The organism is Streptomyces sp. LaBMicrA B280, assembly GCF_049222185.1.
In the GTDB taxonomy this organism is placed as follows: domain Bacteria; phylum Actinomycetota; class Actinomycetes; order Streptomycetales; family Streptomycetaceae; genus Streptomyces; species Streptomyces murinus.
Map to the genome: position 1 here is coordinate 284,641 of NZ_JBMJCT010000052.1, position 57,671 is coordinate 342,311.

Here is a 57,671-nt window from a genome sequence, read left to right on the forward strand (position 1 = left end):
ACATATGACCATATACCTATGTCAACATAGGTAATTCTGGGCATCCCCGTTCCGCGCGAGCGGCCGGGCCGCGTACGTGATCCGGATGACGCCGTCGGCGTGCCGTTCGGTGTGCGCGTGGACGCCGAAGACATCGGCGAGGAGGTCCGGGGCGAGCACCTCGAGGACCGGTCCCGCCGCGGCCACGGTTCCGTCGCGCAGGACGACGAGGTGATCGCAGAGGCGGGCGGCGAGATCGAGGTCGTGCAGGACGGCGAGCGTGGTGACACCGGTGGCACGGATCAGGTCCAGCAATTCGAACCGGGCGCGGATGTCCAGGTGGTTGGTGAGTTCGTCCAGGACGAGGAGCTTGGGATTCTGGGCCAACGCCCGGGCCAGCAGGACGCGTTGCCGCTCGCCGCCGGAGAGGGAGGCGTGGTCCCGGTCCGCGAAGGGCCGTACGCCGCAGCGGTCGATGGCGTCGGAGACGGCCGCACGGTCGTCGGCGCCGTCGCGGCCGAGCAGCCCGTGATGGGGGGCGCGGCCGAGGGCCACGATCTCGGTGACCGTCAGGCCGGTGGTGTCGCCGCCGGTGTCCTGGAGGACGGCCGCGGTACGGCGGGCCGCCGTGCGGGGAGGCAGCTCCCATACGTCGTCGCCGCCGACCCGGACGACGCCGGCCGCCGGGCGCAGTGAGCGGTAGACGGCGCGCAGCAGGGTGGACTTGCCGCTGCCGTTGGGTCCGACGAGGCCGACGATGTCGCCCTGGCCGACCCGGAGGCTGACATCGCGCAGGATCGGGTTGCGGTCGAGGGTGACGTGGAGCCGGTCAACGATGAGTTCCATGCTTCAGTCCAGGCCCTTGTGCCGACGCAGCAGCCACAGGAAGAAGGGGGCGCCGAGGAGTGCGGTGAGGATGCCCAGGGGCAGTTCCTCGGGGCGGTCCAGGGTGCGGGAGAGCAGGTCGACGAGGACCAGGTAGAGGGCTCCCAGCAGCGCCGTCAGGGGGAGCAGCCGGCGGTGGTCGGCGCCGGTGGTCAGCCGTACCAGGTGCGGGATCATCAGTCCGACGAAGCCGATGCTGCCGGATACCGCGATGACCGTGCCGGTCAGCAGCGCGCTGAGGACCAGCAGGACGGCGCGCAGCCGGTTGACGTCGACGCCGAGCGCGGTCGCCGACTCGTCGCCTGCCAGCAGCACATTGAGACGTCGGCCGAACAGGGACACCAGCGTGGTCGTGGCGAACACGACGGCCGCCACCGTGGGGAGTTGGTCCCACTGCGCGCCCGCGACGCTGCCCAGCATCCAGAACATCACCGTCCGCAATTCGGTCGGGGTCGCCTGGAGTTGTACGAAGCTGGTCGCCGAGAGGAAGACATAGCCGATGGCGACTCCGGCCAGGACAAGCCGCGTCGGTGCCATCCGGCCGTGGCGTCGGCCCAGCGCGAAGACCAGGGCTCCGGCGGCCACCGCGCCGAGGAAGGCCGCCGCCGACACCCCGAGCCCGGCGAGCGCGGCACCGCCGCCGAGGGTGATGACGAGGACCGCGCCGAGCGTGGCGCCGTAGGAGAAGCCCAGCACGATCGGGTCGGCCAGCGGATTGGCCACCACGGTCTGGAGCACCGCGCCGGACACGGCCAGACCCGCGCCGACCAGGGCGGCCAGGACCACCCGCGGGGTGCGGAAGTTCCAGACGATCTGGTCGAGGGCGGGGTCGGCGGGCCCCGTCCCCGCGCCGGTGACATGGTGGAGGACGATCCCCCACACAGCGCCGACGGGCACGTCGACCGCGCCGACGCTGATCGCCACGATCATGGTGGCGACGAGCGCGACGGGCAGCAGTATGAAGGCGAGCGGGGCCCTGAGCCGGGTCAGAAGGCGTTCGGGTGCAGCATCCCGGCGATCTTCCGGACGGCCACGTCGTTGCTGGGGCCGAGGTACATCGAGTCGGACAGCGTCACGTACGTGTCGTTCTTCGCGGCCGGCCACTGGGGGAACTCCTTGAGCAGTTTCCTGGCGTAGGCCGCCGGGTTCGGGTCGTTGTAGCCGATGACGACGAGCGCGTCGACGTCGGTGGCGGCCACCTTCTCCTTGCTCAGGTCGGCGAAGGAGGTCCTGGAGGCGTTCTCGAAGGCGTTGGAGCCGCCCGCCCTGGCCAGGATGTCGTTGTAGATGCCCTTGGCGACGACCGAGCTGAAGTCGTTGCCGCCCATGGACATGTTGGAGAAGAGCACCATGACCTTCGGCTTCTTCTCCCCCTTCACCTTGGCGGTGACGGCCGCGATGTTCTTCTCGGAGGCGGCGATCAGCTTCTCGGCCCTGTCGCGCACTCCGAAGATGTCGCCCATGTCGCGCAGCAGCCGGTAGCTGTCGGCGATGGTCATCCCGGAGGTGTCCTGGTCACAACCTCGCGGGGAGACATAGGTGTTGGCGCCGACGTCTTTCAACTGGCCCCGGGTGGCGAAGCCGTTCTTCTGGTCGAAGCCGTACGACGTCGTGGACAGCACCAGATCCGGGCGCAGTCCGAGCATGGCCTCCCGGGGGATGTCGTAGGCGTCGTTGAGTTTCACATTGCCCGTGGGCAGCTTCTTGATGGCCGCGGCCCGGCCCGGCACCTCGGACATGCCGTAGCCCTGCTCGTTGGCGACGATCCTGTCGCCGAGGCCGAGGGCGAGCAGGGTGGATACCTCGGCGACGGAGGCGCCGTTCATCACGACGACCCGGCTGGGGGCCTTCTCGAAGGTCTCCCGCACACCGCAGTTGTCGACGGTCACCGGGTATCCGGTCGCCGAGGCCGCGGCCGTCGTGTCGGTCGCCTTGTCAGCGGACGCCGATCCGCACCCCGCCGTCAGCAGACAGAGTGCTGCGGCCAGGGCGGCGGCAGCGGCCGGCCGGTTCATCGACATGCGGGCTCCTCGCGTGCGGCGTGGGCCCGTGGGGTGCGGGCTCCGATGCAGTAGTCGGGGCGAAGCGGGCTCGGGTTCCCGCGAGTTGCCGCTCCTCCTTCGGGGAAGGAGGAGCGGGCCGCCCCGCACTGCGCGAAGGTCAGGTGGCGATGGTGGCGACGGGTTCGAGGCCGTACGTCCGCGCGTAGCCGTTCTCGGTGCCGACGAGGAGGTCGACGACCTCGAAGTAGCGGTCCCAGAAAGGGGTTTCGCGCAGGGCGTCGATGAGGAGCTGGTAGGCGTGGTGGTCCTCGGCCTCCCACACCCAGACGTCGGTGACGCGCGCGGAGTAGAGCTCGGTGTCGTAGAAGCGTGACCGGACGCCGGTGGTCCTGGCCTCGATGGTCGGGAGGACCTGGGTGGTGAAGGCGTCCACGCGTTCCTGGACGGTCAGGGCGAGCCATTCGGGCGTGGTCTTGACGAGCATGAACGCCGTGACGGGCGGTTCGGTGCCGCCGGTCGTGTCAACGGGATCGTCGGTCGTGTCGACGGGCATGGAAATACCTCCACAGGGGGTCGGTGCCGGGTCTCAGGAGAGGACGGCGGGCTTGAGGGTCCGGGCGCACCACTGCTCGAAGCCGGTGGGGGAAGCGGTGTCCGGGGTGCGGGTGACACCGGCGTCGAGGCCCTGATCCTTGGCCCGCTTCATGTCGACGACGCCCTGTGCGAACGCCTCGTGGAGGCCGTAGCCGACGAGGGTGGTGTACAGCTCCTCCAGCGGCTGGTGTTCGTAGCGGACGGGGCGGCCGAGCTGTTCGGTCATGATGCGGGCCAGGTCGTTGGGCGACAGGTCCTGGGGGCCGAGGACCGGGACGCTGCCGGTGCCGGTCCAGGAGCGGTCGAGGAGCAGGCCCTCGGCGGCCGCCGCGATGTCGGCGACGGCGACGAGGGGGGCCTTGCGGTCGGCGTCGACGGAGTCGGTGAAGACGCCCTGCTCGCGGATCGAGTCGCATTCCTCCAGGAGGTTCTCGAAGAAGGACGGGTTGGCCAGGGCCCGGTAGGCGACGCCGGTGCCGGCGATCAGGTCGTCCATGGCGAGCGAGGCGGTGACAAGTCCTGCCCGGTCGGCGAGCGGGGTGCCGCGGCCGAGCGCGGAGACACCGACGACATGGCCGACGCCATGGGCGGTGAGCGCCTCGGCGGCGGGGCGGGTGAAACCGGTGTAGGCGTCGTCCGGGGTCAGCGAGGCGTCCGGGGGGACGAGCCAGAAGACGGCGTCCGCGCCCGCGAAGGCCCGGTCGAAGACATCGGCCTCGGCGTGCGAGCCGGTGACCACCTCGACGCGTCCGCGCGCCGCGTCCGGAAGCCGGGCGGGATCACGCGCGATCACGCGCAGTTCCTCGCCCGCGGCGGGGGCGGACTCAAGGAGCAGGGAGAGCAGATGACGGCCGATGTTCCCGGTGGGAGCCGTAATGACGATCATGAAAAACCTCGTGGGTCGTGCTGATCGGGTAGGTCCCTCATCCTGCTGAGCGGCTCGGTGCTGCCACAATGGGAACTTCGGCACGGAATCATTGACTGAAATGGAATAATGCTGGTGAGCAGCCCGGATCCGGTCATCGACGCCAATCTCGCCATCGCGCTGGACGCCCTGCTGGCCGAGCACAGCGTGACGCGCGCCGCCGCGCGTCTGCACACCTCGCCCGCCGCCATGAGCCGCACCCTGGCCCGGCTGCGCCGCGTCCTCCAGGACCCCCTCCTGGTCCGGGCCGGGCAGACCATGGTTCCGACCCCGCGCGCCCAGGCCCTGCGCGAGGAGGCGGCCGCGGTGGTGCGCGGTCTCGGAGCGCTGCTCAGTCCCGGCGCGAGCGTCGACCTCGCCGGTCTCCACCGCACCTTCACCCTGCAGGCCGCCGACCTGGTCGGCGCGGCGCTGGCCCCGGGGCTGCTGCGGCTGTCCCAGCGGGAGGCGCCGGGCGTCTCGTTCCGGGTCCGGGCCGAGGAGCTGGAGGCGGGGCCCGCCCTGCGCGACGGCCGGATCGACCTGGAGATCGGAGCCATCGACCATGTGGACCCCGAGACCCGGGTCGAGGAGCTGGTCAGCCTCCGTATGGTGGCCGCCGTCCGGTCGGGCCATCCGCTCACCGAGGGGCCGCTGACCCCGGACCGGTTCGCGGCCGCCCCGCATGTCGCGGTCAGCCGCCGGGGCCGGTTCACCGGGCCGCTGGATGCCGCGCTGGCCGAGCAGGGCCTCGACCGGCGGGTCAGCGTCGTCCTTCCGGGTCACCTGGCCGCGATGGCCCTCACCGCCCGCAGCGACCTCGTCTGCCTCGTGCCCGCCGCGCTCCCCGGCGCCGCCCCCTCGCCCCTCACCCACGACGCCCACGCCCTCGGACTGCGCCTCCTCGACATCCCCCTGACGCTGCCGCCGCTGACCATCGGCATGGCCTGGCACCCCCGGCACACGGCCGACGGAGCCCATCGCTGGCTGCGCGACGCCGTCCGCCGGACGCTCCGGGCACCGGCGACGGCTTCGGGCCCGACCGCGGCGGACGCGACCGAGCCCGAGCAGTACGGCACGACAAGGCACAACTAGCCGGCGGACGCCGGGGTGTTGGGCGCGGACCCGCGGGCGGGGGCGGGGGCGGGCAGGGTGCCGGTCGTCACGCAGTGGTCCAGGTAGCGGAAGAACAGGTCGCGGTCGACGGGCGGGCAGGTGATGCCGCTGCCGGACAGGCCCGCGCGGACCCGGTCGGCGCGGACGGCCCCGAGGCGCAGATCGGTGGCACCGTCCTGTCCGGCTGAGCCCCCTTCGACGGAGTCGAAGAAGGCGAGGGTCGCGAGCGCCGCTTCGGTCGAACGGGGAAGCCGCTCCCGCCAGTTCGCGAGCGGCAGGACCCGTACCGGATAGCCGTACTCGCGCACCCAGTCGTACACCTCGGCGAGCCGGACCCGGGGCAGGGTGGCGTGGTGGAAGACCGCGGCCCCCTCGTCCTCCCGGCGCAGGCACAGATGGACGAGGGAACGCGCGACGAAGTCCACCGGGGTCCAGACCTCGTCCTCGAAGAGCTCGGGCACGATGCCCGCGGGGATGCCGGCCCGCAGCACGCTCCACAGGAAGTCGCGCTCGTTGACGTATCCCGTGCGGGCGGGCCCGAGCACCCGGCCCAACCGGTGGACGGTGACCGGCAGTCCACGCTCCGCCGCCTGTTCCAGGAGGTGTTCGGAGGCCCACTTGGACCGCTGGTAGCCCTGCCGCAGGCCCTCGTGGAACGGCAGGAACTCCTCCGGCACCTCGGGGGTGTGCCGCGCCGGAGGGGCGACGGAGAGGGTGGAGACGTAGTGCAGGGGTGTCGTGCCGACGGCCGCGAGGCGCAGCAGGCGGCGGGTGGATTCGGTGTTGGCGGCGCGCAGGGTGGCGTAGTCACGCAGGATGCTGACGGCCGCCGCGTTGTGGAAGATCGCGTCGCAGCTCGCCGCGAGGTCGGCCAGGGTCTCCGGGGGCAGGCCGAGGTCGGTACGGGCCAGATCGGCGGGCAGGGCCGTCAGGCGGGCCGATGCCCGTTCACCGGGGGTGAGGCCGTGCCGGGTCAGGGCCGCGTGGACGCGGGCGGTGGCCTCGGGTACGTCGGCCGCCCGTACCGTGCAGACGATCTCGGCGTCCGTGTCGGCCAGCAGTCGCGCCAGCAGGTGGGAGCCGACGAAGCCGGTGGCGCCGGTGAGCAGGATGCGCCGGGGGGCTTCTCGTGGGGTGCGCCTCGTGCCCGGCCGGATGTCCGGGTCGAGTTCGGCGCCGGGCAGGAGGGCCCTGGGCGGCGGGGGTACGGCCGGAGCCGAGGCCGGGGCGGGGCGCGGCCGTTCGGGGGCGGAGTCCACGCCCTCTTCCGCTTTCGTCTTCGCCCCTCTCCCCGCCCCCGCCCCCGCCTCCGCTTCCGCTTCGGTGAGGAACCGGGCCAGGCCCGCGGCGGTGGGGTGCTGGAAGAGCCAGGCGACCTTCACCTCCCGGCCGAGTTCGATGCCGAGCCGGTTGGCGGCCTGGATGGCCTGGAGGGACTGGGCGCCCCGGTCGAACACGTCGTCGTGCGCGGCGACGGCGTCGGTGCCGAGGATCCGCCGCCAGACGCCGGTGACGGCCCGTTCCAGGGGGCTGCCTTCGGCGGGTGCCCGGTGGGCGGGCGGTCCGGCGAGGGCGGCCCGGTCGATCTTGCCCGAGCCGGTGCGGGGCAGCCGGTCGACGACCTCGACGGCGGAGGGGACCAGCGCCGCGGGCAGCCTCGCCCGAAGGTGGTCCCTGATCTCGGCGGCGGACGGCGCCGGGGGCTCGGCCACCACATGGGCGACCAGCCGCCGGGTGCCGTCCGGCAGTACCTGCCCGGCGACGGCCGCCTCCCGGATATCGCCATGGGTGAGCAGGGCGTTCTCCACCTCAGCGGGCTGCACCCGATGCCCGCTGATCTTGAACTCGGCGTCGGCGCGGCCGAGATGGCGCAGCTGCCCGTCCTCGCCGACGCGCACCAGGTCCCCGGTGCGGTAGGCGCGCGGGGCGCCCGCGAGGGCCGTGAGCGGGGCGAAGCGCGCGCCGTCCGGCAGGTCTTGCCGGTAGCCGTCGGCGAGGGTCGGGCCCAGCAGATACAGCTCGCCGTCGACGACGGCCGCCCTGGTGCCGGGCAGGGGCAGGCCGATGGGCACGTCACCGGCGGCGAGCCCGGGGGCGCCGAGATCGGCGACGGTGGCGACCACGGTGGCCTCGGTGGGGCCGTAGGTGTTCAGCAGCGTGACCGAGGGGCCCACCGACTCGCGCCAGCGCTCGACCCGTTCGGGCAGGGCCGGCTCGCCGCCGATGACGACGGTCCGCACGCTCTCGGGCAGGACGGCGGCGCCGGTGGAGACCGCGTGGGCGAGTTCGTGCCAGTAGGCGGTCGGCAGGTCCAGCACGCTCACCCGCAGCCGGGCGCAGGCGTCGAGGAAGCCCGGCACCGAATCCGTCATGTCGTCGGTCCGCACCACCAGGGTGGCACCGGCGCACAGGGTCAGGAAGATCTCCTCCACGCTGGCGTCGAAGTGCAGGGGCGCGAACTGGAGGACGCGGTCCTTGCGGCGCAGCCCGTAGCGGGGTGTGGCCGCGGCGACGAAGTGCGCGAGCGCGGCATGGCCGACCGCCACGCCCTTGGGACGGCCGGTGGAGCCCGAGGTGTGCAGGACGTAGGCGAGGTCCGTGAGCGCGGGCGCCGAGGGGGTGCCGGTGGTGCCGGGTTCACGGGCCGGGCCCTTCAGCGGGAGTACGGGGCGGTCAGAGAACCCGGGCGCGCGGTCGGCCGTGGTGAGAACGAGCGACGGGTCGGCGTCGGCCAGCAGCCGGGCCGTACGGTCGGCGGGTGCTGCCGGGTCGAGGGGACAGTAGGCGGCGCCCGACAGCAGCACGCCGAGCAGCGCGGTCACCGCGTCCGCCCCCCGGGGCAGGGCTACGGCCACCAGGTCGCCCCTGCCGACGCCGCGACCGGCGATCTCCCGGGCGATGTCGCGTGCGGCGCCGAAGAGTCGGGCGTAGGTCAGGGTCGCTCCGGCGTGCTCGACGGCGACGGCTCCACCCTGTCGGGCGGCGTGCTCGGCGATCAGGCTCGGTACCGGGCGGGCGGGGACCGGTAGGGGGCCGCCGTCGAGGACGGGCACGGTGCGGTGCGCCCGGGTTCCGCCGAGCGGCCGGTTCGGGTCGGCGAGCGCCTCCGCCAGCAGGGCGAGCAGTCCTTTCTGGAGCGCGGCCGCCTCGGACTCGGTGTACAGGTCAGGGTTGGCGTCGACGGCGATGCGCAGCCCGGTGCCGTCCGCGCGGTCGTAGACGTTGACGGCCAGATCGTCGACGGGGCCCGCGGACACGTTGTGGACGGTGCTGGGATGTCCCGCGAACGTCAGGTCGTACGCGAAGGGCATGATGTTCACGCCCGGCCCGGACAGCCTGCGTTGCCCGCCCACCAGCTTCAGGTCGCGGCGCAACTGCTCGTAGCGGTAACGCTGGTGGGGCAGCGCGGCGCGCAGTTCGCGCGAGACCCGGGGGGCGAGGACGCGGAGGCTGTCGTCGGGGGTGACGGGGACCCGTAGGGGCAGGATGTTGCGCACCGTGGCGGGCACCCGCAGCGCCACCGATCCGAGGCGGCCCGTCGTGGGCAGGCTCAGGACGATCTCCGGTGCCCCGGTGAGCCGGTGCAGCTGGGCGACGGTCACGGCGAGGAGTATCTCTGACCAGGTGACCGACAGGTCGCGGGCCGCGGTGCGCAGGCGGCTGGTCGCGGCCGGGTCGAGGTCGGCGATGTGCCGGTGGAAGGTGCGGGCGGGCAGGGCGGAGCGGCCCGCCGGTCCGGGCACCGGCGGGTGGTCGGCGTAGCGGCCGGTCCAGTAGGCGCGGTCCTCGGTGTGGCGGGTGGATCCCCGGTAAGCGCGTTCCTCGGCGCGGACGGATTCCAGGGTGCCGAATCCGCTCTCCGGTACGGGTTCGCCTGCCATGAGGGCGGTGTAGACCTGGGCGACGCGCCGGGCGACGAGGGAGAGGCCGAAGCCGTCGAGGGCGATGTGGTGGACGCGGTGGTACCAGAGGAACTCCTCCGGCGCGGTCCGCAGCAGGGCGTGGCCGAAGACGGGGCCGCGGGTGAGGTCGACGGGGCGGGCCATGTCCCGGTCCATCCAGGCCGAAGCGCGGGCCCGCGGGTCGGGTTCGGCGGTGAGGTCGGCGAGGTGGAGGTGCCAGTCGCCGGCCGGGGTGTCGAGCTGCCAGGGTCGGCCGCTGTCGTCGGTGGCGAAGGTGACGTTCAGCGCCTCGGTCTCGGCGACGACATGGCGCAGGGCCCGCTCGAAGCGGGCGGCGTCCAGCGGCCCGGCGATGCGCAGGTACTCGCCGGTGTTGTACGCAGGGCTGTCCCGATCGAGTTGCTGACCGGCCCAGATGCCCTCCTGGGCGGCCAGCAGCGGACGTCGCTCAGGCGTCGGCACGACCGGCTCCCGGTGTGCGTTCGGTGAGCAGCTCCCACCACTGGGCGAAGGAGGTGCGCTCGGCGAGATCGACGAAGGTCACTTCGGCGCCCGCCGCCTGCCAGCGCTCCAGCAGGGTGACGATGCGCAGCGAGTCCAGTCCCGCGTCCAACGGTCCCACCTCCAGGTCGACTTCGCCGGGCTCCAGGAACAGACACTCCGCGAGGTCCGCGCGGAAGCCGTCCAGGGTGAGTTGTTCAGGCATGGGTTCAGGGGGCTCTCTCTCGGTGGCCCGTCCACCGCTGCGGCAGCGGCTCGCCGGACAGGCGCCGCACCGGATGTGAACGGCACGGGCGGGGCGGTCAGTTGACCTTGCGGGCGGAGTCGCGCCAGTAGCGGTCGCGCAGTTCGCGGCGGAGGATCTTGCCGCTCGGATTGCGTGGGACGTGGTCCGTGAACTCGTAGCTCGCGGGCAGTTTGAACGCGGCCAGCCTCGGGACGAGGAACGTGTGCAAGTCTCGTCTGCCGGGCCGCGCACCGGCCGCGGGGACGACGAAGGCGTGGACCCGCTCGCCCCACCGCTCGTCGGGGATCCCGATCACCACCGCCTCCCCCACCGCGGGGTGGCGTTCCAGCACGTTCTCGATCTCGGCGGGGTAGACGTTCTCGCCGCCGACCAGGATGGCGTCCTTGATGCGGTCGTGGATGAAGACGTGTCCGTCCGCGTCGAGGTAGCCGGCGTCACCGGTGTGGATCCAGCCGTCCACGAGCGTCTCCGCGGTCTGCTCGGGCAGGCCCCAGTACTCGACCATCCGGGCGGGGGTGCGCAGACAGATCTCGCCCACGGCGCCCGGCGGCAGTTCACGGCCCCGGCCGTCGATCGCCCTGGCCCGCACCCCCGGGTAGGGGCGTCCGGCGGCCCGCATGAGGGGGCCGCCGGGGACATGGGCGGACGGCGGCAGGCAGACCGCGGTGTTCCCGGTCTCCGTGAGGCCGTAGATCTGGGCGAACTCGCAGTCCATGACGGCGAGGCTCGCCTCCAGGAGCGCCTCGGAGATCGGGGACCCGCCGTACACGGTCTTGCGCAGGGTGGTGAAGTCCTCGGCGCGGACGCCGGGTTCGGTGAGCATCATGCGCAGCATGGCCGGGACGACACAGGCGGTGGTGACGCCGAGGCCGCGGATGAGGTCCACGGCCCCCCGGGCGGCGAAGGCGCGCAGGGCGACGATCGTCGTACCGGCGTTGAGGTTCTGGGTGGCCCACCACAGGCCGCCGACATGGAATCCGGGAATGCCGACCAGGGCGATGTCACCCTCCCGCCAGTCGATCCAGTCCAGCCCCTCGCTCGCGAGCGCGTCGCGGATCGCGAAGAAGCTGCGGTGGGCGAGTACGACCCCCTTGGGCAGGCCGGTGGTGCCGCTGGTGTAGAGCTGCGCGACCGGGGTGTCGGGGGTGGCCACGAACTCCGTTTCACTGTCCGGGTGTTCGGCGCGCCAGTCGGTGATCGAGGCCACCGGGACGACGGTTCGCGGAGGCCGGGTGGGCATGGCCGCCACGATCGGGGCGAACTCGTCTTCGAGGAACAGCAGTCGGGTGCCGGAGTCCTGGAGGATGTGGCTCACCTCGGGCGCGGTGAGCCGCCAGTTGACCGGGACCAGCACGGTGCCGGTCTTGGCGCAGGCGAAGAGTGCCTCGTAGTAGTGCTCGGACTCCTTTCCCAGGTAGGCGACCCGGTCGCCCTCGCCGAGGCCCGCGGCGCGCAGGGCGTGTGCCATGCGGTTGCTGCCGCGGTGCAGTTCCCCGTACGTCAGGGTGCGGCCCTCGCAGATCACCGCCGGGGCCTCGGGCCGCCGGGCGGCGTGGAAGCGGGTGGTGTGGACGAGGGTGCTCAGTTCGGGGTGGTGGAGCCTGGCGCCCCGGGGCCGCAGCGCCGTGGTCGTCTCCATGAGCGGTCTCCCTTCGGTGGGTGGTTCGGGGGACGTCGACGGATGGTTCAGGGGATGTTGACGAAGGCGAGGGTCACCTCGCCGTCGCACCTGCCGCCGTGGGCGTCCTGGTAGCGGAACACGGTCGGGGCGTGGAGGAAGGGGCCGATCGCGCCGGAGGTGCGCCGGGTCACGGCGCGGAACTCCATCTCCCCCGTGAAACGGCGGGGGTCGACGGGCCGCCGGAAGTTCGCCGCGAAGCGGGCGATGAGGATGTCCGGGAGCTGGTGGCGCCAGAAGTCGTCCAGGGTCCAGTCCTCGAACCCGGTCAGCAGCCCCTCTTTCACGGACTTGGCGACCAGGTAGTACATCATCTGGTTGTAGGCGATGTTGACCTCGACCGCGTTCAGATGGCCGGTGTCGTCGATGTAGCAGGACTCCGGGATCGCGAACGCGCAGCGGGCGGCGGAGAGCCCGCCGGACGCCGTCACCTCGGCGGACCTCAGGTATGCGCAGTGCTCCTTGTAGGGCGCCAGGACCCGGGCCAGGAGTTCCTCGTCGGTGGCGTACGACCGTTGCGGCGGGGCGGCGGGACGGTCGGCGGGCGCGCTCACGCGGCGCGCATCCCGTCGTACAGTGCCCGCTCGTCGTGGACGGTGACCCGGTACGAGACGGTGGGCTCCGGGGTGGTGGTGTGGCGGGCCCGGTGGACGAGGCTGCGGTTGTCCCAGACCAGCAGGTCGCCCTTCTCGAAGCTCTGCAGGTGGATGCCCTCGTGTGCGAAGGTGTCGTCGAGCTGGCCGGTGGCTTCGAAGAGGCGTTCCAGCAGCTTGCCTTCGAGCGGTTCGCCGTCCTGGCCCTCGATGCCGACGGTGAAGCCCTCGCTGACGTAGAGGATCGTTTCTCCGGTCATCGGGTGGGTGAAGGTGGTGGGCCGCACCACCGGCGGGGTCCTGGTCTCGACCTCCTCGATGATCTCGGAGAGCGGGCGGTAGACGTCCTGCGGCCGGATCTTGAAGTACTTGCGCACGGAGTGCCGGCAGCGCGTGCGGTGGACCGCCGCTCTCAGCTCCTCGGACAGCCGCTCGTACGCCCTGCCCATGTCGATGAAGTAGGTGCCGCGGTTCTTCTCCGGAATCACCTGCGGGTGGATCAGGGTGATGCCGAAGGGGTCGGGCATGAACTGGTAGTCGGCGTGCCAGAACGTGCCCGTCTTCGGCACGCCTATCCGCCTGCCGCCCTCGGGGACGTTGGAGGAGACGAACACCTCCGGGACGTCCGGGTGCCGGTACATCGGTTCGTAGTACGTCTCGGGGCGGCCCAGGCGCCTGCCGAGGGCGAGGAACTGGGCGGGAGTGAGGTCCTGTTCCTTCAGGACGGCGATCTTCTTCGTGTGGACGGCCCTCTTGAGGGCCTGGATGTCGGCTGCGGAGGCCGTGGTGTGGTCGAAGCCTTCGACGGTGACGCCGAGCGCCGCGCCGGGCTGGTCCTTGATCTGCATGGCTGCCGGTCCTTCCGGGTTTCGGCCGGGGTGCTGGGGGGTCAGACGGTGGTGGTGCGCCGGGAGTCGACGGGTTCGGCGTTCTCGCCGAGGGCGCGGCCGGGTTCGAGTTCGTCGTAGGTGGTCATGGTGTGATCCGTTCCGATTGCGGGCGTGGGTGTGTGTGGGTGTCGGTGTGGGTGTGGGTTCGCCGCCGTGGCGTCGGGCAGGGCGAGCGGTATGGAGGCGGCTCCGGGGATTCGCCGGTGGGGGTGGGCCGGTCACGCGGCGGGCGTGCGGCTCGTGCGCAGCGCCAGGGTGAGCGGGGCGCCGCAGCAGAGGGCGGCAGCGACGACGAAGACGGCGACACGTATACCGGTGAGCTGGTTCTCGTCCGGCGGCCCGGGACCGGCGCCCGAGGACAGCGCGACCAGCAGGGCGAGACCGATCGCGCCGCCCACCTGGAGGGTGGTGGACGCCATGCCGGAGGCCACCCCCTGGTCCTCGGCGGCCACGCCGGAGGCGGCGGCGATCCACATACCGGTCCAGGCGGCGCCCTGCCCGAGCCCCACGAGCACGATGCCGGGCAGCAGCAGGGAGTACGGCCCGTCCGCGGTGAGCGCGAGCCCGAGCACGACGGCCCCGCACGCGCCCAGCACCATGGCACCGCCCAGCACACGCCCCGACCCGGCGCGGGCGACGGCCAGTTCACCCGCCTTGGTGCCCAGGGCGGTCACCACGGCGGGGACGAGGAACGCGAGGCCGGTCGTGAACGCGCTGTAGCCGCGCACGTTCTGGAAGTACAGGGTCATGAAGTACGGCAGCGAGCTGAAGGTCGCGCTGTACAGGGCGGTGACCGCCATCGCGGCGCGCAGCCCTCGGTGGGCGAACAGCCGTACCGGCACCAGCGGTTCGCGCGCACGCCGCTCCACCACCGCGAAGGCGGCCAGCAGGGCGGCCGAGAGCGCGGCACCGAGCAGCGCGGACGGGGTGGCCCAGCCCGCCTCGGGGGCACGTACCAGCGAGAACACCAGGAGCGTGATGCCCCCGGTGCCGGTCAGGGCGCCCGTCACGTCGTACCGGCGAGGTCCGGTCCGTGGGCCGTCCCCGGGGAAGAGCCGCCACCCCGCCCAGGCCAGCGCCGCCGCCACGGGCACGTTGACGAAGAAGACCGACCGCCAGCCGGACGCCTCGACGAGCACGCCGCCCAGCAGCGAACCGAAGCAGAGGCCGCCGGCCCCCGCGGCGCCCCATACCGCGAGGGCCCGGTTCCGCGCGGGGCCCTGCGCGTACAGGGTGTTGATCAGGGCGAGGGTGGCCGGGAACAGCAGCGAGCCGCCGATGCCCTGCGCCGCGCGGGCGGCGACCAGGACACCCGCCGAGTCGGACAGGCCGCCCGCCAGCGAGGACCCCGCGTACACGAGGGCCGCGGCGGCGAAGGTCCGGCGCCGTCCCAGCAGATCGGCCGTCCGGCCCCCCAGCAGGAGGAAGCCACCCGTCGTCACGACATAGGCGCTCACCACCCATTGGAGATCGTGCGCGGAGAAGCCGAGACCGGCGCCGATGTCGGGCAGGGCGACGTAGACGATGTTGTAGTCGAGCGCGATGACCAACTGGGCCAGCGCCAGGACGAGAAGGGGGAGCCGTGCCACTACCGCGCGGGGCACGGGAGTTGCCCGCTCCATGCTCGTGTCGTCGTTTCCCACACCGCAGTAGTCGCCCGCCCGTGCCGTCGAGTTCCCGGCGGCACGGCCCCGGTGGAGGACCGTGCCGCCGCGCACGCCGTCAGGAACGTGCGGCCCCGAGAGGGCTCGGGGTCAGCCGCCGAGGGTGCTCGCCGACTCGGCCTCCCGTAGCACCCGTTCGAGAGTCGCGCGGGCGCGGGAGACCCGGGAGCGGACCGTGCCGACCGGGCAACCGGCGAACCCTGCCGCCTCCTCGTACGACAACCCGACCACCTGGGTCAGCAGGAACGCCTCCCGGCGTTCGTCGGGCAGGGTCTCCAGGAGGTCGAGCAGGGCGATGCCGTCGTCGAAGCCGGGCAGGCCGCAGAGCTGGGTGCCCTCCACCGCCGTCTGCCAGTCGACGGTGTCCGCGATCCGGGGGCGGACCGCGGCGCGGCGCAGGCTGTCGGCGACCGCGCGGCGCGCGATCGACAGCAGCCAGGTACGGGCCGAGGCCCGGCCCTCGTAGCGGTGCAGGCTGCCGAACGCCCGCGCGAAGGTGTCCTGGGTCAGATCGTGGGCGGTCTGCGGGTCGCCGCTGAGGTAGGTGACGTAGCGCAGGACGTCGGCGTGCAGGGCGCGGACGAAGTGGTCGGCCGCTTCGGGGTCCCCGCCGCGGGCGGCCAGCGCCCAGGCGGTCGCCGAGGCGTCCGCGGCGGCACGATCCGTCCGTGGAGCGGGCATGACAGAGATCATCGTGTGATGTCCTTCTCGGGTCTTCCGGGGCCCGGCCCGCACAGGGGCGTGGCTCACCGGGGCATGGGGTGCGCCCTTACACGGAGGTAGGGCGATACCCGGAGCCCGTCGGGGCCGGTCCGGTCACGGCGGCGCGTGGGTGTGCCGGGCAGAGAAGCGGGCACATCCGCGCGCGAGAACACCGCGGGACGGGACGACGGGTGACGAGGGGCTCCGGTGGATCCGGCTGTCTCAGCGGACAGCGGCACCCACGGGCGGCCCCCGGAAGGTGAGGGAACTGCACAGCAGCAGACGCACCGGGGCCGGTGCGTCGACGGCGCGGCGCCTGTGTACGCCGGGGCGGTGGTACGGCGTGGGCAGGGCCCCGAGCAGCCGCAGCGGGGCCGCGAGCCGGGCCGCCGTCGCCCGCAGGACGCGGAAGACGGCCCGTTCGCCGTAGGCGAGCCACAGCCCGCACAGGACCGCGGCCAGGAGGTGGGCGGCGACCATGCCGACCGAGGCCGCACCGCTCATGCCGGCCATGTCGTGCAGGGGTCCGGGACCGGCCATGCCGTGGACCGCGTGGCCGGTCCCGGACCCCATGTCCATCCTCATGGAGCCCACAGAACTCATAGAGCCCATAGAACCCATGGAGCCCATGGAGCCCATGTCCATCGAGGTCGTCGATGCCCTGTGCATGGCGCTGGTGCCCGTCGGCGGACCGCCGTGGGACATGCCCATGGGGCCGGACGCCGACGCCTGTGCCAGCGAGAAGGTCTCGTGGAGCACCAGTTGGGCGGCGGTCACGACCGCGACGATCGAGATGCGGCCGCGCTCCCGCCCGGCCAGCAGCCAGCCCGCCGCGCCGGTCCCGAGCGCACCCGCGGCCATGGCCCACCAGGGGACGGGAGTTCCCGACATGGTCGCGTGGCCGAGGGCCGCCAGCAGCACGCAGGCCGCGGCGAACACGCCGGCCCGCGCTGCGCGGCACCATCCCGGGACAGTCATAGCCCGCTCATCCTCGCACCCGGGGCCCGATCGTCGGCAGGGGGGAGACGGGGACCCTCACCGACAAAGGGTTCGCCGACAAAGGGAGAGACAACGCGACAGACGGAGCAGCAGACACCAGGGGATCCAGGAAGCACAGGGCACGACTACGGAAGCGTCACCGTGCCCGGCCGCACCACCACGGCCAGGACCCGGACCGGGCCGCCGCGCCGGAACTCCAGGGTGAACGGCACACGATCCCCCGCATGCCACGCCTTCGAGGGCACGGGCACCGTGAGATCGATCCCGGTCGGCGACATGGCGAGGCCCTCGCCCGCCGCGACGGCGACGGAGTCGATCGGAGACCGGTAGGCCGCGTTGCCCGGCCGCATACAGTGCCGGGAGAGGGTGACCGCGCCGGGTACGTCACGTGCGGCGATCCGCAGGAGGGTGTCGGCGGAGCCGCCTTCGTTGGCGACGCGGAAGAACGCCGCCGTCTCCGGGGCCCCCGCGGACGGCAGCAGGACCCGCCCCTGTGTGACACGGATACGCGCCGGACTGCCCGCCCGGCCCGCGCCGACCCAGACGGTCAGCCCCGCCAGCGCCGTACAGCACGCCACCACGGGCACCAGGACGGCCAGGGCGCCGTCCCTCAGCCGCCGCCGGTCGAGGGCCCGCGCGGTGGAGGCACGGTCCGAGATCCGCCTCATCGCACAACCGCCCTTCCGCCGCGCGTCCCGCGTGTCCCGTGCGGCCCGCCCCGAGTCCCGCGCAGCCGCAGGCTGTTCGCCACCACGAGCACGGAACTCGCCGACATCGCCGCCGCCGCGACCATGGGATCGAGCATGCCGACCATGGCCAGGGGCACGGTGACGACGTTGTAGCCGAACGCCCAGGCCAGGTTGGCCCGGATCGTGGCCAGGGTGCGCCGGGCCAGCCGGACCGCGTCGACCAGTGCCTCGATGTCCCCGCGGGCCAGGGTCAGATCGGCCGCGCCGATGGCCACGTCGGCGCCGTGGCCCATCGCGATGCCCAGATCGGCACCGGCGAGCGCGGCGGCGTCGTTCACCCCGTCGCCCACCACCGCGACCCGGGCGCCCCCGCGCCGCAGTTCCCGCACGAGGGCGGCCTTGCCCTCGGGAGTGCAGCGGGCGTGCACCTCCTTGATGCCGAGCGCGGCGGCGACGGCCTCGGCGGGCGCCGCACGGTCGCCGGTGGCCAGCACCGGGCGGATGCCGAGCCGGCGCAGCCGGTCCACCGCCCGGTAGCTGCCGGGGCGCAGCACATCGCCGACGGCGATCAGCGCCTCGGCCCGGCCGTCCACCCGCACCAGGACCGGTGTGTGCGCGGCCGCCTCCGCCGCGGTCAGCGCCGTGGCCAGTTCGTGCGGCAATCGGCCGTCCGGCGCGCCCACTTGGACCAACAGGCCGTCCACCCGGCCGCTGACCCCGTGCCCGGGGACGGCGGCGAAGTCCGTCACGTCCGGCAGCGGTCCGGCGTCGCCCGTACGGCGCGCGTAGGCGGTGACGGCTCCTCCAATCGGGTGCTCGGAGCCCTGCTCCACGGCTCCGGCCAGTCGTACGAGCGCCTGCTGCCCGAGGGCGCCCGGCAGCGCGGTGACCCGGGCCACCGCCATCTGACCGCTGGTCAGCGTGCCGGTCTTGTCCAGGACGACCGTGTCCACCCGCTGAAGGGCCTCCAGCGTCTGCGGGCCCCGCACCAGCACGCCCAGTTGCGCCCCGCGCCCGGTGGCGGCCATCAGGGCGGTCGGTGTCGCCAGCCCCAGCGCGCACGGGCAGGCCACCACGAGCACGGCCACACAGGCGGTGAGGGCCGCCTGCGGATCGGCTCCGGCTCCCAGCCAGAAGCCGAGGACGGTCACCGCGAGGGTGAGGACGACGGGTACGAACACTCCGGCGACCGCGTCGGCCAGCCGCTGCGCCCGCGCCTTGCCGGCCTGGGCCTCCGTGACGAGACGGGTGATCCGCGCCAGCCGGGTGTCCGCGCCGACCGCCGTGGCCGTCACGAGCAGCAGTCCACCGGCGTTGACGGCGCCGCCGGTCAGAGCCGATCCCGGTCCCACCTCCACGGGCTCGCTCTCGCCGGTGACCAGGGACAGATCCACGGCGGAGGTGCCCCGCGCCACCCGCCCGTCGGTCGCGACCCGCTCCCCCGGGCGCACCACGAAGGTCTGCCCCACGCGCAGCCTCTCGATCGGGATCGACCGTTCGCCGAGTTCGTCCCGTACCGTCACCTTCTTGGCCGCCAGTTCGGCGAGCGCCCGCAGCGCCGCCCCGGTCCCCCGCCGGGCCCGCCCCTCCAGGAACCGCCCGGTCAGCACGAACAGCGGGACGCTCACGGCCGCTTCCAGATACAGGTGCGCCCTGCCGTCCGACGCGGAGGGCAGCAGAGTGAACGACATCCGCATCCCGGGCCCGCCCGCCCCACCGAGGAACAGCGCGTACGCCGACCAGGTGAACGACGCGACGGTCCCGAGCGAGACCAGGGTGTCCATCGTGGCCGTGGAATGGCGCAGGCCCCGCAGCGCCCTGACGTGGAAGGGCCAGGCGCTCCAGGTGGCCACCGGGGCGGCCAGCACGAAGCAGAGCCACTGCCAGTCGCGGAACTGCAGGGCGGGCACCATCGAGAGGACGAGCACCGGTACGGCCAGCAGCGCGGTGACCGTGAGCCGTTCCCGCTCACGCCGGGAACCGGCCTCTTCTCCGTCCGCCGCCGAGTCCGCCTCGTCCTCGCGCACCGGCAACGCGGCCCGGTACCCGGCCTGTTCGACCGCGGCGACGAGGCTCTCGGGCGCGACGTCGGCCGGGTGGCTGACCCGGGCGAGCCCCGTGGCCAGGTTGACCGCGGCCGTGACGCCCGCCAGCTTGCCGAGTTTCTTCTCCACCCGACGGACACAGGCCGCGCAGGTCATCCCGCCCACGGTGAGGTCGGTGACGACGAGTTCCGCCGCCGGTTCGACGGCGGTCACCGCCCGCTCCCATGGCTCATCCCGGGCATGTCGTCATCGCCGCCGCCGCTCCCGCCGCTCCCGGTGCGGTGCAGGCCGGGCGCCACCGGCCCCGCCGCCGAGCCGACGGCGTAGGAGACCGCGAACAGCGCCATCAGCAGCAGCAGGAATCCGCAGAGCGCGGGAGGCGGCAGCGGCCTGCCGCGGGTCGTACCGGTGGAGCCGGGTGACATCGGGATATCGGCCATGCCCGACCTTCCTGGTCGCATCGGACCGTCGTGCGAGAGCTGGCGGTGGAAGCCGTACCGTCGCAGTAGTCGGTCCGATGGAGCGGCGGGTTCCGGGACTTGATCGTGACGTACCCCACGTCGGCGTCACCGGCCCGCACGCGTCCTCACCTGCGCAGCATCACCACGAGCAGCACCACCAGCGCGATCAGCAGCGCACCGCCCACCGACGCCAGGGTGATCTTCGCCGCGCTGTACGGGCGTTCGCCGATGACCTCGCCGGTGCGGGCGTTGACCATGACCGCCCATGCCTTGCCCGCGTGCAGGTAGGTCAGGAACCAGACGGGCAGCAGCACCAGCTTGTAGGTGAGGCCGCTGTAGGCGGTGGACATCGAGTGCACCCGCTGCTCGTCGCCGCCGATGTCCCGCTTGCAGTCGGCGCGGATCACCGGCGCCATCCGGGCCTTCGCCGATTCCAGGCCGGTCTCCGGCTCGACGTCGAAGCGGACGGTACGGAAGCCCGCCAGGTACTCCTCCTGGTAGGGGACCGTCTCCTCCAGCGGCCAGGGCGCGAGCTTGTCCAGTTCCTTCTCCGGCACCTGGCCGCTGCCGGGCACCAGCACATCGTCGAAGAACCGCTCGACGGTTCCGGAGGCGTGGTGCCAACGGGTGTGCCGCACCTGCCGGGTGTTGCCCTCGGAGTCCTCCTCCTCCACCCAGTAGTGCTCGCCGCGCTGGCCGGAGTACTCGGTGAAGGTCTGCGCGTCGTATGTCCAGTGCGGCAGGTAACTGCCCCGGAAGGTCTCCGCCTCGGTGACCTTCTTCAGCTCGTCGGGCGCGAACCAGCGGGACTTCGTCCACTTCGCGAGCGCGTCCCGGGCCTCCTCGCGGCTGACCCCGAAGGGCAGTACCGCCTCGGGCACGACGCGTTCGGTGCCGGCGGCGTCCGCGACCAGCGGGGTGGCGCAGAACTGGCACTTGTCGCTGAGGGTGTCGCTCTCGGTCACCGCGTGGCAGCCGGGGCAGGTGTACACCTTCACCCGGCTCGGCGCGGACGCCCGCCGCAGCTCGGCCAGTTCCTCGATGGGGTGCTCGGTGACCTGCCGCGGTATCGGCGTGATGTCCTGCTCGTGCTTGCAGTACGGGCAGCGCAGCGCGTAGGTCCCCGGCGCGTACTCGCTCACCCCGCCGCACGCCTCGCACTGGAACGCCCGGTCGGGCGCCGGCGCGACGTCCTGGTCCGTCAACTCACTTCTCCTTGCGACCTGTTACCGGAGGTTCCGGACGGCGGATCTCAGCCCTGCGGGGGCAGCGGCGGCGGGACGTCGGCGAGCAGCGAGGCCAACTCCGGGATCTGGTCGGCGGGTTGCCAGGCGGCCTGCCCGCTGCGCCAGACCAGCGTGGTGCGGGTCAGGTTGCCCGCCGCGACCTGCCCGGCCAGCGCGTTCTCGTCGTACGGGCCCTGCTGCTGTCCGGCGACCGCGAGGAACCAGCGCGGCGCGGTGGGCAGCGGCGGCGGGACGTCGGCGGCGGGGGCGGGCTGTGCCGGTCCCGGTGCCGCCGGGGCGGAGGGGGCGGTCGTACCGGGCATGCTCTGGACGACGCGCTGGCCCAGCGCCATGCCCACGCCCAGCCCGAGCGCGTCACCGCCGGTGCCGGGGTTGGCGGCGGCGAGCGGGATCGCGTCGGCCGCCTGGAGCTTGGCGTAGTCGTCCAGGTTGCCGGTGATGGCCATCCGGGAGCGGGTGTCGATCGCCGCCTCGATCTCCGGCGGGACGCTGATGTTCTCGATGTAGAACCGGGGGACGGCGATGCCGGTGGAGGTCAGTTCCTGGGTCAGCACGTCGGCGAGTTGCCGCCCGATGCCGTCCTGCCGGGCGGCGAGATCGAGCAGCGGCACACCGGCCGAGCCCAGCGCGGAGCCCAGCTTGGAGACGATCAGCTGCCGCAGGTGCTCGCCGACCTCCTCGGTGCGGAACTGCGGGTCGGTGCCGACCAGTTCGCGCAGCAGCGCGGCGGCGTCCACCACCTTCGCGGCGAAGGTGCCGAAGGCGCGGACCCGGACCATGCCGAACTCGGCGTCGCGCAGGATCACCGGGTTCTGGGTGCCCCACTTGAAGTCGGTGAACTGCCGGGTGGTGACGAAGTAGACCTCGGCCTTGAACGGCGACTCGAAGCCGTACTTCCAGCCCTTCAGCGTGGACAGGACCGGCATGTTCTGGGTCGAGAGGGTGTATGTGCCGGGCTGGTAGACATCGGCCAGCCGGCCCTCGTTGACGAAGACGGCCACCTGTGACTCGCGCACCACGAGCCGAGCGCCCATCTTGATCTCGTTGCCGTGGCGCGGAAAGCGCCACACGATGGTGTCCCGGCCGTCGTCGGTCCACTCGATGATGTCGATGAACTCACCGCGGATACGGTCCATCAGCCCCACGACAACCCCCTACTCCTCGCGTTTCTGGAATCTCCCGCTCCCCGGCCGGTCCCGGGTCGGTGACCGCACGGCGACCGATCGGTCAGGCGATCAGCCGCCAGTATGCCTGCCGTGGCCCGCCCGGCTGCGGGCGGGCCCGGACATGATCACCGCACGCCCATCAGAACCCCGGGGTTGACCACGCACACCTGATGCGCCTGCTCCTCGCTCAGCCCGAACGCGCGCATATGGGCTCGTATCAGCCGGACGGCCTCGACGGTGTGCGGGAAGAGCGGCTCGCCCGCGTCGCTTGACAGGGTGATGCGGTCGGTGCCCAACTCCAGGATGGCGGCGGCCATGTCCGCGGGGTTGACGCCGAGGAGCGGGGAGATCTCGTCGTAGGTGAAGTTCAGGTAGACGCCCGCCGAGGTCAGCTCCCGCATCTCGGCGAGCGACAGGTCGATGAACGGGCTGAAGGGATGGTCGACCACGGCCTTGGTGATGCCGAGTTCGCGCACCGCCTCGGCCATGGCGAAGATCTCCTCGTGGGTGGCGTGTCCGAAGGAGAGCATCACGTCGTGGTCGGCGGCCATCCGGAAGACCTCCTTGTACTCGGGCTTGAGCCGGCCGTGCTCGTCGAGCGTGTACTCGCCGACCTCGACCGCGCGCGCCCAGGGCAGCGGGTCGCTCCACTCGGCCGGGTCGGTACCGGCGCCCCACCAGATCGGCGGGCCGCCGACCTTGTGGAGGGTGTTGGCGCTGCGGAACACCGGCAGCCACACCGCCTTGACGCCGTCCGCCAGCTGTGTGCGGGCGGCCTTGAGCATCGGCAGCCCCTTGGTGAAGCTGGTGATCCAGCCCGCCCACAGGCCGATCGGCTCGACGCCGGTCTCCTCGCACCAGCGCCGCAGCTCGGCGTCCACCTCCCGGATCACCCCGGCCGGTCCGGCGACGTCCGGACGCCGCATGCCCAGGCTGCTCTTGAACAGCAGTCCGCCCATGCCGCTGGCGGCCGCCGTCCGGGCCACCGCCAGCGCGTCCTGCTGGCCCTCATGGGCGTGGCAGTGAATGTCGATCGCGCCCTCCACCCCGTGGACGGCAGGCGGTTGCAGAGGAGTGTCGCGGTGGCCCATCCGTGCCCGGTAGGCGGCCAGGAAACGGTCGTGGGGGGCCTTGTTCGGGCGGCGGAGCCCGGCCTCAGCCAGCAGTTCCTTGTCCGCGGGGATGCCGTCCATGGGTGCGGGTCGCCTTTCCGTGCGTCCGTCGTGCGAACAGAAGGGGGGCGGGAGCGGTCGTCGCCGCTTCTGGTGCTTCAGGTGTCGGCCTGCGTCCGGACGGTCCCGACCGGCCTGACCGGGAGGGCCGCCTCGACCAGCGGCTCGCCCCGCGTCTCGGTGCCGTACCGCCACAGCACCAGCCCGGCCGCGACCAGGGGTACGGCGCTCACCAGGGCCAGGCCCTCCAGACGTGGCGCCGAGCCGAGCAGCAGCGGCCCGAACAGGCCGCCCGCCTTGGTGCCGGCCGCGGCGACACCGCTGCCGGTGGCGCGCAGTGCCGTCGGGTAGACCTCGGTGGCGTACGGCGCCAGCAGGGCGGCCATGCCGCCGGAGGCGATGAGCAGCAGGGCGGTGAGCGCCACCATGGCGCCGCCGTGCCCGTGCCGCTCGGGGCGCAGTACCGCGTATCCGACCAGGACCAGGGCCGTGAGGGCGGCGTAGAGGCACATCGCTTTGCGGCTGCTCCACCGCGCGTACAGGGCGGCGGCGATGAAGGTGGCGGGCACCGCGAGGGCGGAGGAGACGAACAGCAGGCCGCCCGCGCGGGTGCCGGAGCCGGCCGAGGTGAGGAAGCTGGGCAGGAAGGTGATGAAGCCCCAGTTGACGATGCCCCAGCTCACACCGAACAGCACGATCACCCAGGTCTGGCGGCGGTAGCGGGCCGACAACAGCCGGGAGGAGCGGCCCCGTTCGGGCTCCGCTCCGAGGCCAGGTCCGTCAACCGGCCCGCCACGCGGGTCCGTTGACGCGTCACGCGTGCCGCCCTCGGCCCCCGGCACCGCCCGGATGCCGTACCGCGCCATGACCCGGGCCGCCTCCTCCCGCCGTCCGGACTCGATGAGGAAGCGGGGCGACTCGGGGATCCACCGGCGCAGCACCACCAGCAGCAGACCGGTCGGCAGCCCCAGCAGCCACAGGGCTCGCCAGCTGTAGTGCGGGACGAGCAGGGTCGCGCAGCCGCTCGCGACGAGGTAGCCCGCGGCGGCGCCGAACCCGCTCTGCGCGACCATGATCCAGCCGCGCCGCCGGGCGGGCACCGACTCCGACATCAGCGAGTACACCGTGGGCAGCATGCCGCCCGCGGCCATGCCCATCAGGGCGCACATCGCCAGGTTCCAGCCGTACGACGGCATGAAACCGCAGATCGAGGTGGCCACGTACATGAGGGCCGACAGCAGGATCGTCGAGCGGCGGCCGTAGACATCGGCGAGCCTGCCCCACAGCAGCGAGCCCACGACGGTGCCGCCGATGGCGACCAGCGGCAGCAGGGCCGCCTGCCCGGCGTCCAGCCCGTACTCCGCGCGCATGCCGGGGACCGCGAAGCCGAGCGACGCGGGCTTCATGGTGTCCACCACCAGCGCCGCGGACAGCACCGTCACCAGGGCCCGGTGCGCGCGGGTGAACCCGGCGCCGTCCAGGGCGGCGTACCGCGGGGCGCGCGGCCCGGAGCCGCGAGCGGCGGTCCGCTCCCGGGTGGGCAGCAGACTCCAGGCGGCGGCGACAAGGCCCAGCACGATCAGCACCATGCCGGTGGTCATGGCCGGGCTCATGCCCATGCCCGCCATCGCGAAGTGGTCGTCGCGCGTCATCCAGTACGACGGGACGTGCAGCACCACCCCGATGACGACCAGGACGGAGCCCGCGGCGAAGACGACGCGGCGCGATACGCGCTCCCCTGCCGGAGCGGAGGTCACCATCGGGGGTCCTCGGGTACGACCATGTCCCGGTCCAGTTCGGCGGGGCCCGCGCAGCCGCACAGGGTCAGGGTGTGGGCGAGTTCGTCGCGCAGCAGGCCCAGCACGCGTTCCACCCCCTGCTGTCCGCCGACCGCCAGGCCCCACACCACCGGACGCCCCACGGCGACGGCGGCCGCACCCAGCGCGAGCGCCTTGGCGACGTCGGTGCCGCGCCGGACTCCCCCGTCGAGCAGCACGGGAATCCGGTCGCCCACCGCGTCGAGCACGCGGGGCAGTTGGGTGACGGTGGCGGGAGTGGTGTCGAGCTGCCGGCCGCCGTGGTTGGAGACGATCACCGCGTCCATGCCCAGATCGGCCGCGATCCGGGCGTCCTCGGGGTGCAGTACGCCCTTGATGACGATCGGCAGTCCGGTCATGGCGCGCAGCCGCCGGACGTGGTCCCAGGACAGTTCCGGCGAGAGGTCCACCTGTCTGACGTGCCCGGGTTCGTCGGCGCGCAGCGAACGCAGGTTCTCGCACACCATGCCGGGCGGCAGGTCGTGGAAGTCGTTGCGGTCGTTGCGCACATGGCGGCCCAGGGCCGGGGAGTCGGCGGTGACGACCAGGGCGGTACAGCCGGCGTCCTCGGCGCGCCGCACCAGGGCCTCGGTGAAGCCCATGTCGCGCTGGACGTAGAGCTGGAACCACAGGCGCGCGTCGCCCGCCGCCTTCCGGGCCGCCGCGGCTATCTCCTCGACGGCGACGGTGGACAGCATCGCCGCGATCATGATCGCCCCGGTGGCGGCCGCGGCGCGGGCGGTGGCCCGCTCGGCGTCGGGGTGGGCCAGCCGGTGGAAGGCGGTGGGGGCGAGCACGATCGGCATCGAGGTGCGGTGGCCGAGCAGTTCGGTGGTCAGGTCGGGGCGGCCCCGTCCCCGGAGTACGCGCGGCACCAACGCCAGCCGGGCGAAGGCGGCTTCGTTGGCGCGCAGGGTGATCTCGTCGTGGGCGCCACCGGCGAAGTAGTCGTGGTGAACCGGGTCCAGCAGTTCCCGTGCGAGCGGCTCGTACTCGCGCACGCTCAGGGGCGCCCTGTGCGTCGAGGGGGCCTTCGGAGCGGTGCTCATCACCGTTCACCGCCCGTCGCGCGGGGGCGGTCCAGCGCCTCGGCCAGGTACTCGACCAGCGGTTCGACGTGCACCACGGGGTCGTTCCACTCGTTGTCGAGGTTCTCCTTGAGGCGGTGCTCGGAGACGACGTCGCCGCGGTGGAAGTGGCGCACCACCGGATGCAGGTACCGGTCGTCGTGCCGGTGCTCCCGCTCCCAGGCACGGCCGGCCGCGATGTCGAAGGGGTCCAGCCGGTCGTGTCCGGGGAAGTACTCGAAGGTGAGGGTGAGGTAGCTGTCGTGCTGCCCGAAGTCCGAGTCGTGCAGATGGTCCACCGGCATCTCCTCGTAGTGGCGGACGCCGTCGTCGTCCACCACGAGCAGGTCGCACAGGAACGTGAACTGCTGCCAGAGGGCCGAGGTGGTGGCCAGACGTGCCAGTACGGCATCCGCCAACTGAGCCGGGTCGGACGGCAGCGCCCGGTTCGGCCACTCGGCGCGCTCGTAGCGGCACTCCAGCATCCGGGTCAGGGCGCGGACGCCGTAGCGGAAGCCGTGGATGAAGGCGCTGGTGTACTTCTTGAAGTCGCGGACCTGGGTGAGGGTGCCCGCGACGTACAGGTCGGGGACGTTGACCGATTCCCAGGAGGACGTCAGCGCCGGGAACCGGTCCTTGATGGTCAGTTCGGGACGGCACTCGGGGGCGAAGATCGAGGCGTCCATCGCGAAGCCGGTGCAGGCGAGCACCCGGTCGTAGCGGAAACGGACGGTCTCGTCGCGGCGCAGATAGGTCAGTGTGACCTCGTATCCGCCGTCGGGCAGCTTCTCGACGCGGTCCACGGTGGCGTCCAGCACCGAGTTCTGGGCCTTGAGCTGGTATGTGTCGAGGAAGTTGCTGTTGACCGCCCGTAAGTGGCCGATGAAGTGCGTCTTCCAGGCGAGTTTGATCGAGCTGGGGCCGAGGACATGGATGACGGCGGCCCGCTCGATGAGGTGATCGGCGGTCTCGAACCCCGAGTTGCCCTTGCCGATGATCAGCACCCGCTGGTCGGTGAAGCTGTCCCGGTCCAGCGTCATGTCCGCGTACGATTCCGCGGTCTCGATGCCGGGGATCGGCGGGACGTACGCGCGGGAGAAGCCGGTGGCGACCACCACGCGCCGGGCGGTGCGTACGGTCCCGTGCTCGTCGGTGACCCTGAACGGCCCGCGCTCCCCGTCCCGGGCGACCTCGGTGACCCGGGTGCCGTACCGTATGGCCAGTTCGTGGTGGGCGGCGAAGTCGGCGAGATAGCGCAGGTAGTCGTCGGCGTGCGGGAAGTAGCGGTCGGTGTACCGGGTGAACCGGGGCATGTCGTCGTCGCCGAGCAGCGAGTTCCAGTCCACCCGCAGCTTCTGGTCCGGGTCGTCGAATCCGCAGTACGGCTTGTTGATCGAGATCATCTGCCGGTGCCGCGGGAACTTCCGGTAGAAGGCGCCCGGTACGGGACCCGCCTCCAGGACGAGGTGGTCGCGCCGGGCCCGCTTGAGGAAGTAGGCGAGCTGCACACCGGCGGGTCCGGCGCCGATCACCAGGTAATCGAGAGGCTGTTGCGTCAATTCGGTCTCCGGGGGACGTGCGGCGGCGGGTTCGGGGTGCGCGCGTCAGGGGGTGGGGCCCGGGTACGGGCAACTGCGGGCGGCCGGGCGGGAATCGCCGTTCGCCGCTGGGTCCGGTCGGCGCAGGGGGCGCCCTTCGGTGTCGTGGGAGGCGAAGTAGCGGGTGGCCGGCCGGGTGCGGCGGGCGGCCAGCACCATCCAGGTGCCGAAGCCGAGTTGGGCGATGCCGCGGCCGACGTCCTCGAAGCGGCCCCGTGTCCACAGCGCGCCGCGCAGGGCGAGGAGCCGAGGGCGGGAGAGCGGGGCGTTCCGGCGGATCAGCAGACAGGGGGCGCGGTCGGGGATGGACCGGGTGTGGGGGACGGGAGAGTCGAGCGCGAAGCGGGTCAGGACCTCGCGGGTCGCGGCGCGCATGATCAGGGGTGCCAGACGCCAGGCGGGGCAGGGGCGGTTGGCGGCCACGCCGAAGGGGATGTGGTGGGCGTCCCTGGCCGAGGTCCGCTCCCAGCGCTCCGGGTCGAAGGCGTCCGGATCCGGGTATCCGCTCGCGTGGTAGTCGGGGTAGCTGAAGCACAGGACGGATCCGGCGGGGAGGACCGGGAGACCGTCCAGGGCGATGTCGTCGGTGGCGATGCGGTGGGCGATGCCGAAGAGCGGGTAGAGCCGGAAGGTCTCGTCGAGTACGTGGGAGAGATACCGGTCGTCGTCCGGGTGCTCGGCCACCCGGCGCTGTACGTCGTGATGCTGCGCCAGCGCCAGAAGCAGATGGGCCATGGCCTCCGACATCTGGACGACGGCCGTGTTGAAGAAGGTTCCCTGTAAGTAGTACGCCTGCTGACGGCGGGTCAGCCCGGTCGGCAGGGGTCGCCGGGTGCTCGCGTCGTCGTCGGCGAGCCTGCGCAGCAGGTAGGCGGTCAGGCGGTGGCGGCGGCGCAGGTGGCGTGGGCGGGTGCATTTGAGGGCGTTGACCACGTCCTCGGCGTTGTCCACGATCAGCCGTCGCACATGCGCCGGGCAGGGCTCGTCGAAGACCAGGCCGTGGAAGAACTCCGCCCACACCGGCATCATCAGGTCCCGCAGCCGGACGAGGGTGACGCGTCCGGTGGCCGCGTCGTCGAGGACGGACGCGGTGTGCCGGGCGGCGCGCGCGGACAGCGTCTCGGAGGGCCCCGAGAGGAAGGCGAGGGTGCGCCGGGCGACCTCGTCGTAACGGGGCCCGGCCTCCAGGTGCTCCTGATGGACGTCGGCGCCGGGGGCGAGCCAGTACCAGAACAGGTCGGACAGGGCGGCGCCTTTGCTGCGGCCACCGGCCGCCGGGTGGCCGTAGACCTCCTGGAAGCGGTCGGCGCCGACGGTGGCGTCGGGGAAGGTGCCGCCCTCGTCGCCGTTGACCCGGGCGAAGACCCTCATCCGCAGGGCGACGACCGTCCGGGGCAGCCAGGTCGGGGTGGACAGCAGCAGGGTTCCGGCCGCCAGGGCCGCCGCGGCCTTGGGCCTGACCATCGTCACGCTCCTCCCAGTCGTTCCCCGTCCCGGAGGAGGGGGCCGTGCGGGACCGCCTGATCCCACGTCAGAGCGCGCATGTTCGCCCTGTTGACTGAAATTGCTTTACGATGCCGCAGAAATTCGAAGCCGACGGTACTTGATGTTTAAAGCGCATCACCAGAGAGCGTCACAGTGACCTGGATCACAGGGCGTTGGGAGTGACGGGAGTAAGGCTGCGCCGACCCTCGCGTCGAAATACCGAACGCGAAAGACCGGGCGACTCCACAAGAATTCCGGTGACCTTGAGGCAACCATTGGGCGATGCAAGGCTTCTGACGTCTCGTGTGCCGCAATCGACGGGAGACACGAGATGAGACCTCGCACCGCGCCGCCCCGCCGACCCCGGCGTTCCCTGCCCGGCTGGGCTCCACCGGCGGCACTGCTTCTGGCCATGACGACGTCCTGCACCGGCTCCGCGCCGGGGGGCGGTGTCGCCGGGGCCGCGAGGCCCGGCGCCGCCGGAGTGGGTGACCGGCTCTTCCCGACGCTCGGCAATGGCGGCTACGACGTGACGCATTACGGGCTGACACTGGATTACACACCGGAGACCAATCATCTGAAGGGCACGGCGGTCATCACAGCGCGGGCCACCCAGGATCTGAGCCGCTTCGACCTGGACCTGTCGGGCCTGCGGGTGCGCACCGCGACGGTACAAGGGGCGAAAGCCGAATTCTCCCGTTCGGGCGACGAGTTGGTCGTCACACCGGCGAAGGCATTGGAGAACGACGAGATCTTCGAGGCGGTCGTCACGTACGACGGCACCCCGCGAACGGTCAAAGGCGACGACGGAGGTCTGGAAGGCTGGATCGAGACCGACGACGGCTCGACCGCCCTGGGCCAGCCGACCGGCTCCATGACCTGGTTCCCGGGCAACCATCACCCGTCGGACAAAGCCAGGTTCGACATCTGGGTCACGGTCCCCAGGGACGAGGACGGCGACTTCTACGACGCGGTGAGCAACGGCGAACTGATCGCGGAGAAGGACCGGGGCGAGACCGTGACACGGCACTGGCGTACCGCGGAGCCCATGGCCGGGTACCTCGCCCATGTCTCCGTCGGCTACTTCGAGATCCACAAGAGCCGGACCCCCGACGGCCTGCCGGTCCATGTCGCCGTCGACCCCGACGAGGCCGAAGACGCCGAAGCCGTCCCGCGCTTGGTGCCCGAGATCGTCGACTGGGCCGGTGAACTCTTCGGCCCCTACCCTTTCTCCTCGACCGGCGCCGTCGTCGACCACCTTCCCGAACTCGGCTACGCCCTGGAAACCCAGACCAAGCCCTACTTCGCCGAAGCCCCGGACGAGACCCTGCTCGTCCACGAGTTGGCGCACCAGTGGTTCGGCAACTCCGTGACCCCGCGGCTCTGGAAGGACATCTGGCTCAGCGAGGGAATGGCCACCTACGCGGAGTGGCTGTGGGAGGAGAAGCGGGGCGGCAGGAGCACCGACGAGATCTTCAGGGACTTCTACGACGGCACGGACGACGAGGCCGAGGGCATCTGGGCCTTCCCGCCCGCCGATCCGCCGAGCGCTGGGCGCGTGTCCGACCCGCCCGTCTACGGCCGCGGCGCCATGGCCGTACACCAGGTGCGCGAGGCCGTCGGCGACGAGGTCTTCTTCGACATCCTCCGCACCTGGACGCGCCAGCACCGGCACGGCAACGCCGACACCCGGCAGTTCGTCGCCCTGTGCGAGAGCAGGTCCGGGAAGGACCTGACCGGGCTCTTCGACACCTGGCTCTTCAACGAGGGGAAGCCGTCACGGAGGTGAGAAGGAGCCCGGGTCGGCCGGCTGAAAAGCGTTCGTCGCCCGTCGCCCGGCGGGGCTAGCCTCGCCGGTCATGGGAGCACGAGCGCAGTACGTGGTGGTGGAGAACGGCGCCTGGCAGCGGTACTTCTCGCACTGGGCCGCCAACCGGGTGGTCGGTGATCTGCTGCCCGGTCCGGCCGCGGCGACGCGCTGCTTCCGCGCCCAGCGGAAGATCGACGAATGGCTCGACGACGTGTGGTGCGAAGGCGCCGCGCTCGTCGACCACGACCGTCGGATCCTGCGCTGGTTCGGCTTCGCGGACAGCTGGGCCGACCATCGCGCCGCCCGCGCCGTACTGGCCCGGACCTGGCCCGGCTGGGACGTCCGCTTCGCGCATGACGGCATGGGTGACCTCACCCACCAGCTGGGCGTCGGCAGGGACCTGACCCGTGCGCCGGGCTGGTTCGAGACCTTCGAACCCTCTGAGTTCACGGGCGACGAGAGCACCGAGCCCTGGTCCGTCGTCTCCCTGCGCCTGCCCGACGGAAGCGTGCGCGCGTGGGGCAGCGCGTGGGAACCCATCGATCATCTCGCCGGCGGCCCCGCCCTGATCGACCTGCTCCCCGCCTCGGCGGCCACCCCCGCGCCCACCGACATGCCGTACGGCGGTGTCCACTTCGACCCGCGGGCCCGCACCGTCTCGCTCTGGGCGGTGCAGACCGTGACCGGCGTTCACGACTGGCCGTTGCCCGGCTGGGAGAGCTGGACCCTGGACTTCCACGGCGACGACCACACCCGGCAGGCCGAACTGCTCCCCGCCGACTTCCCCTTCCCTCACCTCTCGCTCGCGACCGCCCTGAGGCGACTCGGCACCAGCCTCGGCACCCCGCCGCCCGACATCACCTCACTCCTCGCCCACGCCGCGGAGGCAACCGCCCCCGCGGGCACCACTCCCGTGCTGAACCCCGCCGCTCTGGTGACACCCGAACCGGCCGAGTCCACCCCGGCCGAACTGGCCGGTCTGCGTGCGGCACTTGACGCGCTGCTCGCGGGGGCGGAGACCGACTGACCACCACCCGGTGGGCTCCCGGCGGGCCCCATGAGCGGCAGGACCAGGCGCGGCGGATCTTACGGTCGGTGGGTCACCCAGAGCAGTTCCGCCGGCCAGCGGTGCGCCCAGTCGGGCGGGTCGGTTTCGTTGTAGCCGTTGGGCGTTCCGGGTCCGGGCCGCGGCTCGATGAGGTCGTCGATGACCAGGCCCGCGCCGCGCAGGACCTTGACCCAGTCGCCGTAGGTGAGTTGATAGCTGGTCGCGCCGTCGCCTTCGCCGATGGCGTTCAGCCCGAAGTAGTCCTGTCGCAGCGTCGTGGTCACGCGGCCCGCGGCTTCGTCGTAGCACGCCTCGAACCATGGGCTGGCGACGTTGAACACCAAGCGCGCGCCTCGGCGCAGGACGCGCGCGGCCTGTGGGACGGCCAGGCGCGGGGGCGCCCAGCTGAGCCCGCCGAAGTCGCAGAACACCAGGTCGAAGCTGTCGGCTGCGAACGGGAGTTGCTCGGCGGCGCCTTGCACCAGCGGGTAGCGGGCCGCTCCCATCGCGCGGGCCGCCGCGGCGAGTTGGGCTTCGGACAGGTCGAGCCCGACCACGGTGGCGCCCTCGGCGGCGAGCGCCCTGGACCACTGACCGGCGCCGCAGCCGAGTTCGAGGACGCGCTTGCCGGTGACGTCACCCAGGGCGTGCAGGTGCGCGTCGGGAACGGAGTACATGCCCCACAGCCGGGGTGCGGCGCCGATCCGCGGGTCGTGCTCGTGCTGGTAGGCGCCGCTGATCCGGTTCCAGAGCCGCCGGTTGGCGGGGATGCTGTCCACACGCCGACTCCAGCACCGCCTGCCGGGCGCGGTCAACACGATCCGGGGAACCGACCGACCCGTTCCGTCGCCCCGGTCCGGCACCGGGTCGGCCCGTGAACCGCCGGACGGGTCCTCAAGCCCCGGCCCGCTCGCCCCTCCCCCGGGCCCGCTCCCGCCGGTACGCCTCCGCCCGGGCGAGGTAGTCCCGGTGCTCCTGCTCGTGGTCCGGCGGCAGATCCGGCTCGTCGGTGGTGGCGAAGAACTGCACCAGGGCGTCGTTGGAGCTCGCGGCCAGTTCTCCGGAGCGGGCGAACATGGCCGACTCGTAGTGGGCGACCGCCTCGTCGAGGGTGACCACCGGGTCGGGGCCGACCGCACGGCTGACGGCGTGCGCCAGTTCCGCGCCGTCCAGCATCGCGAGGTTGGCGCCGTGGCCGCCGAAGGGTGCCATCAGATGGGCCGCGTCCCCGATCAGCGTGACTCCGGGGACGTGTTCCCAGGTGAGCGGGGCGGGCAGCGCCCAGAAGGACCGGGGCACGTAGTCGCCGTCGTTGCGGACGATCAACGCGCGCATGACCGGCGACCAGTGGCCGAACTCCCGTACGAGATGGGCGCGGACGCTCTCCCGGTCGGCGAGGTCGACACCGGCCGCGATGTGCCAGTCCGGTGCGGCGCGGAACGCGATATAGCCGCGGACCACGCCGTCGCCGTTGCGCTGAAGGATCACCGCGCGGCCGTCGTTGTCGTTGGAGAACAGATGTCCGGGGCCGACGAGCCCGGCGATCTCGGGGTGGCGTGAGTCGACGTCGTCGAACCGGGCGTCCAGGAAGCACACCCCGAGGTGCCGCGGGGCGGCGTCGCCGACCAGGGGGCGGACCTTCGACCACGCCCCGTCGGCGCCGATCACCAGGTCGGCCGACACGGTGGTGCCGTCCGCGAACTCCAGGAGGTGACCGCCGTCGCCGAGCGGGCGCACGCCGACGAGCCGGTGGCCCCACTGGACGGTGCCGGGCCTCAGGTGGTCGAAGAGCATGCGGCGCAGCCCGCCGCGGTCGATCTCCGGCGCGGCCTCGTCGCCGGGGGCCGGGGTGAACTCCGCCAGGACCGTGCCGTGGTGGTCGCGGCGGGTCTTGGCCTGCCCCTCCGGCCGGGCCCGCGCCAAGAAGGCGTCGAGCAGCCCGGCGTCCTCAAGGGCGATCTGCCCGGAGTCGGCGTGCAGGTCGAGCGTGCCGCCGGGGTCGCGGGAGTCCACGGCCTCGTCGGCGTCGTACACCGTGACCTCGATGCCGTGCCCCTGCAGGACGCGGGCGCAGGTCAGACCGGCGGGGCCGCCGCCGATCACGCAGATCCGGGGTGTGCTTCGGGGTGTGCTGTTCGTCATCGGGACCTTCCCCTCGGGTGGCGCGGGATCGCGAACGAGTCGCGACAGCACCCTGTTGAGTGCAACCGCTAAAAAAGCGTAACAGCTCAACTTTCTAATTCGCTCCACAATCGCGATAAGGTGACCGGGTGACCGAGATGGGGCGCCGAGAGCGCAAGAAGGCAGCCACCCGCCAGGCCCTCGCCGACGCGGCGCTACGCCTGTTCTCCGAGCGGGGGTACGACGAGGTCGGGGTGCGCGAGATCGCCGACGCGGCCGACGTCTCGGTGACGACGCTCTTCAAGCACTTCCCCGACGGCAAGGAGGCGCTGGTCTTCGACCAGGACGTGGACCGCGAGGCGGCCCTGGTCGCGGCCGTCCGTGAGCGCCCCGCCGACCGGTCCGTACCGCAGGCCCTGCACCGGCTGCTGCTGGGCGAGCACTCCCGGCGGGTCCACACCGACCCCCGGTTCGACGACTTCCTGCGCCTGGTCGACACCACCCCGGCCCTGCGCGAGTACGCCCGCCGGATGTGGCTACGGCACGAACACGCCCTGGCCGCGGCGATCGCCGACGACGCCGGACTGCCCGCCGACGACCCGAGCTGCCGAGCCCTGGCCCACTTCGCCCTGGAGGCACCCGTCCTCGTCCGCGGGTCCCAGGACCCGGGCACCGCCCTCGGCCGGGTCTTCGACCTGCTCGACAAGGGCTGGACGGCGCACAGGCAGAAGTAGCCGCGGGACAGTTCCGCCTGTGATTCCGCATGGTCCGGCACCGCTCGACCGTGATCGACTTCCGCTGCCCGGTGAGGGGGAACCAGCCCCGGACACCGCGGCGACCGGAACCTCGACCCACGTGAAGGAATCGGACATGAACAAGATCAAGGCCGCTCTCGTCGCCGCCGCCGTCGCCCTGGGCGGACTCGGTGCCGCCGCCGCACCGGCCCAGGCGGACACCTGCAAGCTCCTGGGCAAGACCTACAACTGCGGCTACACCGTGACGTCCGAGCCGCTCCCGAACGGCACGGAGCAGGTGTTCGTCATCGGCACCGACCGCGCGGTGTGGACGAACTGGAGCCTGCCCGACGGCAGTTGGTACGGATGGGAGTCCATGGGCGGCGTCGCTCAGAGCGGGATCTCCATCTGGGACGTGAGCGACGGCGGCTGGGTGTTCTCGATCGTCATCACCGGCACCGACGGCAACCCCTGGCACCGCACGCGCTCCGCCGGTGGCACCTGGTCGCCCTGGTCCCTTCCCACCTGCCCCGAGCCGGACTACAACGCGTCGTGCTGACGCCCGGTGCGGGCGCTCCCGCGGCCACGCAGGAGCGGGCGGGACGGAGCCGACGGCCGACCGGGTGAGGCAGACCGGGCGGCCACGGCGGCCGCGGCCTAGGTTGGGGGCAGGGCACCGGCGGCGGGCACGAGGAGCGGCGAGATGGCGGCAGAAGTGGATCACGCGGCCCTGTTCGCAGCCGTCCCGACCCCGTGCCTGGTGCTGGGCCCGGATCTGGTGATCGTGGACGCCAACCGCGCCTACCTGGAGACCACCGGCCGGACGCGGGACGACCTGGTGGGCCGACACGTCTTCCAGGCGCTCCATGACGACGCCGGGAATCCGGACGCCGACGAGGTGCGGAACATGGACACGTCCCTGCACCGGGTGCTGGCCACCCGCCGACCGGACACGATGCCGCTCCAGAAGTACGACGTCGCCGTCCCGCACCGGCCCGGCATGTTCGAGGAACGCTGGTGGTCCCCGGTGAACATCCCCGCCCTCGGCCCGGACGGTCAGGTGGCGTGGATCATCCACCGGGGCGAGGACGTCACCGCGTTCGTCAAGGCCCACCAGGCGACCCACCCGGCGGGCGTCCGGGTGGGCAAGAAGCTGGAGGCGGCCGAGTCGTTGGAGGCGGAGCTGTACGCGCGGGCGCGGGAGCTGCAGCGGCTGAACGAGGAACTGCGCCGGGCCCACACCCGCGAGCGCGAGATCGCCGTCACCTTGCAGGAGGCCATGCTGCACACTCCTGACCTGGCACATCACTCCCAGGACGTGGTGGTGCGCTACCAGCCGGCGGTCGGTTCGCTGAATGTGTGCGGCGACTGGTACGACGTCGTCGACATCCCCCCGGACCAGCTGGCACTCGCCGTCGGCGACGTCATCGGCCACGGTCTCGAGGCCGCCGCGGTCATGGGCATGCTGCGCAGCGCCCTGTCGGCGGCCGTTCGCGCCCTCCCGCGCCCCGCGCAGGCTCTGGAGGTGCTGGGCCTGTACGCCCGGTCGATCGACGGCGCGCTGGGCACGACCGCGTTCAAGGCCATCGTCGACCGGCGGAGCAGGCTGATCACCTACAGCAACGCCGGTCACCCGCCCCCGGTCCTGGTGCACACCGACGGCCGGACCGAACTGCTCGACCAGGCGACCGACCCACCGCTGGGCGCACGCCCGCAACATGTGCCCCGCCCGCAGGCCAGCCTCCACTACAAGCCGGGCGGCACGCTGGTGCTGTACACCGACGGGCTCATCGAACGCCGCGACGAGGACATCGACACCGGCCTGAACCGCCTGATCGAGGTCCTGTCCGAGTGCGGCCGCCTCGGTCCCGAACAGGTGGCCGACACCGTCCTGGCCCGCCTCGGCGTGGCGGGCGGCGGGCGCGACGACGTGGCCCTTGTCGTCGCCCGGCTCTAGGACCTGTGATCGTCAGGACCTGTGATTGTCAGAACCTGTGATCGTCAGGACCTGTGATTGTCGCGGCTTCCCTGGCCCCGGCCCCTCAGAAATACCCCTCCTTCTCCGAGAGCCCCCTCTCCCGCGCCCCCGGCAACGGTCCCGTCCCCGGGCTCTCCTCCGTCTCCGGGAGCCGCCGCACCGCGTAGATCGTGGTGTCGTCGGTGAGGCGCCGTCCGCTGTGCCGGAGCACGCCGTCGCGGACGCGGCGGACCAGGAGGCCGGGCGCGGCGCAGCCCGGGTCGGCGGCGATCGCGGCGGCGACGTCGCCGTGCAGGTCGTAGAACTCGCCCTTGCGGTTGCGGGCCTCGGTCACCCCGTCGGTGACGAGCAGCAGCGTCTCCTCCTGTGCGAGCGGCACCCGGCGGGTCGGTGGCAGCCCGCCGGTCAGATCGCAGAGCCCGAGCGGCACCCCGTCCCCGCCGGGCAGCTCGCGGACGCCGTGCGGGCCGATCGCGAGCGGTGCCTCGTGTCCAAAGTTGATGACGTCGACCACGCCGGGCGCGCCCCTGGAGAAGGCCACCAGTACGGCCGTGGCGAACCGGTCGCCGTCCTCCTGTCCGATCGCGATGGTGTGCACGCGGTGCCGCAGCATCCGGATCTCCAGCCGCTCGGCGACCGTCCCGAGATCGTCCTCGTGATACCCGGCTTCCCGGAAGGTGCCGAGCAGCGCGGCCGCCGCCTCCACCGCGCCCAGCCCCTTGCCCTGCACATCGCCGACGAGCACGCGGGTGCCGTAGGGGCTGGGCTGGATGTCGTAGAAGTCGCCCCCGACCCGCGCCTCGACATCCGCGGCGAGATACGCGCCCGCCTGCTCGAGACCGGCCCAGCGCGCGGGCAGCGGGCGCAGTACGGCGCGTACCGAGGTCTCCAGGATGTCCTGCATGCGCAGCATGCGCCGCTCCTGCCGCACCCGGAGCGCCGCCACCAGGGTGGCCAGCGCACCGCCGAGAGCGACCAGGACGAAGTCGGGCAGGCCCGCCTTGTAGTGGTCGGGCCAGGCGTGGTCCACGAGGGCGTACGCCACCAGGGACACCAGGCCGAAGGCGGCCGTCGTCCCCGCCCCGCAGACCGCGGCGGCGAGGCCGGGCACCAGGACGATCCAGGAGACGATCCGGAACTCCGCGCTGGTGTTGAGGTCCAGCACCACGATGCCGATGAGCAGCAGCGAGGGCAGCGACCAGGCGTAGCCGCGCACGCGCTCCCGCTGCGGGCGGTGCCGCTCGCGCCGCGTCCCGGTCATGGCGGCCCAGTCTCCATGCTCCACAGAGAAACACGAGGGGAAGCACCCCGCATGCGGGCAGCGGCCCCGGATGTACGGGACGTGCCCGGCCTCCCGGCACGGTCCGGTAGGGGCATCCGGTCGGGGAGGGGGCGTTCCCACGGCGCTTCGGCTCCACGGGCGGACGCCGCGACCGGCCCGGTGATCACGGTTCCCGTGTGCGGGACACGCGGGAATCCGCCCGGTGACACCCCCGTCCCGGCAGCGGTCTACGCCCTGGGCAGTTGAAGCGCGGCTCGCGCGGAGGCGTCAGGCTGTCGCATCGGCAGCGGGCTCGTGGAGAGGGCGGGCAACGCCATTCCGCCCATCACGTGGTCGAGTTCACGCAATATGCTCGTCGCCGCGTCCCGTACGCGCGCAGGTACATCGCCACGCTCCGCGACAAGTTGGTGGTAGATCGGAGCGTCCTGAAACATGGGGTCCCTTCCCGTAGTGATCATGATGGGTACGGGCGCCGAGTCTAAGGGCTGTCCGCGGTCGGGCGTGCCTGACGGCAGAACGGTGACCGATTACGTCGAGTCCATGACCGTGGCCCGCGCGGCCGTCCGGAAGGCCGGGCCCGAGCCCGTCGACGACGCGCGTGCGGACGAGATGACGCGGCGGCAGGTCATGGAAATGAGGCGGCGGCCGCTCGGACGCCATGGAGATTCTCGTCGTACGCGGTGACGCAGGCGCGTCGCTGGGCTGCGCGGATCCCGATCCGCCGACCGGTATGCCGCCGGCCATGGAACTCACCACCGACCCGGTCCGTGACCGACCTCACGCCGTATCCCGCCCCCGAGTCGCCGTCCGCGGGGGCCGCCTTCCGCCCGTGCTCACGGGGTCGCGCGGCCGGTACGACGGCCCAGGTGACGACCATCGGCGTTTCGGCCACCACGAGTTCGAGGACCGGCCCGCCCCGGCAAGGGTCGATGTATCCGGCACGAACGCTTATTCGCCTGGCGCCGGGATCCCTACCACGTCCGAAAAACGTGTGTTCGACACCAGGGCCCTTGTCGTTGATCCCGGTGACCCCGTCCCCGTCACCAGAGGCCACCATGGACCGCTTGCCCCATCCTCAGACCGTCCTTCCGCCCACTCCCGCCACGCCTGGCCCGCTCGCCCTCACGCCGACGCGGGCCCGATGCGCCGTCGAGTCCTTCCGCGTGGCATGTCCGGATACGAGGTGGGCGGCATGAGCAGGTCCACCGATGAATCAGCCGAGCACGTGCCCGGGCCGCGCACCGCCCCCACGGCGGAGTCCGCCGAAGCCCTCGGCCACCAGGGGGAGCAGGACCCGCCACCCCCGCCGAAGTCCGGCGGCGAGTCGGCGATGCGGTACGTCGACCTGACCGGCAGCCGTGAAGCGGCCGGCCGTTCGATCCGGCTGCGTGACATGGCCCGGCGGCTGCCGCAGCTGGTGCGCCGCTCATTGGCTCTGGCCTGGCAGGTCGACCGACCGGCGACCATCGGACTCCTGCTGTGCCAGGCCACCGCCGGTGTCATGCAGGCCCTCGGCCTCGTCGCCATCAGCGGCACCCTCACCGCGCTGCTCACCAGCGATGACGTCTACGACCGGCTGCTTCAGGCATGGCCGTCCGTCGCCCTGCTGGCCGGTGCCGCCGGTGCCCGCGCGCTGCTGGGCATCACCGTCAGCTGGCTGTCCTCCCGGCTGGGCCCGCTGATGTCGCGCGAGGCCGAGCAGCAACTGCTCCTCGGCTGCGCCGCGGTCGAGTTGTGCGCCTACGACGACCCCGAGTTCAACCGTGCCCGTGAGGCGGCCGACCGCGGAGCGCAGGTCACCGGGGACCTCATCGACGAGGGGCAGGACCTGATCGCCTCGGCCGCCTCCTTCGTCGCCGGAGCGCTCGTACTGGCCGGGGTGAACGCGCTGCTCCTGCCGCTCCTGATCGCGGCGAGCCTGCCGCAGGCCCTGGCCCAGATCAGTGCCGCGCGGGTGCGGTATCTGGCGAATCTGCGCAGCAACGGCGACCTGCGCATGCTGTCGGTGCTGCGCTGGCACATCTACAACCGGGACGCCGCCGACCAGATCCGCGCCGGCACCATGGCCCCGTTCCTGTCCGGGCGGTACCGGGAGACGGTCGCCCGAATCAACCGCGAGGACCGGGCCGCGGCCGACAAGGGCGCCCGTATGTCCCTCGTCGGCGCGCTGTGCGGCGGGCTGGGGTCGGTCGTCGTATGGGCGGCGGTCGTTCTGCTGCTGGCCGACGGGCGGATCAGCGTCGGTCACGCGGGGACGGCCGTCTTCGCCCTCCAGATGGTCGGCCAGTCGGTCCGCGGTCTGGTGGCGATCGGCGCGCGGGCCGTGCGCACGGGCCTGTACATGGACGACTGGAGCGACTTCCTGGAGCGGGCGGGTGGCTTCCGAATGCGCCGGGGCTCGCACCGCCCCGAGCCGCCGAGGACGATCGAGATCAAGGCGGTCACCCACCGCTATGCGGGCAAGGACCGCGATGCCCTGTCCGATGTCTCGCTGACCCTGCGCCGCGGGGAGGTCACCGCTCTGGTCGGCTTCAACGGCTCGGGGAAGTCGACGCTGTCCAAACTGATCAGCGGCCTGAACCTGCCTACGACCGGGGAGGTGTTGTGGGACGGGAGGCCGGTCAGCGAGGCCGATCCGCAAGATCTGTGGCGGCAGGTGGCCCTGGTGCCCCAGGACTACGCGCACTGGCCGCTGACCGTGCGCGAGAACGTGCACCTGGGGCAGCCAACGGCGCGCGGTGACGCCGCGGTGCGGGAGGCGTGCGAGGCCGCGGGCGCGGACGAGGTGGTCGACCGACTCGCCTCCGGTCTGGACACCCTGCTGGCGCGCGAGTGGCTCAACGGCGAGGAACTCAGCGGCGGCCAGTGGCAGCGCGTCGCGTTGGCCAGGGCGTTCTTCCGCGAGGCCGGGCTGCTGGTCCTCGACGAACCGACCGCGAACCTCGATCCCCGCGCCGAGTACCGCATTTTCCGGCGTCTGCGCGATCTGGCCCGGGACCGCGTGGTGCTGCTGGTCACGCACCGGATCACCAATGTGGCCGTGGCCGATCGGATCGTCGTCCTCGACGAGGGCAGGATCGCGCAGCAGGGCACCTACCAGGAACTGTCCCAACAGGCCGGTATCTTCCAGCAGTTGCTCTCCTACCAGGTCACCTCCGAGGCGGCCGGCGAGCAGACCGGGACCCGCACATGAGCCACACCGACGGCACTCCACGCCGTACCGCCGCCAGGACCCTGCCCACGCCCCGCTCCGCGCTCCCCCGAGGTGATGACATGCCGCCCACCCGCTCCCACATCCGCACGACCACCGAGGCGTACCTGGCCCGCCACCCGCATGAACGGAACGCCCTGGCCCCTCTGTCGGCCCTCCTCGACGGTCCCACCGATCCGACGAACCGCGCGACGCTGCCCGGCCACATCACATGCGGCGCGGTCGTCATCGACCGTGCTCGACGCGTGCTGCACATCGGCCACAAGGCGTCGAGGAAGCTCCTCGTGCCGGGGGGTCATGTCGAGGACGACAGGACCCTGTTGGCCGCCGCGCTGCGCGAGGTGTGCGAGGAGACCGGCCTGCGGCCCGGGGATCTGTGCCTCACCCCGCGGTTCCTCGGTGCGCCGGTCGACATCGACGTCCATGGCGTCGACGCCGTCCCGGCGAAGGGTGAACCCGCGCACCTGCACTTCGACTTCCGCTTCGTCTTCTATCTCACGGCCGACACGGCACCACCGCTCGCGTTGCAGTACGAGGAAGTCAGCGGCGCGAAGTGGCTGCCCCTCGCCGAGGTCAGTTCACCGACGCTGCGCGCCAAACTCCTGGACGCCGAAGCGCGGGGCCTGGACGGGCGGCCCGAGCCGGTCAACGCCTCCGCCCTGGTCCACGACGGCCGCGGTCGCTACCTGCTCCATCTGCGGGACCGACGGGAGGGCATCTGGGAGCCGTGGACCCTCGCCCTGCTGGGTGGCGGCCGGGAGCCCGACGACGCCGACCTGGAAGCGACCCTGCGCCGCGAACTCGCGGAAGAGACACCCGGGCTGGAACTCACCGAGCTGACGGCGTACGCGGTGGAGCCCTCGATCAGTGTCGACGGTCTCCTCGTGCCGACCCAGATCTTCGCAGGCCGCTGGAGCGGCCACCCCGACTCCGTGGACCTACAAGAAGGCGTCCTCCTGCAGTGGTTCACCGTCGACACGCTCGACCGGCTGCGGCTGAGCCCCGGCCTGGACGACATGATCCGCCGACACGCGGCCGACCATTCCGCGCTCGACCGTCCGCAGGAGCCCGACCCTCACCCGCGTGTCGGCGCACCGGCGGGGACCGAACTCCACATCGTCGGCGTCCACCTCTACCTCCAGGACGAGCACGGCCGCATCCTCCTCGGACTGCGTCACCCCGACGCGACCTTCGCGGCCGACACCTGGCACTTCCTGGCCGGTCACTGCGAGCGCGAGGCCGCGGTCAACTGCCTGGTCCGAGAGGCCAAGGAGGAGGCCGGGCTCCTCATCGACCCGGCGGGCGTCGAACTCGTCCATGTGGTCCACCTCCTCGACCCGCCCACGGCCCGCCCGCGAATCCAGCTTGTCTTCCGCGCCCGAGCCTGGTCCGGCAGCCCCGAGGTCCTGGAGCCCGATCGGTGCGCGGAATGGCGGTGGTGGCGGCCCGAAGCCCTCCCGCAACAGCTGGTCCCCTACGCCCGCACCGCTGTCGAGGGCATCCTCGCCGGTCACGCCTACTCCGAACTGGGCTGGACATGACCACGGACTCCGGCTCCGGGACAGGAGACGCATGATGAACCACGACCTGGAGTCCGCCGCCGAATCCCGTGCCCCCGATGGGCTCGGGCGGGCGGTGGTCCGTGCGGCGACGCCCGCCGATGCCGAAGGTGTCATCCGGATGCGCTCCGCATACGTCCTGTCCACGCCCTTGAGCGAGGAGTGGATTCGGCGGTGCGCCGTCCAGCTGGCCCACCGGCTGGCACCGGGCGGAGACGCCCGGGCCTTCGTCATCGACGACGCCGACGGCTCGCCGGTCTCCTGTGCCCTGGGACTGATCCAGCCCGTGCTCCCGGCACCGGCGTATCCCCGGGGTCTGGCCGCCCGCGTGCACATGATCGCCACCCGCCCGGATCTCCGCCGACGCGGCTGTGCCAGGGCCGTCGTCGGCGCCCTGCTCGATCAACTCCGGGACGAGCACGTCACCTTGTTCGAACTGCACGCCAGCGAGCAGGCGGCTCCGCTCTACCGTGCATTCGGGTTCGCGGCCAGTCCCGCGCTGATGCGGATGACGCGATTCGGCGAGCCGACGACCAGTACGGACACCGACAAGGACGACAGACCACTGCAACTGCACTCCGTCTATTCCCCCGCACATCCATGGCAGTTGGTGGGCGGCACGATGGACGCGGGTGAGCGCCCGTGGGAGACGGCCGTGCGGGAGTGCCTGGAGGAGACCGGTCTGACGGTGTCCGGGCCACCGCGGCTGCTGGCGACGGTGCACGGACTGCCCGGCGCCGAGTGGCCGTACAGCACCGTCGGCACTGTCTTCGACGGCGGCCGGCTCTCCCCTGCGCAGATCAGCTCCGTCGCCCTGGACCCGTACGAGCACGACGAGTTGCGCGTCCTGCCCCTGCCCCGATGGCGGGCGCTGATGCCGCCCCGCGACTTCGCGTGCCTCAGTGCCGTGGCCGAGGCTCGGCGAACCGGGCGGGCCGCCTACTTCGACGCCTGGGACTGGGGCCCGGCGGAGTGATCGGAGCACCGCGGCGATGCCGAGGACGGCGAGGTCCGGTCGGCGCCCTGGTGGGCCCCGGTGTCCTCGCGCGTCCCGGCGCGGCGGCGCGGTCAGCTCCGGTCAGGTCGCCGTCGCCGCCCACGCCTGGCCGGCTGAGGTCAGAGCCGGGTCTTGTCCGCGAACACCCATCTGTTTCCCTCCAGCGCGTCGTTCGGCTCGGGGAGGGGCCCGCGGCCGTGCCGGTGGGTGAATTCGAAGGGGGTGTGGACCGAGGCGGACCAGCCCTTCGCCGTCAGACGGCCCGCGGAGTCGGGGCGGGGCCCCTTGTCGAAGAGGTGGAGCAGGTCGATGCCGATCTGTTCGCGCGTCGCCGTGTAGATCGCGCTGTCGCGGTACTGGAGCAGGTCCTTCTCCAACTTGGCCTCGTAGGCCAGGGCGCTGCCCTCGGTGCTCAGCCGGTCCACCTTGTCGATGAGGGAGGTCTCGGCGGGGCCCGGCAGGTAGAAGAGCAGTCCCTCGGCCAGCCAGACGCTCGGTACGGCCGGGTCGAAGCCGGCGGTGGACAGCGCGGTGACCCAGTCGTCGCGCAGATCGACCGGCACGGGAACGCGCTTCACCCTCGGCGTGGCCGACAGGTCCGTGAGCACCTGGTGCTTGAACGCCAGCACGCCCGCCCGGTCGATCTCGAAGACCACGCAGTCGGACGGCCAGTCCAGCCGGAAGGCGCGGGTGTCCAACCCCGCGCCCAGCAGCACCACTTGGCGGGCGCTCGTACGGACCGAGCGGAGGAGGAAGTCGTCGAGGACCCTGGTGCGCAGGCCGAAGTAGCGGGCGAACCGCCCCCACAGCGGATTGTCGTCGCCGTCCGGGACCTGCTCGATCCGCACCGGCCAGTCCGCGCACGCCGGGGCGGCGCGCACGAAGGGTTCCGCGTAGCCGTCATGGGCCAGGCTGTCGTGGCGGTGGGTCTCGATCGCCCGTGCCGCGGCGACCAGGAGGGCGGTCAGGCCCACTCCCCCGTCCACGCCTTCCACGTCCGGGTGCTGCGGAGCCGTACCGACCATGTTTCCTCCGTTGGCGGAAGTGGGAACTGCGGGGGGCCTGCTTGCCGGATGCGGTGGTGCCGCACTGCCGTACGCCTCGCTCATCGGGTTCTTCCCTCCGGGAGCAGGACGGGTTTGACCACGCGGCCCGCTTCGCAGTCGCGTTCGGCCCTGTTGATGTCGGACAGGGGGTAGGTGCGGATCAGTTGGTCGAAGGGGAAGCGTCCGGCCTGCCACAGCCCGGTCAGCCGGGGTATCAGCAGTCCCGGTACGGCGTCCCCTTCGCAGATGTGGCGGACGGCGCGGCCCCGGTCCAGCGTGCCGGGTTCGAGTGGCAGCGCGGTGTGGAGGCGTGCCACCAGGCCGAGGGTGCCGGTGGGGCGCAGTGCGCGCAGGGCGTCGTTGATGAGCGGGGGCGAGGCCGTGGTGTCCAGCGTGTACCGCGCGCCGCCGTCGGTCAGCCGCCGGATCCGCTCGGGCAGTCCGGCCGCTTGGGCGGGCAGCGGGATCGCGCCGAACCGTTCGGCCAGGGCCAGCCGTCGGGGATGGCGGTCGACGGCCACGGTCAGCGCGCCCCCGGCGGTGGCCGCCATCACCGCGGCCAGGCCCACCGCTCCGGCGCCGAAGACCGCGAGGGTGTCGCCGGGGCCTGCGCCGAAGGTGTTGAGCACGGCTCCGGCGCCGGTGAGGAAGCCGCAGCCGAGCGGTCCGAGCAGTTCGAGGGGCAGTGCGGGGTCCACCCGTACGGCGTTGCGGGCGGGGACGAGCGCGTACCGGGCGAACGAGGACTGGCCGAACCACCGGGGGGCCAGCGCGCCCCCGGCCGCGTCGGTGAGCCGCGGCAGGTCCTCCTTGCGCCCTCCGAAGAGGTTGAGGGAGGCGAAGGAGTCGCAGTAAGCGGGGGCCGCGGCACGGCAGTTGCGGCAGTGCCCGCAGGAGTCGAAGCTCAGTACGACATGATCACCGACGCCGATCGCGATGTCCGGGCCGCCGCCCGTCCGCACCACGACCCCGGACCCTTCATGGCCGAGCACCGCGGGCAGCGGGCTGCGGCCGGCCGATCGCCGTACCGCGAGATCCGTACGGCACATTCCGCAGCCCGCGATCTCGACCAGGATCTCGTCGTCGGCGGGTTCCGTGCGCAGGTTCACCTCCTCAAGGGTGAACGGGCCCTCGTACGAGCGCAGTACGGCCGCCTGGAACCGCATCGTCATTCCTCCCGCGGGCGGTGGACGACGAACGGGCGGAGGTTGCCGTAGAGCCCCCACGGTCCGCCCGCGACGCCGACGCCGCTGTTCTTGATGCCCGCGAAGGGCTGGGCGAGGGACAGTTCGGCATGGTGGTTGATCCAGGCGGTGCCGCATTCGAGCCGGTCGGCCACCGCCTCGGCCCGGTCGAGATCGGTGCCCCATACGGAGCCGCCCAGTCCGTAGCCGGTGCCGTTGGCCGCGTCGACGGCTTCGTCGAGGCTCCGGTACGGCAGCACCGGCAGGACCGGTCCGAACTGTTCCTCGGTCACCACCGGGCCCTCGGGCGGGACATCGGTGAGGATGGTGGGTGCGAAGAAGTAGCCCGGTCCGTCCAGTCGGTGACCGCCGGCCGCGGCCCGGGCGCCGTCCGCCAGGGCCTGTTCGGTGACCTGTTCGACCCGGGCCAGCTGGGGGGCGTTGTTGACCGGGCCCAGCCGGGTGGCCGGGTCGAGGCCGGGCCCGACGGCGACGGACTTCGCGCGCTGGGCGAGGGCTTCGACGACCTCGGCGTGCAGCCGGGCCGGGGCGTAGACGCGTTTGACCGCCATGCAGACCTGCCCGCAGTTGCGGAACGCGGCCCAGAACAGCCGGTCCGCGATGCGGTCCACGTCGATGTCGTCCAGCAGCACCGCGGCGTCGTTGCCACCCAGTTCCAGGGTGACGCGGGTGAGCGAGGCCCCGGCCGCCCGGGCGACGGCCCGCCCGGTGGGCACCGAGCCGGTGAAGGTGACATGGCGGATGCGCGGGTGGGAGGTGAGGCGGGCGCCGAGGGGTTCTTCGCCGGTGACGACGGTCAGTACGTCCTCGGGGAGCGCGGTGGCGAGGACGGAGCCGAGCAGCCGGGTGGCGAGGGGCGTGAACGGTGACGGTTTGAGGACCACGGTGTTGCCCGCCGCGAGCGCGGGCGCGAACTTGGCCGCCGCGAGCTGGAGCGGAAAGTTCCACGGCACGATCGCGGCGACGGGACCGAGGGGCCGCCAGCGGACCTCGCTGTGCACGGGCCGGCCGTCGCTGACGCGTCGGGTTCTGGGGGCCAGGTCGGCGAAGTAGCGCAGGCGAGCCGCCGTACGGGCGATCTCCGCGTACGACTCGGTCAGGGGCTTGCCCTGTTCCCGGGTGAGCAGCCGGGCGAGTGCGTCACCGGCCGCCTCCACGGCGTCGGCCGCCCCGCGCAGGGCGGTGGTGCGGGCGGCGGGGTCGGCGCGCCAGTCGTGCCAGGCCCGATGGGACCGGTCGACCACGGCGTCCAACTCGTCCGGCTGCTGGTCGGGGGCCTCGTCGAAGGTCTCCCCGGTCGCCGGGTCCACGACGGCGAGGCGCGCGCCCCGGTGTCCGGGGACGCGGTCGGGTTCGGTTGTCGGCATGCCGGCGGTCAGTTGACGGCGGGGACGCCGAGCGCGTGCTCCTGGGCCTGGCGGTCCATCTCGGCCCGGAAGGCGGCCACCAGATGCGGCTGGATCCGTCCGGCATTGCGGTCGCCGCCCTCGCAGACCGCTCCGCGCACGCCCACGATGTCCGTGCCGATACGGGTCAGCGGGCCGAGGTCGGCCTGTGTGACGCTGCCCGCGAGGGCGGCGAGCCGACCGGATGCATGGGCCAGCCGGACGAACTCGGCGCAGACGTCCGGGGGAACATGGTCGAACAGCCGTGTCCCGTCCTTGATCGCGGTGTCGAGCATGGCCGCGTCGGCGCCGGAGCGGGCGGCGATGTCGGGTACGGCGAGCGGGTTGACGCAGCCGACGCGGTGCGCGTCCGCGTAGCCGGACGCGACGACGAGCGCGTCGGGGCGGTGGTCCTTCACCGCCCGTACGACCGCGCGCATGACCTCGATGCCCTGCTGGGGAGTCGTGCATCCGTAGAGGCCGACCTTGATGTACGTGGCGCCGGAGACGACCGCGCCGAGCGCCGCCTGGGCGACCGTGCCGGGCTTGTACGGTACGTCCCCCACGGTGGCGGACACCGGTTTGTCGGCCGGTACGGCGTCGCGGATCTCCCTGATGACCCAGGGGAAGTTGGCGCCGAGCGAGCCCTCGTCGGGCTTCTTGACGTCGACGATGTCGAGGTGTTCCGCCGCCTTCGCACAGTCGAGGGCCTCCTCGACGCTGTCCGGGGAGATGAGAAGCAACACCATGAGCTCCTTCCGCCGCAGGCCCGCCCGGCCGAGGGTCAGGGGGTGCGGATCACCTGGTTCATGTGCGGTGCGCTCATCATTTCCGCCGTCCGTGGGCGCCGGTAGAGCGTGCGGGGTTCCTGCGGGGCGCGCGTGGCTATGCGCAGTGCGCCGCGTGGACCGGCGTGAACCGGCCCTGTTCCGCAGCCGCGGGGCGGCCTCCTCGGCCGCGATGCGGGTCGTCATGAACCACGCGTAACCGTCATGAACCGCGTGTAACAGTCACAGACTCCGCGTAGCCGTCACGCGCCGAAGCCGCCCTGTCCGCCGCGCCCGCTCCGGGCGCGATTCCTTCCGCGTCATGCGAATTGTCTGCGAATGAATATCCGCGTTACAACGGATGGTATGACGCAGAGCAGCGAGGTCCGTGACGGTGCCCGCGTTCCCCGCCGCTTCCGGGAGGCCGAGGAGCGCGGCCGCAGGATCGCCCGCGCGCTCTTCCTCCTCACCGACATCGGCGACGAGGTCGACGAGGCCCTTATGGAGCGGATCGGTGACGCCCTCCTTGAGCGGGACGAGCTGGGCGCCGCCCTCGCCGCGGCGACGCTGCTGCCTGCCGGGGATCCGGACCGGGTCACGCACGCGCAGATCGGCCGGGCTCTGCGCGCGGCGGAGGCGCCCCGCGAGCTGCCGCCCGCGCTGCGGGAGTTCCTCGGGCAGGCGAGGACCGTGCCCGCGTGGGTGGACTGGGACCGGGTCGAGCGCGGAGCGGCGGCGTACCGTTTCCTCGGCCGCAACAGCGGCGACGTGCTCACCCTTCTCTCCCTCATCGGCGGCTACCGCTTCGGCGGGCCGGCCGATCTGCTCGTACTGACCGGCGGGTTGGCGAACGGGATGACGCTGCGGCGCCTGGGCGAGACGACCAAGTGGTCCCATGCCGTCACCCGGGCCGGGGGCCTGCGCCCCGGTGCGGAGGGCTGGCGCCTCACGGTCCATGTGCGCGCCATGCACGCCCTGCTCAACGCCCGGTTCGAACCCCGCTGGGACACCGAGCGCTGGGGCCACCCGATCAACCAGGCCGATCAGGCGGCCACCCTCGGGCTCTTCGACAGCACCGTGATCATCGGCTGCCTCGGCCTCGGAGTGCGGCTGACCCGCGCGCAGCGCGACGACCTCATGCATCTGTGGCGGTACGTCGGCTGGCTGATGGGTGTCTCGCCGGAGTGGCTGACCGATGTCGAGCGCGTCCGGCACCGCTGGAACTACCACATCCTGCTGGCCGCCGGTGGGCAGACCCAGGCCGGACGGGATCTGGCCCGGCTGACCCTGGACGCGCAGGCCGAACGCGCCTTCGGGCACCGTAGTGCCGTCGTCGAGCGGCTCCACCAGCGCTACGAGCGGGCCCGGCAGGCGAGCATCCTCAGCGCGTTCATGGGCAAGGACGGCATGCGCGATCTGGGGCTGCGGCGCCGGTTCCCCTGGGCCCTGCTGCTCGCGCTGGCGGGCAACACCCTCCGGTACCGGGTCCTCGGGGCCCTGCCCGGAGGCCGGGAACGGCTTGAGGTGCGTGGGGCACGGGTGCAGGACCGGCAGCTGGCCTCGATGTTCCAGGACGGCCGGCCTGCCGACGTGGCCCGCTTGCCGGGGGCCGGGCGGGAGGCCGACGCCTGAGGGCCGGGCGCGGCCGGTGCCGGTTGTGGCGCCGTCGCCCGACGTCGCGTACTCCGCCTCAACTCGACGGCGTGGCCGGGGAGCGCATGCCGAGCCATTGCTCGGCGTCCCATGCCTCGAACCGCTCCACCTCGGTGAATCCCAGTTTGGCCGCGAGACGCATCGAGCCGACGTTGGCGCTCTGGGTGGTGAGTACCACCGGCTCGCCGGGAAGCGCGTCTTCGAACCAGCCGAGTGCCGCGGTGCACGCCTCGAAGGCGTACCCGAGTCCCCACGCCCGCGGCAGGAACAGATAGCCGAGGTCGGCCTTTCCGGCGGCGGCCGGGCGGCTGTGCCCCGTCGCCCGCCTGAGCAGGATCTGGCCGATCATCGATCCGTCGAGTTCGACGACGAGGCTTCCGGGCCATCGCTCGGGCGTCTCGGGCATCTCGCGCTCCAGCTCGGCACGCGGGCGGGGGCCACCGAGGTAGGTGTGCGCCTCTGCTGAGGCGAGCAGTTCGATGAACGCCGTACGGTCCCGGCTCTCGGACTCACGGAGCACGAGCCTCTCGGTTTTGATCGGCTCAGGTGGCCACGCTATGTCTCCCAGGCTTTCCATGTGCGCACGCTAACAGGTGATCGAACCGACCGAACGGAAACGCTCGGCGCTGCCTTGATCCAGACACTGGACGTCGGCGAGCTGAGACGTGCGGGGGCCGTTGGGCGTAGGTCTTGCGCCTCAGGCGCGCTTCGCGCCCGCTGGCTAGGGTCGGTGCTCATGGAGACCACGGGAATCGTTCGCCGCCGGGCGGCGGAGCGTGTACGCGACACCCTGCACCGGCTCGCCACCGAGCGGGATGTATGGGTGTCGACGGCTCACCCCGATCACGGGCCGCACCAAGTGCCGCTGTGGTTCTCATGGGATGGGCAAGCGGTGTGGATGTGCACCGGCGCCACCTCCGTGACCGCGCGGAACGTCCGGGACGAGCCGCGGGTGCGCCTGTCGCTACCGGACACCTTCGACGTGGTGCTCCTCCAGGGCGAGGCGGAGTGCTTCCCCGACCAGGAAGTGGCCGAAAGCGCGGCGAGGGCGTTCGCCGACAAGTTCGGGTGGGATCCCCGCACCGAAGAAGGCTCGTTCGTGTACCTACGCGTGGTCCCGAGGACCGTGCGCGCTTGGCGCGGCGAGCCGGAACTGCGCGGGAGGGTCGTCATGCGCGACGGGATGTGGCTGGAATAGCGCCCGCTCCCCGTCGGTGCGGGTCCTGAGAGGATCGCGGTATGCCGGACTCATCCTTGCGGATCAACGCACTCATCGTCGACGCCCTCGACCCGGAGCGGCTTGCCGCGTTCTGGTCCGAAGTGCTCGGCAGGCCGATCGTGGGCCGTACGGGACCCTACGTATGGCTGCGGCGTGAGAACGACCTGGGGCTGGGTTTCCAGCAGACCTCCGGACCCAAGGCCGGCAAGAACCGCATGCACTTCGACGTCAGTTCGGCCGATCCCGCCGCCGAGCGGCAACGAATCGAGAGGCTCGGCGGACGCAGGCTGGAGCGGTACGCCGAGGGCGGGTTCCTGGTGATGGCGGATCCTGAGGGCAATGAATTCTGCGTCATCCCCGAGGGCCCCTTCGAACTCGACGACGAGGGACACGCGGACTACCTCGACTGACCGCCGACTTCGCCGCCCAGCCGTGTCCTGGACGCACTCGCGCGAGCCACTCACCGGGTCCCGCAGCGGTCCCGAATCTCCGCGGAACAGATCGAGCGCCCACCCTGCCACGCCGCACCAGGGCACGACAGCTCTCTGCGGCAGCGCCCGGCGCCCCCGACGGGGCCACCCCTTCGAGGGACAAAGCGCCTATCCATCTGTTTTCGGGGCATCGCTGGCACTGACCGATTCAGCACCCGAAAGAGAGATCCCCGTGTCTGCTCGCTCCCTCACCGCGGCCCTCGGCGCTGCCTGTGGTTCCCTTGTCCTGCTGCTGGCCGCGCCGGGTTCGGCCGCGGCGGCGACCGGCCAGTTCCGCTACTCGTACACGACCGCCGAGGGATACGAAGCCGTCGGCTTCCTGAACAACCCCGCCAGCGGCGAGTGCATCGATCTGCATGGCCCCGGTTCCGAGCCCGGATCGGCCGCCCGGGCGCCCAAGAACCGCACGGACGCCACCGCCACCGTCTTCCTCGGCCCCGACTGCGAGGGCGACGTCTACTACACCCTGCGCCCCGGCGCGGGCGCCGGTGACCGACTCCTCGTGCGGTCCGTCGTCTTCTCCTGACACCGGCTCCCCGCCAACTCCCGGCCGCGGGCCCCGTGTTCGTGAGGCACCGCGCGAACGACGTTTCGCCGTGGCCCACGAACACGGGGACCCTGATCCCTGATCTCCGCGGGCAACCGGGTCGATCGCGCGGTCGTCCTCAACGACGAGCCATCTCAAGGAGGTCATGCGGTGGTCACGCACGCCGACGTCGTCAAGCCGCTGCCGGAGCTGCTCGGGGAGCACGCTCGTCGTCTCGGGGACAAGGTCTGTTTCCAGGACCGGTTCAGGCGTCTGACCTACCGGCAGCTGGAAGAGCGGACCGCGCGGCTGGCCGGTCACCTGGCCGGGCTCGGCGTGGCGCGCGGTGACCGGGTGGCCGTACTGCTCGGCAACCGCGTCGAGGCGGTCGAGAGCCTGCTCGCCGTCACCCGGGCGAGCGGCGTGGGTGTGCCGCTGGACCCGGGCAGCTCACAGGAGGAGCTGGCCCGCTTGCTGGACGACAGCGGAGCGTCGGTGCTCATCACCGACGACGCCTGTCCGGCGCGGCGGCACGCGCTGTCGTCCCGCCCCGGGCTGACCGTGGTCGTGGCCGAGGGCGGCGGCGAGGACGGACGCGGGAGCGCGGCCTCGCGCGCGGACGGGGACCGCGCCGCCGCCGACCGTGCGCTGTCGTACGAGGACTTGGCGGGTACGGAGCCCCGGACGTCCGCCCGAGACGATCTCACGCTGGACGAAGTGGCCTGGCTGCTCTACACCTCGGGCTCCTCCGGCGCGCCCAAGGGTGTTCTGTCCACGCAGCGCAACCGCCTCTCACCGGTCGCGACGGGCCTCGTCGGTGTCCTGGGCCTGTCCGAACGGGACCGTGTGCTCTGGCCGTTGCCCCTCCACCACGCGATGAGCCAGATCGTGTGCTTCCTCGGGGTGACCGCGGTGGGGGCGAGCGCGGTGCTGCTGCCCCGGTTCTCGGTGGCGGGTGTGCTCGGTGAACTGCGCGGCGAGGGCGCCTCGTTCACCTTGCTCGGCGGGGTCCCGACCACGTACTCCGCGCTGCTCGACGCGGTCCGGGGTGAGAAGGACGGCGGCGGTCTCGGCGCCCCCGCGCTGCGGGGCTGCGTCAGTGGTGGTGCCGCGGCCGGGCCCGGGTTCCGTGAGTCCTTCGAGGCGGTCTGCCGTGCCCCCTATCTGGAGCACTACGGCAGCACGGAGGCGGGCCCGGTCACCATGGCGGGGCCGGGCGAGGCTTCGGCGGACGGGGCCTGCGGCCGGGTGCTGCCCGGGACCCGGGTCCGGGTCGGCGGCGGTGCCGACGGGCGGGACACGGGCGAGGGCGAGCTGTGGGTCAACGGGCCCGGGATCATGGCCGGTTACCACGGGCGGCCGGAGGCGACCGCGGCGGTGCTGCGCGACGGCTGGTTCCGCACCGGCGATCTGGCCAGGCTCGATGCCTCCGGTGAACTGGTGATCACCGGCCGGGCGAGTGATCTGATCATCCGGGGCGGGGTGAACATCCATCCCTCGGAGGTGGAGGCGGTGTTACGACGGCTTCCGGGGGTGGCGGACGCCGCCGTGGCCGGGCGTCCGCACCCGGTCTTCGGCGAGGTGCCGGTCGGCTATCTGGTCGCCGGGCCCGGTGGCGAGGCGCTGGACAGGGGGCGCGTCCTCGCCGCGTGCCGTGCGCGACTGTCCGCTGCCAAGGTGCCGGTCGAGCTGTTCGAGGTGGCGGACATTCCCCGCACCGTCTCCGGGAAGATCCTGCGCCGGGACCTCGCCGGTCTGCCCGCGCGGGCCTTGGGTACAGCGGCCGCCGAGGAGTCCGTGCGGCAACAGACCCGCGAGCCCGCCGATCCGCGCCGGTCGGCGTCACAGGACCTGCTGGCCCTGGTGCGCGGCGAGGTGGCGGCCGTGCTCGGGTGTACGCCTGAGGCCGTGGAGCCGAGCACCGCGCTGCGGGACCTGGGGATGGACTCCCTGACGGCGACGGTGCTGCGGGAGCGGCTGTCGGCGGTGACCGGGCTGCCGCTCTCCGCGGCTGTCGCCTTCGACTTCCCGACGGCCCTCGCGCTCGCCGCCCACCTCGGGGAGCACACCGCCGCCGCCGTGCCCGCCGGTGCCGGGCTCGGGCGCCGGGAGGCGGTCCGGTCGGACGACGATCCCGTGGTGATCGTGGGGATGGCGTGCCGCTGTCCCGGGGAGGTGGCCTCTCCGGAGGACCTGTGGCGGCTGGTCGCCGACGGGCGGGACGCCATCGGTCCCTTCCCCACCGACCGGGGCTGGGACACCCGGGCGCTGTACGACCCGGATCCCGGACGGCCCGGCCGGACGTACGTGCGCGAGGGCGGTTTCCTCTCCGGCGTGGACCGCTTCGACCCGGGTTTCTTCGGCATCTCCCCGCGCGAGGCGCTGGCCATGGACCCGCAGCACCGGCTGCTGCTCGAAGTGGCGTGGGAGGCCTTCGAGTACGCCGGTGTCGTCCCCGCCGCCCTGCGCGGCTCGGCGACCGGGGTGTACGTCGGGCTGATGTACAGCGACTACGCCCGCCGGCTGACCAGGACGCCCGAGCATGTCGAGGGGTATCTCGGCCTCGGCAACGCCGGAAGCGTCGCCTCGGGTCGTATCGCGTACACCTTCGGCCTCCAAGGCCCGGCCCTCACGGTGGACACGGCGTGTTCCTCGTCCCTGGTGGCCCTGCATCTGGCGGCCCAGGCGCTGCGCCGGGGTGAGTGCGCCTTCGCGCTGGCCGGGGGTGCCACGGTGATGTCGGGGCCCTCGTCGTTCGTGGAGTTCAGCCGCCAGCGGGCGCTGGCACCGGACGGCCGCTGCAAGGCGTTCGGCGCGTCCGCCGACGGTACGGGGTGGGCCGAGGGCGCCGGGATGCTGCTGCTGAGCCGGTTGTCGCAGGCGCGTCGCGCGGGGCTTCCGGTGCTGGCCGTGGTGCGCGGCTCGGCGGTGAACCAGGACGGCGCGAGCAACGGGCTGACCGCGCCGCACGGACCGGCGCAGCAGCGGGTGATCCGGCAGGCGCTCGCGGACGCGGGGCTGGCCCCCGGGGACATCGACGCGGTGGAGGCGCACGGCACCGGCACCCGGCTGGGGGACGTCATCGAGGCGGAGGCGTTCTTCGCGACGTACGGGCGCGAAGCGCGGCGGCGTCCCCTTCTGCTGGGCTCGGTGAAGTCGAACATCGGTCACACCCAGGCCGCCGCCGGAGTGGCCGGTGTGATCAAGATGGTGCAGGCGATCCGGCACGGCGTGCTGCCGCGCACGCTGCACGCCGACGAGCCGACCCCGCGCGTCGACTGGTCTTCGGAGCGGATCGCGCTGCTGACCCGGGCGGTGGAGTGGCCCGCGACGGATCGCGTGCGCCGGGTGGGGGTGTCGTCCTTCGGCATCAGCGGCACCAACGCCCATGTGGTGCTCGAAGAGCCTCCGGTGGGTACGACACCGACCCGGCCGGAGCCTACGAGGCCTGCCGCACAGCCCGCGGTGGCCTTTCCGGTGTCGGCCAGGACCGGGTCGGCGCTGCGCGCCCAGGCGCGACGGCTGTACGACCATGTGGTCGCCGCCCCCGACGCGTCCCTGGCGGACCTCGGGTACGCGCTCGCCACCACGCGGTCGGCCTTCGCGCACCGGGCCGTGGTGGTGGCCCGGTGCCGTTCCGAACTGCTTTGCTCCTTGCGGGCGTTGGCGGAGGACGACGATCGGCCCGGAGCGCACAGGGGCACGGCCCGCGACCGGAGCCGGCTCGCCCTGCTGTTCACCGGCCAGGGCAGCCAACACGTCGGCATGGGCCGGGAGTTGTACGAGTCGCGCGATCTGCACCCCGCCTTCGCCCGCTCGTTGGACGAGTGCTGTGCCCTGCTCGACCCGCTGCTGCCGGCACCCCTGCGGGACGTCATGTTCGGCGCGCCCGGTGCGGCGGCGGACGAGCTGCTGTGGACGACCCGGTTCGCGCAACCGGCGCTCTTCGCCCTGGAGACGGCCCTGTTCCGGCAGTTCGCGGCCTGGGGTGTGCGCCCCGCTCTGGTGGCCGGACACTCGGTGGGTGAGGTGACGGCGGCCCATGTCGCCGGAGTGTTGTCCCTCGCGGACGCGTGCACGCTGGTGGCGGCCCGCGGCAGGCTGATGGACGCGCTGCCCGGGGGCGGCGGGATGGCGGCGGTGGCCGCGGGCGCGGACGAGGTGGCCGCGCACCTCGCCGAGACCGGGTGTGCGGCGGAGATCGCCGCGGTCAACGGGCCCGCCTCGGTGGTGGTGTCCGGCGCCGAGGACGCGGTGCGGGAGATTGCCGAGCACTTCCGGGCGCAGGGCCGTTCGGTGACTGCGCTGCGGGTCAGCCATGCGTTCCACTCCGCTCGGATGGAGCCCGTCCTGGCCGACTTCGCGGACGTCGTACGTCAACTGTCCTTCGCCACCCCGCGGTTGACGCTGCTCACCGCCGTCGCGGACCGGGCGGCCACCGACGAGGAGCTGTGCGCACCGGAGTTCTGGGTGGACCATGTCCGCCGCCCGGTCCGCTTCGCCGATTCCGTGGCGTATCTGGCTGCGCAAGGGGCGACGCATTACGTCGAGTTGGGGCCGGGCGGGGTGCTCACCGGTCTGGTGCGGGACTGCCTCACCCCGGCCGGAACGTCCCCGGCCGACCCGACGGCGGGCTCTGGTGAGCGGAGCCCGGAACCACCGCTGGTCCTGCCGACTCTGCGCACATCACGGCCGGAAGCCGACGCCCTGCTCGACACGCTGGCCGCGCTGCACGCGCACGGCGTGCCCGTCGACTGGCCGGCCGTCTTCGCCGGGCGCGGCGGACGGCACGTCGCACTGCCCACGTACGCGTTCCAGCGTCGCCGGTACTGGCTGGAGGCCGCTCCCACCGGGCAACCGCCCGTGTCCCCGGCGGGCGAGGCCACTCACCCCCTCCTGCGGTCGTACACCCGCACCGCCGACGACGACGGGCTGCTGCTGTGCGCGGTGCTCTCGGTGCGCGACCAGCCGTGGCTCGCCGATCATGTGGTGGCAGGGGAGATCCTGCTGCCGGCGACCGCGTTCGTCGACATGGCCCTGCACGCCGGTGAGTTGGCGGGCACGGCCGTGCTGGACGAGCTGGCCCTGACCGCGCCGCTGCCGTTGCCGTCGGACGGCGCGGTCGCCGTGCAGGTGAAGGTGGCGGGGCCGGACGACGCGGGGCGACGTGCCGTGTCCTTCCACTCCCGGCCGCACGCCACGGCGGGTGACGAACAGGCTTGGGTCCGGAACGCC

General features: G+C 72.5%; 45 protein-coding genes (1 of these 45 running past the window's edge). 14 read left to right on the top strand and 31 right to left on the bottom strand.

Translation table 11 applies throughout. From position 1 onward, the window contains the following. Positions 1–21: 21 nt before the first annotated feature. The 5 genes from ACLF5H_RS31250 to ACLF5H_RS31270 all read right to left on the bottom strand — a co-directional run bounded on the left by ACLF5H_RS31250 (position 22) and on the right by ACLF5H_RS31270 (position 4,347). The gene (locus tag ACLF5H_RS31250; RefSeq protein ID WP_421679360.1) at positions 22–825 is read right to left on the bottom strand and encodes an ABC transporter ATP-binding protein; all 804 of its coding nucleotides are present in this window, start codon (positions 823–825) and stop codon (positions 22–24) included. Between the two features lie 3 nt (positions 826–828). After that, entirely contained in the window at positions 829–1,794 is a 966-nt protein-coding gene (locus ACLF5H_RS31255; RefSeq protein WP_421679361.1) for a FecCD family ABC transporter permease, read from the bottom strand. 56 nt (positions 1,795–1,850) lie between these two features. After that, positions 1,851–2,885: an ABC transporter substrate-binding protein gene (locus ACLF5H_RS31260; RefSeq protein WP_421679362.1), complete on the bottom strand. Its 1,035-nt coding sequence runs from the start codon at positions 2,883–2,885 to the stop codon at positions 1,851–1,853. 139 nt (positions 2,886–3,024) lie between these two features. Next, the gene (locus ACLF5H_RS31265) at positions 3,025–3,420 is read right to left on the bottom strand and encodes a darcynin family protein (protein WP_421679363.1); all 396 of its coding nucleotides are present in this window, start codon (positions 3,418–3,420) and stop codon (positions 3,025–3,027) included. 33 nt (positions 3,421–3,453) lie between these two features. Continuing rightward, positions 3,454–4,347: an NAD(P)H-binding protein gene (locus ACLF5H_RS31270; protein WP_421679364.1), complete on the bottom strand. Its 894-nt coding sequence runs from the start codon at positions 4,345–4,347 to the stop codon at positions 3,454–3,456. 108 nt (positions 4,348–4,455) lie between these two features. Here ACLF5H_RS31270 and ACLF5H_RS31275 point away from each other — a divergent pair, with 108 nt between their 5' ends. Further along, positions 4,456–5,460, top strand: coding sequence for a LysR family transcriptional regulator (locus ACLF5H_RS31275; protein WP_421679365.1), 1,005 nt, complete (start codon positions 4,456–4,458; stop codon positions 5,458–5,460). On the opposite strand, the gene ACLF5H_RS31280 is transcribed toward ACLF5H_RS31275, so the two are convergent. The 18 genes from ACLF5H_RS31280 to ACLF5H_RS31365 form a co-directional block, all read right to left on the bottom strand. After that, positions 5,457–9,845: an amino acid adenylation domain-containing protein gene (locus ACLF5H_RS31280; protein WP_421679366.1), complete on the bottom strand. Its 4,389-nt coding sequence runs from the start codon at positions 9,843–9,845 to the stop codon at positions 5,457–5,459. The genes ACLF5H_RS31275 and ACLF5H_RS31280 overlap by 4 nt on opposite strands. After that, positions 9,832–10,089, bottom strand: a complete 258-nt coding sequence (locus ACLF5H_RS31285; protein WP_421679367.1) for a phosphopantetheine attachment domain protein — start codon at positions 10,087–10,089, stop codon at positions 9,832–9,834. Before ACLF5H_RS31285 ends, ACLF5H_RS31280 begins: the two co-directional genes overlap by 14 nt. 97 nt (positions 10,090–10,186) lie before the next feature. Then, positions 10,187–11,770 (bottom strand): long-chain-fatty-acid--CoA ligase, encoded by a 1,584-nt coding sequence (locus ACLF5H_RS31290; RefSeq protein ID WP_421679368.1) that lies wholly within the window; start codon positions 11,768–11,770, stop codon positions 10,187–10,189. A 47-nt stretch (positions 11,771–11,817) separates the two neighbouring features. Continuing rightward, entirely contained in the window at positions 11,818–12,363 is a 546-nt protein-coding gene (scoD, locus tag ACLF5H_RS31295; RefSeq protein WP_421679369.1) for a (2E)-enoyl-ACP glycyltransferase, read from the bottom strand. Beyond that, a complete protein-coding gene (scoE, locus tag ACLF5H_RS31300) occupies positions 12,360–13,250 on the bottom strand; it encodes a (3R)-3-[(carboxymethyl)amino]fatty acid oxygenase/decarboxylase (RefSeq protein ID WP_421679370.1) in 891 nt (296 codons plus the stop codon). Before scoE ends, scoD begins: the two co-directional genes overlap by 4 nt. A 260-nt stretch (positions 13,251–13,510) precedes the next feature. Continuing rightward, positions 13,511–14,896, bottom strand: coding sequence for an MFS transporter (locus ACLF5H_RS31305; RefSeq protein ID WP_421679371.1), 1,386 nt, complete (start codon positions 14,894–14,896; stop codon positions 13,511–13,513). A 150-nt stretch (positions 14,897–15,046) separates the two neighbouring features. Next, positions 15,047–15,649 carry a sigma-70 family RNA polymerase sigma factor gene (locus ACLF5H_RS31310; protein ID WP_421679372.1) on the bottom strand — a complete coding sequence of 201 codons (603 nt, stop codon included), beginning with the start codon at positions 15,647–15,649 and terminating at the stop codon, positions 15,047–15,049. 231 nt (positions 15,650–15,880) lie between these two features. Next, positions 15,881–16,636: a hypothetical protein gene (locus ACLF5H_RS31315; RefSeq protein WP_421679373.1), complete on the bottom strand. Its 756-nt coding sequence runs from the start codon at positions 16,634–16,636 to the stop codon at positions 15,881–15,883. Between the two features lie 146 nt (positions 16,637–16,782). After that, positions 16,783–17,325 carry a copper chaperone PCu(A)C gene (locus tag ACLF5H_RS31320; RefSeq protein WP_421679374.1) on the bottom strand — a complete coding sequence of 181 codons (543 nt, stop codon included), beginning with the start codon at positions 17,323–17,325 and terminating at the stop codon, positions 16,783–16,785. Further along, positions 17,322–19,604, bottom strand: a complete 2,283-nt coding sequence (locus tag ACLF5H_RS31325) for a heavy metal translocating P-type ATPase (RefSeq protein WP_421679375.1) — start codon at positions 19,602–19,604, stop codon at positions 17,322–17,324. The genes ACLF5H_RS31320 and ACLF5H_RS31325 overlap by 4 nt, the downstream gene beginning before the upstream one ends. After that, the gene (locus tag ACLF5H_RS31330; RefSeq protein WP_421679376.1) at positions 19,601–19,831 is read right to left on the bottom strand and encodes a hypothetical protein; all 231 of its coding nucleotides are present in this window, start codon (positions 19,829–19,831) and stop codon (positions 19,601–19,603) included. The genes ACLF5H_RS31325 and ACLF5H_RS31330 overlap by 4 nt, the downstream gene beginning before the upstream one ends. Positions 19,832–19,977: 146 nt before the next feature. Continuing rightward, complete coding sequence (locus ACLF5H_RS31335; RefSeq protein WP_421679377.1) at positions 19,978–21,057, bottom strand: hypothetical protein; 1,080 nt, start codon at positions 21,055–21,057, stop codon at positions 19,978–19,980. A gap of 47 nt (positions 21,058–21,104) precedes the next feature. Then, positions 21,105–22,235, bottom strand: a complete 1,131-nt coding sequence (locus ACLF5H_RS31340) for an SPFH domain-containing protein (protein ID WP_421679378.1) — start codon at positions 22,233–22,235, stop codon at positions 21,105–21,107. Positions 22,236–22,390: 155 nt separating this feature from the next. Then, positions 22,391–23,458 (bottom strand): DUF6282 family protein, encoded by a 1,068-nt coding sequence (locus ACLF5H_RS31345; RefSeq protein WP_421679379.1) that lies wholly within the window; start codon positions 23,456–23,458, stop codon positions 22,391–22,393. A 77-nt stretch (positions 23,459–23,535) separates the two neighbouring features. Then, entirely contained in the window at positions 23,536–25,197 is a 1,662-nt protein-coding gene (locus ACLF5H_RS31350) for an MFS transporter (RefSeq protein WP_421679380.1), read from the bottom strand. Then, on the bottom strand, positions 25,191–26,303 hold the full coding sequence (locus tag ACLF5H_RS31355; RefSeq protein ID WP_421679381.1) for an alpha-hydroxy acid oxidase: 1,113 nt from the start codon (positions 26,301–26,303) through the stop codon (positions 25,191–25,193). Before ACLF5H_RS31355 ends, ACLF5H_RS31350 begins: the two co-directional genes overlap by 7 nt. Next, positions 26,303–27,880, bottom strand: coding sequence for an NAD(P)-binding domain-containing protein (locus tag ACLF5H_RS31360; RefSeq protein WP_421679382.1), 1,578 nt, complete (start codon positions 27,878–27,880; stop codon positions 26,303–26,305). The genes ACLF5H_RS31355 and ACLF5H_RS31360 overlap by 1 nt, the downstream gene beginning before the upstream one ends. A 45-nt stretch (positions 27,881–27,925) precedes the next feature. Then, positions 27,926–29,383, bottom strand: a complete 1,458-nt coding sequence (locus ACLF5H_RS31365) for a cytochrome P450 (protein WP_421679383.1) — start codon at positions 29,381–29,383, stop codon at positions 27,926–27,928. 433 nt (positions 29,384–29,816) lie between these two features. On the opposite strand from ACLF5H_RS31365, the gene ACLF5H_RS31370 reads away from it, so the two are divergent. Both ACLF5H_RS31370 and ACLF5H_RS31375 read left to right on the top strand, forming a co-directional pair. Further along, on the top strand, positions 29,817–31,193 hold the full coding sequence (locus ACLF5H_RS31370) for a M1 family metallopeptidase (protein WP_421679384.1): 1,377 nt from the start codon (positions 29,817–29,819) through the stop codon (positions 31,191–31,193). Between the two features lie 70 nt (positions 31,194–31,263). Next, complete coding sequence (locus tag ACLF5H_RS31375; protein ID WP_421679385.1) at positions 31,264–32,241, top strand: hypothetical protein; 978 nt, start codon at positions 31,264–31,266, stop codon at positions 32,239–32,241. 59 nt (positions 32,242–32,300) lie between these two features. Here the strand turns inward: ACLF5H_RS31375 and ACLF5H_RS31380 are convergent, their stop codons facing one another. Both ACLF5H_RS31380 and ACLF5H_RS31385 read right to left on the bottom strand, forming a co-directional pair. Next, positions 32,301–33,041, bottom strand: coding sequence for a class I SAM-dependent methyltransferase (locus ACLF5H_RS31380; RefSeq protein ID WP_421679386.1), 741 nt, complete (start codon positions 33,039–33,041; stop codon positions 32,301–32,303). 115 nt (positions 33,042–33,156) lie between these two features. Beyond that, complete coding sequence (locus ACLF5H_RS31385) at positions 33,157–34,404, bottom strand: FAD-dependent oxidoreductase (RefSeq protein ID WP_421679387.1); 1,248 nt, start codon at positions 34,402–34,404, stop codon at positions 33,157–33,159. A gap of 137 nt (positions 34,405–34,541) precedes the next feature. Here ACLF5H_RS31385 and ACLF5H_RS31390 point away from each other — a divergent pair, with 137 nt between their 5' ends. The 3 genes from ACLF5H_RS31390 to ACLF5H_RS31400 all read left to right on the top strand — a co-directional run bounded on the left by ACLF5H_RS31390 (position 34,542) and on the right by ACLF5H_RS31400 (position 37,074). Then, complete coding sequence (locus ACLF5H_RS31390; RefSeq protein WP_421679419.1) at positions 34,542–35,117, top strand: TetR/AcrR family transcriptional regulator; 576 nt, start codon at positions 34,542–34,544, stop codon at positions 35,115–35,117. A 136-nt stretch (positions 35,118–35,253) separates the two neighbouring features. Next, a complete protein-coding gene (locus tag ACLF5H_RS31395) occupies positions 35,254–35,676 on the top strand; it encodes a hypothetical protein (protein WP_421679388.1) in 423 nt (140 codons plus the stop codon). A 144-nt stretch (positions 35,677–35,820) separates the two neighbouring features. Further along, positions 35,821–37,074 carry a PP2C family protein-serine/threonine phosphatase gene (locus ACLF5H_RS31400; RefSeq protein WP_421679389.1) on the top strand — a complete coding sequence of 418 codons (1,254 nt, stop codon included), beginning with the start codon at positions 35,821–35,823 and terminating at the stop codon, positions 37,072–37,074. Between the two features lie 85 nt (positions 37,075–37,159). Here ACLF5H_RS31400 and ACLF5H_RS31405 read toward each other — a convergent pair whose 3' ends face one another. Next, positions 37,160–38,356 carry a PP2C family protein-serine/threonine phosphatase gene (locus tag ACLF5H_RS31405; protein WP_421679390.1) on the bottom strand — a complete coding sequence of 399 codons (1,197 nt, stop codon included), beginning with the start codon at positions 38,354–38,356 and terminating at the stop codon, positions 37,160–37,162. A 1,351-nt stretch (positions 38,357–39,707) separates the two neighbouring features. Here ACLF5H_RS31405 and ACLF5H_RS31410 point away from each other — a divergent pair. The 3 genes from ACLF5H_RS31410 to ACLF5H_RS31420 all read left to right on the top strand — a co-directional run bounded on the left by ACLF5H_RS31410 (position 39,708) and on the right by ACLF5H_RS31420 (position 44,123). Then, positions 39,708–41,570: an ABC transporter ATP-binding protein gene (locus tag ACLF5H_RS31410; RefSeq protein ID WP_421679420.1), complete on the top strand. Its 1,863-nt coding sequence runs from the start codon at positions 39,708–39,710 to the stop codon at positions 41,568–41,570. A gap of 80 nt (positions 41,571–41,650) precedes the next feature. Next, positions 41,651–43,129, top strand: a complete 1,479-nt coding sequence (locus tag ACLF5H_RS31415; RefSeq protein WP_421679421.1) for an NUDIX domain-containing protein — start codon at positions 41,651–41,653, stop codon at positions 43,127–43,129. A 34-nt stretch (positions 43,130–43,163) separates the two neighbouring features. Further along, positions 43,164–44,123 (top strand): GNAT family N-acetyltransferase, encoded by a 960-nt coding sequence (locus ACLF5H_RS31420; RefSeq protein ID WP_421679422.1) that lies wholly within the window; start codon positions 43,164–43,166, stop codon positions 44,121–44,123. Between the two features lie 140 nt (positions 44,124–44,263). On the opposite strand, the gene ACLF5H_RS31425 is transcribed toward ACLF5H_RS31420, so the two are convergent. The 4 genes from ACLF5H_RS31425 to ACLF5H_RS31440 all read right to left on the bottom strand — a co-directional run bounded on the left by ACLF5H_RS31425 (position 44,264) and on the right by ACLF5H_RS31440 (position 48,526). Beyond that, a complete protein-coding gene (locus ACLF5H_RS31425; RefSeq protein WP_421679391.1) occupies positions 44,264–45,169 on the bottom strand; it encodes a class I SAM-dependent methyltransferase in 906 nt (301 codons plus the stop codon). An 80-nt stretch (positions 45,170–45,249) separates the two neighbouring features. After that, positions 45,250–46,356 carry an NAD(P)-dependent alcohol dehydrogenase gene (locus ACLF5H_RS31430; RefSeq protein WP_421679392.1) on the bottom strand — a complete coding sequence of 369 codons (1,107 nt, stop codon included), beginning with the start codon at positions 46,354–46,356 and terminating at the stop codon, positions 45,250–45,252. 2 nt (positions 46,357–46,358) lie between these two features. Further along, entirely contained in the window at positions 46,359–47,762 is a 1,404-nt protein-coding gene (locus ACLF5H_RS31435) for an aldehyde dehydrogenase family protein (RefSeq protein ID WP_421679393.1), read from the bottom strand. Between the two features lie 8 nt (positions 47,763–47,770). Beyond that, the gene (locus ACLF5H_RS31440) at positions 47,771–48,526 is read right to left on the bottom strand and encodes a (5-formylfuran-3-yl)methyl phosphate synthase (RefSeq protein ID WP_421679423.1); all 756 of its coding nucleotides are present in this window, start codon (positions 48,524–48,526) and stop codon (positions 47,771–47,773) included. A gap of 387 nt (positions 48,527–48,913) precedes the next feature. On the opposite strand from ACLF5H_RS31440, the gene ACLF5H_RS31445 reads away from it, so the two are divergent. Continuing rightward, on the top strand, positions 48,914–50,179 hold the full coding sequence (locus tag ACLF5H_RS31445; protein WP_421679394.1) for an oxygenase MpaB family protein: 1,266 nt from the start codon (positions 48,914–48,916) through the stop codon (positions 50,177–50,179). Between the two features lie 58 nt (positions 50,180–50,237). On the opposite strand, the gene ACLF5H_RS31450 is transcribed toward ACLF5H_RS31445, so the two are convergent. Further along, positions 50,238–50,777, bottom strand: coding sequence for a GNAT family N-acetyltransferase (locus ACLF5H_RS31450; protein ID WP_421679395.1), 540 nt, complete (start codon positions 50,775–50,777; stop codon positions 50,238–50,240). A 159-nt stretch (positions 50,778–50,936) separates the two neighbouring features. Between ACLF5H_RS31450 and ACLF5H_RS31455 the strand changes: the two genes are divergently transcribed. The 4 genes from ACLF5H_RS31455 to ACLF5H_RS31470 form a co-directional block, all read left to right on the top strand. Beyond that, on the top strand, positions 50,937–51,398 hold the full coding sequence (locus tag ACLF5H_RS31455; RefSeq protein ID WP_421679396.1) for a pyridoxamine 5'-phosphate oxidase family protein: 462 nt from the start codon (positions 50,937–50,939) through the stop codon (positions 51,396–51,398). Positions 51,399–51,439: 41 nt separating this feature from the next. Continuing rightward, positions 51,440–51,829: a VOC family protein gene (locus tag ACLF5H_RS31460; RefSeq protein WP_421679397.1), complete on the top strand. Its 390-nt coding sequence runs from the start codon at positions 51,440–51,442 to the stop codon at positions 51,827–51,829. A 253-nt stretch (positions 51,830–52,082) separates the two neighbouring features. Continuing rightward, positions 52,083–52,436: a hypothetical protein gene (locus ACLF5H_RS31465; protein WP_421679398.1), complete on the top strand. Its 354-nt coding sequence runs from the start codon at positions 52,083–52,085 to the stop codon at positions 52,434–52,436. Positions 52,437–52,607: 171 nt separating this feature from the next. Then, positions 52,608–57,671 carry the 5' portion of a type I polyketide synthase gene (locus tag ACLF5H_RS31470; RefSeq protein ID WP_421679399.1) on the top strand. Its footprint extends 3,225 nt past the window's final position, so only the first 5,064 of its 8,289 coding nucleotides appear in the window; it begins with the start codon at positions 52,608–52,610; its stop codon lies beyond the right edge, outside the window.

Excerpts from the sequence above, each read along its gene's own strand:
- ACLF5H_RS31250 (WP_421679360.1), bottom strand. The coding sequence starts at position 825 with ATGGAACTCATCGTTGACCGGCTCCACGTCACCCTCGACCGCAACCCG.
- ACLF5H_RS31255 (WP_421679361.1), bottom strand. The coding sequence starts at position 1,794 with ATGATCGTGGCGATCAGCGTCGGCGCGGTCGACGTGCCCGTCGGCGCT.
- ACLF5H_RS31260 (WP_421679362.1), bottom strand. The coding sequence starts at position 2,885 with ATGTCGATGAACCGGCCGGCCGCTGCCGCCGCCCTGGCCGCAGCACTC.
- ACLF5H_RS31265 (WP_421679363.1), bottom strand. The coding sequence starts at position 3,420 with ATGCCCGTCGACACGACCGACGATCCCGTTGACACGACCGGCGGCACC.
- ACLF5H_RS31270 (WP_421679364.1), bottom strand. The coding sequence starts at position 4,347 with ATGATCGTCATTACGGCTCCCACCGGGAACATCGGCCGTCATCTGCTC.
- ACLF5H_RS31275 (WP_421679365.1), top strand. The coding sequence starts at position 4,456 with ATGCTGGTGAGCAGCCCGGATCCGGTCATCGACGCCAATCTCGCCATC.
- ACLF5H_RS31285 (WP_421679367.1), bottom strand. The coding sequence starts at position 10,089 with ATGCCTGAACAACTCACCCTGGACGGCTTCCGCGCGGACCTCGCGGAG.
- ACLF5H_RS31290 (WP_421679368.1), bottom strand. The coding sequence starts at position 11,770 with ATGGAGACGACCACGGCGCTGCGGCCCCGGGGCGCCAGGCTCCACCAC.
- scoE (WP_421679370.1), bottom strand. The coding sequence starts at position 13,250 with ATGCAGATCAAGGACCAGCCCGGCGCGGCGCTCGGCGTCACCGTCGAA.
- ACLF5H_RS31310 (WP_421679372.1), bottom strand. The coding sequence starts at position 15,649 with ATGATCTCTGTCATGCCCGCTCCACGGACGGATCGTGCCGCCGCGGAC.
- ACLF5H_RS31315 (WP_421679373.1), bottom strand. The coding sequence starts at position 16,636 with ATGACTGTCCCGGGATGGTGCCGCGCAGCGCGGGCCGGCGTGTTCGCC.
- ACLF5H_RS31320 (WP_421679374.1), bottom strand. The coding sequence starts at position 17,325 with ATGAGGCGGATCTCGGACCGTGCCTCCACCGCGCGGGCCCTCGACCGG.
- ACLF5H_RS31330 (WP_421679376.1), bottom strand. The coding sequence starts at position 19,831 with ATGGCCGATATCCCGATGTCACCCGGCTCCACCGGTACGACCCGCGGC.
- ACLF5H_RS31340 (WP_421679378.1), bottom strand. The coding sequence starts at position 22,235 with ATGGACCGTATCCGCGGTGAGTTCATCGACATCATCGAGTGGACCGAC.
- ACLF5H_RS31345 (WP_421679379.1), bottom strand. The coding sequence starts at position 23,458 with ATGGACGGCATCCCCGCGGACAAGGAACTGCTGGCTGAGGCCGGGCTC.
- ACLF5H_RS31350 (WP_421679380.1), bottom strand. The coding sequence starts at position 25,197 with ATGGTGACCTCCGCTCCGGCAGGGGAGCGCGTATCGCGCCGCGTCGTC.
- ACLF5H_RS31355 (WP_421679381.1), bottom strand. The coding sequence starts at position 26,303 with ATGAGCACCGCTCCGAAGGCCCCCTCGACGCACAGGGCGCCCCTGAGC.
- ACLF5H_RS31365 (WP_421679383.1), bottom strand. The coding sequence starts at position 29,383 with ATGGTCAGGCCCAAGGCCGCGGCGGCCCTGGCGGCCGGAACCCTGCTG.
- ACLF5H_RS31370 (WP_421679384.1), top strand. The coding sequence starts at position 29,817 with ATGACGACGTCCTGCACCGGCTCCGCGCCGGGGGGCGGTGTCGCCGGG.
- ACLF5H_RS31375 (WP_421679385.1), top strand. The coding sequence starts at position 31,264 with ATGGGAGCACGAGCGCAGTACGTGGTGGTGGAGAACGGCGCCTGGCAG.
- ACLF5H_RS31385 (WP_421679387.1), bottom strand. The coding sequence starts at position 34,404 with ATGACGAACAGCACACCCCGAAGCACACCCCGGATCTGCGTGATCGGC.
- ACLF5H_RS31390 (WP_421679419.1), top strand. The coding sequence starts at position 34,542 with ATGGGGCGCCGAGAGCGCAAGAAGGCAGCCACCCGCCAGGCCCTCGCC.
- ACLF5H_RS31395 (WP_421679388.1), top strand. The coding sequence starts at position 35,254 with ATGAACAAGATCAAGGCCGCTCTCGTCGCCGCCGCCGTCGCCCTGGGC.
- ACLF5H_RS31400 (WP_421679389.1), top strand. The coding sequence starts at position 35,821 with ATGGCGGCAGAAGTGGATCACGCGGCCCTGTTCGCAGCCGTCCCGACC.
- ACLF5H_RS31405 (WP_421679390.1), bottom strand. The coding sequence starts at position 38,356 with ATGACCGGGACGCGGCGCGAGCGGCACCGCCCGCAGCGGGAGCGCGTG.
- ACLF5H_RS31410 (WP_421679420.1), top strand. The coding sequence starts at position 39,708 with ATGCGGTACGTCGACCTGACCGGCAGCCGTGAAGCGGCCGGCCGTTCG.
- ACLF5H_RS31415 (WP_421679421.1), top strand. The coding sequence starts at position 41,651 with ATGCCGCCCACCCGCTCCCACATCCGCACGACCACCGAGGCGTACCTG.
- ACLF5H_RS31420 (WP_421679422.1), top strand. The coding sequence starts at position 43,164 with ATGAACCACGACCTGGAGTCCGCCGCCGAATCCCGTGCCCCCGATGGG.
- ACLF5H_RS31425 (WP_421679391.1), bottom strand. The coding sequence starts at position 45,169 with ATGGTCGGTACGGCTCCGCAGCACCCGGACGTGGAAGGCGTGGACGGG.
- ACLF5H_RS31430 (WP_421679392.1), bottom strand. The coding sequence starts at position 46,356 with ATGCGGTTCCAGGCGGCCGTACTGCGCTCGTACGAGGGCCCGTTCACC.
- ACLF5H_RS31435 (WP_421679393.1), bottom strand. The coding sequence starts at position 47,762 with ATGCCGACAACCGAACCCGACCGCGTCCCCGGACACCGGGGCGCGCGC.
- ACLF5H_RS31445 (WP_421679394.1), top strand. The coding sequence starts at position 48,914 with ATGACGCAGAGCAGCGAGGTCCGTGACGGTGCCCGCGTTCCCCGCCGC.
- ACLF5H_RS31450 (WP_421679395.1), bottom strand. The coding sequence starts at position 50,777 with ATGGAAAGCCTGGGAGACATAGCGTGGCCACCTGAGCCGATCAAAACC.
- ACLF5H_RS31455 (WP_421679396.1), top strand. The coding sequence starts at position 50,937 with ATGGAGACCACGGGAATCGTTCGCCGCCGGGCGGCGGAGCGTGTACGC.
- ACLF5H_RS31460 (WP_421679397.1), top strand. The coding sequence starts at position 51,440 with ATGCCGGACTCATCCTTGCGGATCAACGCACTCATCGTCGACGCCCTC.